Genomic DNA, 56,435 nt, shown 5'->3' with positions numbered 1-56,435 from the left:
ATGCTGGCGGCGTGTACCTGGCCGATGCGGCCGGTACCGATGAGTCCGAAGCGGACGGGGGTCTGCGTCATTGCGGGGGTCCCTTGCGATGGGGTGCTGGTTCAGGTTGACCATGAACTAGCACGAGCTAAATTGATGTGACAAAGCGAGTGTAACGCGTTGGCAACCGGCGCGAAACTCCGCCCTCAAACTCTCTTGCCGCACGCGAGGCATCAGCGATTCGCACTTGCGCGATTCCGCAATCCCATTCACCGCGAACGCGGAGCGCCCAGAGACTTATGCGGGCACTGGGTCATCACCGCGCGCCCACGCGATGGCAATGAGTTCGCGAAGCACCGCGACGTCAATATCGGCGAGCTTGTTCACGTAGATGCAGCCGGCCCCTTCGGTGTACTTGCCGAGTTTCGCCAGCAACGGTGCCGCCTCGGGCTGGTCCTTGAGACCGTACAAGGTGAGCTTGGCCTTCCGCGGGGAGAACCCGGTTTTCGGCCAGTCGCCCCTCGTTTGAGGGTTCGACGGCGAGACGTATCGATACGAGCCGAAGCCCACCATCGATGCGCCCCACATCACGGGTTCTGTGCCGGTGACCTCTCGGAAGATCTGCGCCAGTTCCTGGCCCTCAGCAACCCGCCGGGCCGGCGTCGCCGATGCTAAGAAGTCAGAAACGTCTGCCTGCGTCGGCCTCGTCTTCAGTTCAGACATGCGCAGCTCTCCTGACACTCGGTGAAGTACTCCGCGCCGTACTGGTGCGGAACTTCACCCTACTCGCGCAACATCGCAGCGGTCGAGGCTCGAATGACGAGTTGAGGTACAAAGATCCGCGATCCGGCATCGCCTGTGACCTCCGCGGTGCCCGCACCCTGTGCTGCACGACCAGCACCGAGTTCTGCGAGCAGCACCTCGCCCGCGGCCTCGCCGAGCTCACGCGGGTCCCCGCTGATCGTCGACAGAGCCACGATGCCGTAGGCAGCAAGCGGGGAGTCGTCGTAGCCCATAACCGAAAGATGTTCGGGCACCACGAGCCCTGTCTCATGGGCGGCTCCGATCACACCAACCGCCATCGGGTCGTTTACGGCGAACACCGCGGTCGGGGCATCGGTGCCTGAGCCAGGCTGCCCAGCTGCGCGGCCAAAGAGCGCACCCGACACCGCGCGCGCGGCACCCTCATCGGTCGCGGAAGCCGAAACCACTCGCGGTGTGGCGCCGGCGCCGGCCATCGCCTCGCGGTATCCCCGCTCGCGCGCTGCAGCACTCGCTCCCGGGCCAGAGACGCAGGCGATGCGCCGATGCCCGAGTTCGAGCAGGTGCTGGGTGGCCAGTCGCCCTCCCTCGACCTCATCGCTCGCGATCACCGGGAGGTCGGGCGCCACGAGCGCACGCGTGCCGAGCACCACCGCGGGCACGCCGACCCGCGCAACCGCCTCGGCGCTCGCTTCTCCGGCAAGCACGATGCCGTCGACGCGCAGCGCACGAAAGGCATCGATCGGATCGACGCCCAGATGGGCGTTCAGCCGGGCATCGGCCACGCTGAGCGCATACCCGCCCGATTCGAGGGCTTCGCGCAGACCCGCGAGAGCCTCGACGAACCACAGGTTCGCGAAGTCGTCGATAATCACGCCGATGCTGCGCGTGCGCGTGCCCGCGAGGCCGGCCGCCAAGCGACTCGGCGTGTAGTCGAGCTCAGCCACGGCCGCGAGCACGGCGGCCCGCTTCTCGTCGCTCACCTTCGGCGAATCACGCAGCACGAGCGAGACGAGCGACTTCGAGACGCCGGCGCGCTCGGCGACGTCGTAGATCGTCGGTCGTCGCATGGGGTGCCTTTCGGTCGAGGTGACTGGACGCGAGCTTCAGATTACGTGAGCCCCAGAGCGCGCCGCGCGCGCCGTATTGACAGGACATGGAACCAGAGTTACCGTAATCTCGATTGGAGCGCTCCAACCCTAACAGCGCCCACGTTCTCGCAGCAATGAAGCCCCTCGAAAGGAACCCCGTGAACGCATCCATCGGCGTCGCCGTCATCGGAGCCGGCATGGCCGGCAAGGCCCACGCCGCCGCCTACCGCGCAGCCTCCACCCTCTATGCCCCCGTGCTCCCCGAAATCCGCCTCGTCGCCATCGGCGACGTCTTCGCACCACTCGGGCAAGAGACCGCGAAGCGCTTCGGATTCGAGCGCCACGTCGCCGACTGGCGCGAGATCGCCGCGGCCGACGACACCGACGTCGTCAGCGTGGTCGTCGCCAATTCGCTGCACCGCGAAATCGTCGAGGGTCTGCTCGCCGCCGGTAAGCACGTGCTCTGCGAGAAGCCCCTCAGCGACACGATCGAAGACGCGCGCGCCATGGCCGACGCCGCGCGCGCCGCTGACGCGAACGGCACCGTCGCGCGCATCGGCTTCAGCTACCTCCGCTCCCCGGGCATCGCCTTCCTGCGCAAGCTCATCGACGACGGCCGTCTCGGCGACGTGCAGCACTTCTCGGGCCGCTACTGGACCGACTACGGCTGCCGCCCCGACGCCCCCATCAGCTGGCGGTACCAGGGCCCGGCCGGCTCGGGTGCCCTCGGCGACGTCGGCAGCCACCTCAGCTACATCGCCGAGTTCCTGTGCGGCCCCGTGCGCGAGGTCTCGGGCGGCCGCTTCCACACGGCGATCACCGAGCGCCCGAAGCCGCTCGGCCAGGTCGTCGGCCACAGCCGCGGCAACGTCAGCGACGAGACCGCCCCGGTCACGAACGACGACTACGCCACGTTCAACGCCGAGTTCGCGCACTGCGTCGGCACGATCGAGGTATCGCGCGTCGCCGCCGGGCACCCGAACGACCTCTACCTCGAGGTCTTCGGGTCGCGCGGCGCCGCCCGCTGGTCGCAGACCAACCCGGCGCAGGTCGAGGTCATGCTGCACGACGAGCAGGCCGATGTCGCCGGTTACCGCACCATTCCGCTCGGCCCGGCGCACCCGCACTACGCGGGCGGCTGGGCGATGGACGCCCCCGGCGTCGGCATCGGCCAGAACGATCTGTTCGTGCACCAGGCGCGCGCGTTCCTCGAAGAGGTCGCCGGAATCCCCGCCGCCGAGTCGCTGCCGCGCTGCAAGAGCTTCGACGAAGGCGTGCACAACATGGAGTTCCTCGCGGCCGTCGCAGAGTCGGCAGCCCACGGCGGCGCAGCGGTCGCCGTCCGCTGATCATTCACACCCCGAACCTGACACCCCAGAAACGAGCACTCCCATGAAACTCGGCGTCTACAACGCAATCCTCCACGACCGCAGCCTCCCCGAGGCCATCGAGGTCGTGCGCGACCTTGGGCTCACCGGCATCGAACTCAACTCGGGCGGCTTCCTGCCGTCGCTGCACATTCCGACCGCCGACCAGATCCTCGAGTCCGATGCTGCCCGCGACGACTTCTTGGGGCTCTTCGAAGGCACCGGCGTCTCCATCGCCGGCCTCAACTGCAACGGCAACCCGCTGCACCCGAAGACCGCCATCGGCGATGCGCACGCGGCTGACGTGCGGCGGTCGATCCAGCTCGCCGAGCGGTTGGGGCAGGATCGCGTGGTCACCATGTCGGGGCTGCCCGGGGGCGAGCCCGGCGCGACCGTGGTGAACTGGGTGGTCAACGCCTGGAATTCGGCCGCGCTCGACGTACTCGACTACCAGTGGGACGTGGCTGCGAAGTTCTGGCGCGAGACCGACCGCTTCGCCTCCGAGCACGGGGTCAAGGTCGCGCTCGAGCTGCACCCGCAGAACCTCGTCTTCAACTCGGCCGATGTGCACAAGCTCATCGAGCTGACCGGCGCGACCCACGTCGGTGTCGAGCTCGACGCGTCGCACCTGTTCTGGCAGCAGATGGACCCCGTTGCAGTCGTTCGTCACCTCGGAGAGCTCGTGTTTCACGCCGCGGCGAAGGACGTGCGCGTGAACCCCGAGTGGGCGGCGCTCAACGGCGTGCTCGACAACTCCTTCCGCCGTCTCGGAGCCGACGAACCGCGCACGAACCTGGGCGGCGAAGAGTGGGCGAACGAGTGGCCGAAGCAGTCGGCGTGGGACTTCGTCGCGCTCGGCAAGGGGCACGACACCGCATTCTGGACCGAGTTCCTGCGCGCGATTCACGAGGTCGACCCCGAGATGTTGGTCAACATCGAGCACGAAGACGTGTCGCTCGGCCGCATCGAAGGCCTCGAGGTCGCCTCGAAGGTGCTGCGCGACGCCGACGCGGCGCTGCAGGCCTCGCTGTAGCGGGGCCCAGCCGCCACGCGCGGCTCCGCCCCGCCCCCTCTGGCAGCGGGGTCACTTTCGGACAGTGCGGCGTGGCCGACACCCTCCGAAAGTGACCCCGCTTGCAGATTGCGGGCGGGGACGCGGGCGACGCCGTCGCGGACGGCGCGGCGACGCGGCGATGCGGCCGCTCGCGACCTACAGCAGCCCCTCCGACAGCGCATTCGGCGTGCCGAAGCGATGCGCGGTGATCGACACGGCCTGTTCGTGCAGGTGCGGCAGCATCTCGACGCGGCCGGCCGACACCACGGCCCCGCCGTAGACGGCGATGTCAGGCGCTCCCCCGGTTGCGGCGGTGACGGCGGCGGCCTCTGCCGGGCGGGAGTCGCCGGCGACGATGCGCACGCGCGCTCCGGCGGTGGGCCCCTGCTGGGCGGCGAGTCGGCGCAGGCGCGCAGCCCAGGCCTCGGCGTCTTCATACGCGACGTGCACCCCTGCTGCAGCGAGCGCTTCAGCGATCGGCGCGGGCAACGCGACCGGCGTGCTGACCTGCGGCGTGGCCCCTGCGGCGAGCGCGGCGGCGATGACGCGCACCGCTTCGTGGGGTGCGGCATCCGCAGCCCAGCGCACCACGGTCGACACGGGAAGGTAGCGCAGCGCGTTGACCTCGATGCCGAGCTGCGATGCGTCTCGGGCGACGCCGAACTCGTCGTCCCATGCTTGCGCATCTGAGCCGAGCGCCGCGCGCAACCACGCGAGTTCGGTGCCCGCAACGCCCGCGCGCTCGGCGGCGGTGAGCAGTCGCGCGGCCTGTGGGCGCGGGGCGCGCAGCGGAGCAGTGACGGGTGCGTCGATCCAGTCGCCGAGCCCGTGCAGGTAGTTGGGGCCGCCCGCCTTGGTGCCGGCGCCGATGGCCGACTTCTTCCAGCCGCCGAAGCTCTGCCGACGCACGATCGCGCCGGTGATGCCGCGGTTCACGTAGAGGTTGCCGGCCTGCACGCGGCGCAGCCACAGATCGATATCGTCGCGGTCGAGCGAGTGCAGCCCCGAGGTGAGTCCGTAGTCAATGTCGTTGACCAGGTCGATGGCTTCGTCGAGCGTCTCGGCGGTCATGATGCCGAGAATCGGCCCGAAGTATTCGGTGAGGTGGTATTCCGAACCCCGTCGCACACCATCACGCACGCCGGGGGTCCACAGTTTCGTCGCACCGTGTCGATCGCGCGCGAGCGAGTGGTCGCTCTCGACGGGCGCCGGTTCGATCAGCCAGTGCTCACCCGCCCCGAGCGTGGTGAGCCCCCGCAGCAACTTGCCGTCGGGTGCCGTGATGATGGGGCCCATTTGCGTGTCGAGGTCATCGGGGGTGCCGACGGTGAGCGATCGCACGGCGTCGAGCAGCTGCCCGCGGAAGCGCTTCGACGTCGCCACCGAGCCGACGAGGACCACGAGTGACGCCGCCGAGCACTTCTGCCCCGCATGGCCGAACGCCGAGAGGGCAACGTCTTTCGCTGCGAGGTCGAGGTCGGCGTTCGGGGTGACGATGATCGCGTTTTTACCGCTGGTCTCGGCGAGTATCGGCAGATCGGGGCGCAAGTCACGGAAACGGGCCGCGGTCTCGTATGCGCCGGTCAGGATCAGCCGATCGACTCGCGGGTCGGCGACCAGGGCTGAGCCGAGCTCGCGGTCGGGGAACTGCACGAGCTGCAGGACGTCGCGGGGTACGCCCGCCTCCCAGAGCGCCTCGACCATGATGGCGCCCGAGCGCGCGGCATTCGATGCGGGCTTGATGATCACGGACGCCCCTGAAGCGAGGCCCGAGAGCACGCCGCCCGCCGGAATCGCAACCGGAAAGTTCCACGGCGGAATCACCGCGATGAGGCGCTGCGGCTGGTACACGGCACCGTCGACCTGCGGCAGCATCTGCCCGAGCATCGCGTAATAGTTCGCGAAGTCGATGGCTTCGCTCACCTCCGGGTCGCCCTGATCGAGCGTCTTGCCGCACTCAGCACCCATGATCTCGAGCAGTTCGGCGCGCTTTGCCTCGAGGCGCTCACCGGCGCGCGTCAAGATGCGGGCGCGCTCATCGGCACCGAGCGCCTGCCACCCCTCGGCGGCCTGCACCCCACGCGCGACGATCGCGTCGAGCGCATCGCGGTCGGCGACCTCCGCCGCAGCGACGAGGTCGACGCCGAGGCGCGATGCGACCATGCGGTCGGCGATCGCGCGGCCCCAGGCGCGGTTGCCCGGCAGATCGGGGTCGGTATCGGGCACGTTCTCAAACGCTCCCGAACGGCCTGCGGCGACTCGGGCGTCGACCCGCCCCTCGACGCCGTCAGTGTCGTAGGTGCGGCGATCCTGCTGCCGGTTCGCGGCGGGCACCGCGAAGTGCTCGGGCGCACCGTCTGCCGTGATCGCTTCGAGGTCGGCGAGCGAAGCGAGGAAGCGCTGCTGTTCGCGCGCGAACAGTTCCGGAGCATCGTTCAGCTCGAACACCGCCGACATGAAGTTCTCGGAGCTCGCGCCCTCCTCGAGGCGGCGAATGAGGTAGGCGATCGCGACATCGAACTCCTGCGGGTGCACGACGGGCGTGTAGAGCAGCAGCGATCCGACCTCGCGCTTCACCGCTTCGGCTTGACCGGTCGCCATGCCGAGCAGCATTTCGAACTCGATCCCCGAGGTCGCGCCGCGCGCCTGTGCCAGCAGCCACGCGAGCGCAATATCGAAAAGGTTGTGCCCGGCGACCCCGATGCGCACGTTGCGCACGCGCTCAGCGGTGAGTGCGTAGTCGATGACCGCCTTATAGCTCGTGTCGCTCTGCTGCTTCGAGCCCCACGTCGCAACCGGCCAGCCGTGCATCGCGGCGTCGACCTGCTCCATCGGCAGGTTCGCCCCCTTCACGATGCGCACCTTGATCGGAGCGCCCCCGGCGTCCACGCGGGTCGCGGCCCACTGCTGCAGCCGCATCATCACCCCGAGCGCATCGGGCAGGTAGGCCTGCAGCACGATGCCGGCCTCGAGATCGCGGAACTCGGGGCGATCCAGCATCCGCATGAACACGGCGAGGGTCAGGTCGAGATCCTTGTACTCCTCCATGTCGAGGTTGATGAACTTCTTCGGGCTCGCCGCGTTCGCGCGCTCGAAGAGCGGTAGCAGCTGGTGCTCGATGTGCTGCACGGCTTCGTCGAACGCCCAGTGATTGTGCGGGGCGACGGTCGCCGACACCTTGATGGAGACGTAGTCGACATCATCGCGGGCCAGCAGTCGGTGGGTGCCGGCGAGACGGCGCTCGGCTTCGTGCTCGCCCAGGATCGCCTCACCCAGCAGATTGAGGTTCAATCGCACGTCGTCGCGCTTGATCTTCGCGATCGCCGGCCCGAGCTTGCTGTCGGTCGCATCGATGATGAGGTGGCTGACCATCTCGCGCAGCACGCGACGGGCGATGGGAACGACGGCGCCCTTGAACGGGGCGGCCAGCGCGCCGCCGAGGCCGATCGCGCCCCGCATGGGCGCAGGGAGGAACGACGGGGTGAGCGGCACGAGTTCGCGCAGCCGCTTCGCCGCGGCACCCAGATCTTCGGGCCGCACGACCCCGTCAACGAACCCGACGGTGAATGCGAGACCGTTCGGGTCTTTGAGTACCCCGGCGAGGCGCGCCGCCGAAGCATCCGCCGGAATCTCCGCGGCCTCGCGCAGCCACCGCTGCACCAGGGCGATCGCGGCATCGGCGAGATCCTGAGGTCGGGTCTGGCCGGCCGCCTCGGAGGACGACGGTTGGGCAACATTGCCGGCTGCAGTGGGGGTCACGAGCGGCCTTTCCGAATCAGCGCGCACGCGTGCGGGCTCGAGTATTGACTGCTGCCATCGTCTCGCGCCCCGCGATTCAAGAAAAGCGAGGAATTCGGTGCGTTACCGTTCAGTTTTGCTTCACTACGAGACGGTGACGCGCTCCCCCGTCACGGCACTCTCGCGGGCCGCGTCGAGCACCGACACCGTGTGCAGCGCTTCGTCGAGGGTAACGGCGGGTGCGGTGCCCGAGGCGATCGCGCGATGCAGGTCGCGGTAGAAGTCGCTGTAGTCGCCGCGCAGTGAGGGAACGCGGATCGGCTCCGCACCGACCGTCAGCACGCCCCAGCGCTCCTCGGCTTCGACGCCCCAGGCGTCGGCGTCGGTTGCCGGTCGCAGCCCGGCGAGCAACTGCTCGTACTGCACGTCGCTCATGTGCGACTCGTAATTGCCCTCGAGGCCGGTCACGATCATGCGGCGATCCTGACGGCGCGCGCCCTTGGTCGACGACACCGAGCTGAAGACCCCCGAGGCGTGGTGCAGCCCGAGAAAGAATCCGACATCGACCCGCTCGTCGCCCGCACCGACCCAGTCGAGGTGCGCGTCGACGCGCGCGACCGGGCCGAAGAGCTGGGTGAGCTGATCAACGACGTGCGCGCCGAGGTCGCGCAGCAGGCCCTCGTCGGGGCCCTGATCGAGCACGGTGCGGTCGTCCTGCTCGAGCGCGAAGTCCGCACGCCACACCGGGCCCAGCGCACCCGAGTCGAGCACGGAGCGCAGCGTCACGAGGTCGGTGTCCCAGCGCCGGTTATGGAAGACCGTGAGTACCCGCCCGGCGGCGTCGGCCGCAGCGATGAGCTCGCGGGCCGTCTCCGCGTCGGGCGCGAACGGCTTGTCGGCGACCACGTGCACGCCGCGCTCGAGCGCACGGAGCACCAGCTCACGGCGGGTTGCCGGGGGCGTCGTGATGACGACGGCGTCGACACCCGCGTCGATGAGCTCATCGAGCGAAGCGAACGCCTCGACCCCGGGGGCGGCCTCCGCAAGCGACGCACGCGTCGCCTCCGCACGGGCGACGACGCCCACGAGCTCCCACTCGCTCGCAGCCTGAATGTAAGGCAGATGAAAGAGTCGTCCGCCGACCCCGAATCCGACGAGTCCGATGCGCATGGGTGGTCCTTTCGATCGCACGCGGGTGTGCACCCGCACCAACGAAAACAGCGGGTGGCGCTGATGCTCCACCCGCTGTGATCCTTACTTCTTTCGCGGCACGTAGATCATGCCAGTTGTCACTTCTTCCTCGAGCGCTTCAAGCGTGCGGCCGCGGGTCTCGGGCACCCACTTCCAGACGAAGAAGAGGGCGAGCGCTCCCACGACGGCGAAGACGAAGAATGTGCTCGAGATGCCCACGCCGTCGACGAGCGGCAGGAAGAACAGCGCGACGATGCCGTTCATAACCCACAGCGCGAAGACGGAGATGCCCATGCCGATGCCGCGCATGTGCAGCGGGAAGATCTCCGAGAGATACACCCACAGCGCGACGTTCAAGAAGGTCTGCATCGAGCCGACGAAGATGACGACGAGGGCCAGAATGATCCACGGGCGCACGGGGCTGCCTTCGGGCAGTGTGAGCGACGCGATGCCGATCAACAGGTGGCTGATGGTGGTGAGCGTGAACCCCATGATGAACGTCTTGCGGCGGTCGATGCGGTCCATCATCTGCAGCGCAATGATGGCACCGATCACGGCGATGACGCCGGGCGCGACGTTGGCGATGAGGGCGGCGTTCTGCGAGAAGCCCGACTGCTCGAGCACCTGGCTGCCGAAGTACATGATCGAGTTGATACCGGTCAACTGCTGCGCGATGCCCAAGCCGATGCCGATGAAGACGATCTTGAGCAGGTTGCGGTTCGACAGGATCGCGCGCCAGCCGAGGTGCTCCTCACCGCGCTCCTCTTCGACGAGCGCGCGCAGGTCGGCGGTCTCTGCAGCGGCGCGCTCAGGGGTGCGCACGGTCGCGAGTACGCGCTCGGCGCCGGCGAAGTCACCGCGGTTGACAAGCCAGCGGGGCGACTCGGGCATGCGCAGCATTCCGAAGAACAGCGCGATCGCGGGGAGCGCGCAGACGGCGAACATGACGCGCCAGATGTTGTCGATGTGGCCCCAGACGTTGCCGATGATGGCGTTCACGACGAACGCGGCGAGCTGGCCGACGACGATCATGAGTTCGTTGCGGCCGGCGATCGAGCCGCGAATCTCGTAGGGGGCGAGTTCTGCGAGGAACACGGGCACGACGGTGGACGCGCCGCCGACCGCGAGACCGAGCAGCACGCGACCGACGATGAGCGTGCCGAAGCCGAAGCCGGTGTGCGTTCCGTAGGTGTCGCCGCCGGGGGCGAAGACGACGAACGCGGTGCCCACGAAGAACAGTACGGCGAGCAGAATGATGGTCTTGCGACGGCCCCAGCCGTCAGAGAGCCGGCCGCAGACCATGGCGCCGATCGCGGCGGCGAAAACGAGCGAGCTGGTGAACCAGCCTTCGAGGAACGGGGTGAGGCCGAGCTCTTGCGACATCGGGCTGAGCGCGCCATTGACGACGCCCGTGTCGTACCCGAAGAGCAGTCCGCCGAAGGTCGCGACCAGCGCGACGAGGCCGAGACGGCTTCGGTGCGCTCCGGTGCCCAACGGCGGCAACGGTGTTCGACTCTTGCCTGCGGTTCCGACTGACATTCTGTGACTCCTTCGTCCTGCGCGCGGCGCGCCGGGTAACGGGCCGCACATGTGAGCTTAACAATGTCGTTACATTTGGACAAACTCTCCCTGGGAGTACAGTGGGAACGTGACGTCACTGCTGCCCGAGATCGCTCCGTGGGCTTGGGCACTTCTCGGGGTCGCCGCCGTCATCGTCGGCTTCTCGAAGACCGCGCTGCCCGGCATCAACACGATTTCGATCGCCATCTTCGCGGCGCTGCTGCCGGCGAAACACTCCACCGGGGCCCTGCTCGTGCTGCTCATCGTCGGCGACATATTCGCCGTGTGGTCCTATCGCAAGCACGCGAACTGGGCGACGATTCTGCGCCTCGCCCCCGCGGTCGTCGCGGGGCTCGCGCTCGGCGCCGTCTTTCTCGCCGTCGCCGACGACGGATGGGTGCGGCGGGTCATCGGCGCAATCCTCATCATCGTGGTCGCCTTCACGCTCTGGCGCCGGTGGCTGTCTCAGCGCTCGGGCGCGGTGGCGACGGCCGGCAACCCGCTCGCCGCGAGCATCGGCTACGGCTCGCTCGCGGGCTTCACCACGATGGTCGCGAACGCCGGTGGCCCCGTGATGTCGATGTACTTCCTCGCCGCCCGCTTCCCGGTGCAGGCCTTCCTCGGCACGGCGGCCTGGTTCTTCGCGATCATCAACCTCACCAAGCTGCCGTTCTCGATCGGGCTCGGGCTCATCGACGGCAGCAGCCTGCTGCTCGACCTCTGCCTGGTGCCGGGAGTCGTCATCGGCGCATTCTTCGGGCGTTGGATCGCCGTGCGCGTCAAGCAGCAGGTGTTCGAGGGCGCGGTGCTCGTCGTGACCGTGCTCGGCGCCCTCTACCTGCTGCTCTTCTAAGGCGGGGGCGGCGCAGCGGCGCTACCGCTCTGCCCTCCCCTGCCGCGCCCTACACCTGCGAGCGGGGTCACTTTGGGACGGTGCGCGGTGCGAAACACGCTCCCAAAGTGACCCCGCTCGCATGGGGGGCGACGGGGCCGTCAGGCCAGGCCGACGAGCTCGCGGATCTTAGCGAGCTGGAACTTCGAGATCTCGTCGGCCCGCTCGTCTTCCGCGAAGACGTTCGAGACGATCAGGGCGTCGTCGCGGTCGAGGTAGCCCGACTGCTTGAGGGTGCCGAAGAGCTCGGCCCAGTCGACGTCGCCGTCGCCGATTGCGAGGTGCTGGTGCACGCGCACGGCGTTGCCCGGGGGGTTCGTGATGTAGCGGAGCCCGTTGGAGCGATGGTGGTCGAAGGTATCGGCTGCGTAGACGGCGCCGAGGCGCTCGCCGAGCTGCGGAATCAGACTGGTCGCGCGATCCCCGTAGTGGAACGTGTGTGAGGCGACGTAGACGAACCCCACACGGTCGGTGTTCAGCCCGCGGATGATGCGCCACGCCTCGAGCCCGTCCTCGACGAAGTCGTCGGGGTGCGGGTCGAAGTTCAGCGTCACGCCCTCGCGCTCGAGCACCGGGATCAGTCGCTCCATCGAGCGGTAGAACGCGTACTCCGACTCTTCTTCACGCTCGGGGCGACCCGAGAACTCGGTGTTCACGATGGGCGCCTCGAGTTCGGCAGCGATCTCGATGTAACGGGTCGTGTTGAAGACGGCGGCATCGACCTGGTGCGGTTCAGGGCCACCGAAGCGCTGCACGGGCAGCACGGACGTGATGGTGACGCCCGCGTCATTCGCACGCTTCTTCAGCTGCGCGATCAGATCGCTGTCGACCTTCGGGTAGTGGAAGTGCCGCCCGAAGTCGGGGCTCGGCGTGAGCTGCAGGTATTCGTACCCGAGGCTTGCGACGAGATCGGGGAAGTCGAGCAGATGCACCGAATCGTTGTACGGCGTCGGGTCGAGGGCAATGCGGACCATGGTGCTCCTATGCGGTGTGGATGCGATGTCGTACTGCGGGTGAGTGTGGCGATGGGTCTGATGCGGGAGCCGAGACCGGCTCCCGCATCAGACCCAGCACGCCGTCTTAGGCGTAGAACGCGGGGCGTTCGGGGGCCTCGACGGCGACCGTGCCGCCCTCGTGCATGGCCTTGACGCCGGCCTCGCACGAGAGGGCGACGAGGTAGCCGTCCCACGCGTTCGGGCCGTCGATGAGCGATCCGTTGTGCACGGCGTTGACCCAGCGCTGAATCTGCGCGTCATACGCATCGGCGAAGCGGGTCGTGAACGACTCGTGATCCTTCACGCTGAAACGCCCGGCGCTCCAGCGCTGCAAGCCCGAGGGCTGCCCGATGCGGGCAACGCCCTGCTCGAACACGGCCTCGGTGGCGACCTGGTAACCGAACTGCACGCTGACGCTCATCTCGACGTCGACGAGCACACCGTTCTCGAGCTCCATGATCACCAGGATCGGCTCGTGCAGTCGCTCGGGAGCGAGCGAGTTGCGGCGCGGGTGCTTCACCTCGACGCTGACGACACGCGACCCGGCGAGCCACGGCACCACGTCGAATTCGTGCACCACCGAGTCGGTGATGAGCATGTCGTTGGTGTAGGTCTCGGGCACCGTCGGGTTGCGGTGCACGGCGCGCACCATGAGCAGTTCACCGCTCTCGCCTGACTCGACGAGCTGACGCAGCTCCTGGTACTCGGCGTCGAAGCGGCGCATGAAGCCGACCTGAATGTGGGGCTTGTCGAGCTGCTGCTCGAGCTCGAGCACCTCCCACGAGCTTGCCGAATCCTGCGTCAGCGGCTTCTCGCAGAGAATGGGCAGCTTCGCCTCGAGGGCGGGCTTCAGCACGGGCGCGTGGAACTGCCCGGGCACCGCGATGAGCACGGCGTCGAGGGCGTCGGCCGCGATAGCCTCTTCGACGCTCGCGAACACCTGGGCACCCGGGGCGTGCTCGGCGGCTGCTGCGGCGCGGCCGGCGTCGGGCTCGACGACGGCAGAGACGCGTGCACCGCTGATGCGGTGGGTAATGCGGGCGATGTGGTCGGCGCCCATCATGCCGGCGCCGACGACGGCGACGCGGAGATCTTCAGTCATGGGTGAATCCTTTCGAGAAGTGTGTGTGGCGACTCAGGAGACCCTGGCCAAGTGCGTGCACCCGAAGATGTGCTCGCGCGTGCGCTGCGCGATCGGGAACGGGCGATCGACGTCGCAGCCGTACATGTCTTGCTCGACGATGGCGAAGATCTCGGAGTCGATCTTGGCTACCGCCTCGATGACCGGCGCGAGGTCGGGGATGCCGTGCGGCGGCTCGATCATGATGCCCTGCGTGACGGCCTCGGCGAACGGCACATCGTTCTTCAGCACGTCGAAAAGCAGCGTGGGGTCGACCTGCTTCAGGTGCAGGTAGCCGATGCGCTCGGGGCGCTCCTCGATGAGCTTCACGTTGTCGCCGCCGTAGTAGGCGAAGTGGCCGGTGTCGAGGCAGAGGTTCGTGTAGCGCGCGTCGGTCTCGTCGAGGAAGCGCAGCACCTCGCGGGTCGTGCCGATGTGGCTGTCGGCGTGCGAGTGGAACTGCTGCTTCACTCCGAACTCCTCGAGCAGCGCCTTGCCAAGGCGGTCATGGCCCGCGCCGAGCTTCGCCCACTGCTCATCGGTCAGGGTGCGCGACTCGAGCACCTCGCTGGTCGCATCGCTGCGCCACAGGTCCGGGATCACGACGAGGTGCTCGGCACCGAGCTTCGAGGCGAGCCCCGCGACGTTGAGTGCCTGGTCCCAGGCCCGCTGCCATTCGTCGTCGCCCTTGTGGAAGCCGGTGAACACGGTGCCGGCAGACAGCTTCAGGCCGCGCTTGCCGAGTTCGTCTTCGAGCTGGTGGGGGTCGGTCGGCAGGTAGCCGTACGGGCCGAGTTCGATCCACTCGTATCCCGAGGCGACGACCTCGTCGAGGAAGCGCTCCCACGGCACCTGCTTCGGGTCGTCGGGGAACCAGACTCCCCACGAGTCGGGGGCGGTTCCGATGCGCAGACCGGGGTTTTCGGCGTTCGTTTCACCCATGGGCGAGAACCTCTCTTTCGGCGACGGTGCCGGATCGTACCCGTCCATCATCGCAGGGGGTCTTTGTATTGACAATAAGCCATAGTAGACCATTTCGCCGAGGTTTCCAGTCGGCACACTCAGCATCGCGATCGCGCGAGAGTTGCTCACACGCTGGCCCTGGCGAGCCCAGGCACGCCAACGGACCCGGCCTCGCGCACTGCGAGAACCGGGCCCGTCGTTCAGGGAGCCGAGGCGCCGAATCAGCCCAGCAGCGGCTTCTGAGCCGCGACCTGCTCTTCGTACTCGGCCCGCGCGCGCTGCGTGGAGTCGAGCGTCGAGACCTGCGGCACCGGCACGTCCCACCAGCCCGCACCGTCGGGCGCGTAGATCAGCGGGTCGCTGTTGATGTGAATGAAAGTCGCACGATCCGAGGCCTTGGCCTGCGCGATCGCAGCCTCGAGGTCGGTGATCGCGCTCGCGCCCGGGTCGACCTCGATGACGTCCATGCCGTAGCTGCGGGCGTTCATAGCGAGGTCGATCGGCAGCACCTGCTCGCCCTGGAAATTCTTCGCGACGCCGTCGTACTCGCGGTACCAGGTGCCGAAGCGCTCCGATCCGACCGTCTCCGAGAGGTGACCGATCGACGCGTAGCCGTGATTCTGAATCAGGATCACAATGACCTTGATGCCCTCGGCGACCGCGGTGACGAGCTCGGTGTTGAGCATCAGGTACGAGCCGTCGCCCACCATGATGATGACGTCGCGGTCGTCTCCGGCCTCGACCAGCCCGCGCTTCGCGCCGATGCCGCCCGCGATCTCATACCCCATGCACGAGAAGGCGTACTCGACGTGGTACCCCAGCGGGTCGCGCACGCGCCACAGCTTGTGGAGGTCGCCGGGCAGCGATCCCGCAGCCTGCACGATGACGTCGGCCGGCGCCGACGAGCGCTGCACGGCACCGATGATCTCGGGCTGCCCCGGCAAGTCGAGACCCGACGGCTCGAAGGCCTCGTCGACCAGGCCGTCCCACTCCGCCTTCTCGGCGGCGATGCGCTCGGCGTAGGAGGAATCGACACGCAGATCCCCTGCCGCCCCGTTTCCGTGGGCGTCGAGCAGCTCAAGGAGCGTCTCGCGGGCGTCGGCGACCACAGGGATCTGCGTGCCGTGCTTGTACGCGTCAAACGACGCGACGTTGATGTTGACGAACTGCACGCCCGGGTTCTGGAACGCGGTGCGCGACGACGTCGTGAAGTCGCTGTAACGGGTGCCGATGCCGATGATGACGTCGGCCTCCGCCGCCAGGCGGTTGGCGGCGAGCGTACCCGTCGCACCGATGCCGCCGAGGTACTGCGGGTGATCCCACGCGAGCACTCCACCACCGGCCTGCGAGGTGCCGACCGGAATACCGGTCGCCTCGACGAACTCGCGCAGCTGCTGCTCGGCATCCGAGTAGAGCACGCCGCCACCGGCGACGATCAGCGGGCGCTTCGCGGTGCGGATCGCCTCAAGTGCGAGCGCGAACGCGTCGCGCTCGGGGCGCGGGCGGCGAATGCGCCACTCGCGGGGCTGCAAGAACTCCTCGGGCACGTCGAGCGCCTCGGCCTGCACGTCTTCGGGGAGCGCGATCGTGACGGCACCGGTCTCGGCCGGGTCGGTGAGCACACGGAGGGCGGCAAGCGCGATCGAGAAGAGCTGCTCGGGGCGCTGCACGCGGTCGAAGAACTTCGAGACGGGGCGGAACGCGTCATTGACGGTCAGACCGATGTCGTGGGGCTGCTCGAGCTGCTGCAGCACCGGGTCGGCGACGCGGGTCGCGAAGGTGTCGCTCGGCAGCAGCAGCGCGGGCAGGCGGTTGGTGGTCGCGAGCGCGGCTCCGGTGAGCAGGTTGGCGGCGCCCGGGCCGACCGACGCGGCCGACGCGTAGGTGCCGCGGCGGCGATGCATGCGGGCGTAGCCCACCGACTGGTGCACCATGGCCTGCTCGTTGCGCGCCTGGTAGTAGGGCATGAGGTCGGGCTGCTCGACGTTGGCCTGCTTGAGCGCCTGGCCGATGCCGGCCACGTTGCCGTGCCCGAAGATGCCGAAGACACCCGGAATGGTGCGTTCGCGAATCTCGGTGCCGTCGGCCGCTCGATCCACGGTCCACTGGTTCGCGAGGAATTCGATCAGCGCCTGGCTGACCGTCATGCGCCGGGTGGTCATCGTGCGGACTCCGTTTCGGTGGCGGTTTCGGTGCTCACGGCGCCGGTGTCGGCGGGAGCGAAGGGGAGGCGGGAGTCGAGCTGCTGCCCCTCCCAGGTGTCGCGCACCCAGCCGTGGGCCGGGTCGTCGCTGATGAGCCAGGTGCGCTCGGGGTCGGGCCCGGCCATCACGTTGAGGTAGTACATGTCGTAGCCCGGGGCGGCCACGGCGGGGCCGTGGTAGCCGTGGGGCACGAGGGCGATGTCGCCGGTGTGCACCTGCGAATCGATCTCGATGGGCCCGGCGGGCGATGAGTACGTGCTGAACATACCGAACGCGCGCTCGGGATCGACTCCGGCCGGGGCGTCTTTCGTCGGGGCGACCTCGAAGTAGTAGATCTCCTCGAGTTCGGATTCGTGGCCCGGGATGTGCTCGTCGTGCTTATGGGGCGGGTACGACGACCAGTTCTCGGCCGGGGTGATGACCTCGACGACGATGAAGCGGGCCGCATCGAGCGACTCCTTGCGCCCGAAGTTGTGCACCTGGCGGCTCGAGGCGCCGGCGCCGCGCAACTCCACGGGCACGTCGGCGACCGGCATGTAGCGCGAGGGGCGCACGAGCTGCGGCTGGTCGGCGGGCACCGGAGAGGTGGCGACGAGGAAGCGCGCCTCGCCGTTCGGCGCGGAGGTCGCGGTGACCTCCCCGGTGGCGGCCGACGACAGGTAGAGCACGTCGGTCGGGCCGTCGAAGACCGAGCGACGGCCGGCGAGCTCCGCGGTGGTATCGGCACCGGAGACACCGGCGTCCGCAGCTTCAGCGGCGCCGTCGCGGTAGGTCACCGAGAACGAACCGGAGAGGGGAACGATGAGACGCTCGATGCCCGTGCCCTCGAGCGCGATGGTCGCGCCCTCGGCCAGGCGAGCCACCCGTACACCGGTGTGCTCCCAGCCCGGAATGCGCTCGTCGACGACGGATTCCCATCCGCCCTCGGCGAGTTCACCGCGCCGGTGGAACCAGCGTTCGGCCTGCTGCGATTGCTGCGTCATAATCGTTCCCTGCTCCGATTCGTGCTGCGGATTAGTCGTTCTGCGGGAAGCCGAGGTTGATGCCGCCGTGCTTGGCGGGATCGAGCCAGCGGCTCGTGATGGCCTTCTCGCGGGTGAAGAACTCGAAGCCCTGCACGCCGTACGCCTTCGCGTCGCCGAACAGCGACGCCTTCCAGCCGCCAAAGGAGTGGTAGGCCACGGGCACCGGGATCGGCACGTTGATGCCGATCATGCCGACCTGGATCTCGTGCTGGAATCGGCGGGCCGCTCCCCCGTCGTTCGTGAAGATCGCCGTGCCGTTGCCGAAGGCCCCGGAGTTGATGAGCTCGACGCCCTCTTCGAAAGTCTTGACACGTACGATTTCGAGCACCGGCCCGAAGATCTCCTCGGTGTAGGCGCGCGAGGTGGTGGGGATGTTGTCGATGAGCGTGGGCCCGACGAAGAAGCCGTTCTCGTGCCCCTCGACCCGGAAGTTACGGCCGTCGACGACGATCGTCGCGCCATCCTGCTCGGCGATGTCGATGTACCCGGTGACCTTGTCGCGGTGCACGTCGGTGATCAGCGGCCCCATGTCGGGCTCGGGCGTCGCGGCACCGTTGCCGATGTTGAGCTTCGCGATGCGCTCGGTGATCTTCTCGATGAGCTCGTCGGCGACGGGCTCGACGGCCAGCACGACCGAGATCGCCATGCAGCGCTCGCCCGCGGCGCCGTAGCCCGCGTTGATGGCCTGATCGGCGACGAGGTCGAGGTCGGCGTCGGGCAGCACCAGCATGTGGTTCTTCGCGCCGCCGAGTGCCTGCACGCGCTTGCCGTGCTTCGAGGCGGTCTCGTAGATGTACTGCGCGATCGGCGTCGAGCCGACGAACGAGATCGAGTTCACTCCCGGGTCGGTGAGCAGACCGTCGACGGCGAGCTTGTCACCGTTGAGCACGGTGAAGACGCCGTCGGGAAGACCGGCCTCCTGCCACAGCTCGGCGAGCCACAGCGCGGCCGAGGGATCCTTCTCGGAGGGCTTCACGATGACGGCGTTGCCCGCGGCGACAGCGATCGGGAAGAACCACATCGGCACCATGGCCGGGAAGTTGAAGGGCGCGATGATGCCCGCGACGCCGATCGGCTGCTTGATCGAGTAGACGTCGATGCCGGTCGAGGCGTTCTCTGAGAACGCGCCCTTGATGAGGTGCGGGAACCCGGTCGCGAGCTCCACGACTTCCTGGCCGCGGAGAATCTCGCCCATCGCGTCCGAGACGACCTTGCCGTGCTCGCGGGTGATGATCGCGGCGAGTTCGCCCTTGCGCGCGTTCAGCAGTTCACGGAACTTGAAGATCACGGTCTGGCGCTTGGCCATGGAGAACTCGCTCCACACGGCGAAGCCGCGGTTCGCCGATGCGATGGCCTCGGCGATCTCGGCCTCATCGGCGAGTGCGACGTGGGCCTGCACCTCGCCGGTGGCGGGGTTGAAAACGGGGGCCGTGCGACCGCTGTTCGAGGCGCGGCGTGCGCCATCGATCCAGTGCGGAATGACGGGGAGGGAATCGGTGCTCATTGCAGTCCTTCGGTCGGGTCAGAAATCAGGTGCGGGATCGCGTGGAGTCTAGGCGAGGTCGCGGTGCACGAGCCGTGCAGCCGTGTCGACCGCTCCGGCCACGTCGCCGTCGTGGGGGTAGAGCAGGGTGCGTCCGACGGTGAGGCCGCGCACGCCCGGAAGCGCGAGCGCGTTCTCCCAGGAGGCGAAGGTCTCGTCGGGGTCGCCGCCGTTGTCGCCGCCGAGCAGCAGCGTCGGCATCGTGGTGGCCTCCATGACGCGCTCCATCTCGGGCACCACGGGCAGCTTCATCCAGGTGTACGCGCTGGAGTTGCCGAGACCCGAGGCGATCGCGGTCGAGAGGATGACGGCATCGGCCGACAGGTCGTTCACGACCTTGCCGTTCACACGGTTGCTCATGAAGGGTTCGAGCATGATCGGCAGGCCGGCCGCCGCCGCGTCGTCGACGGCGCGAGCCGTCGCCTGCAGCGTCGACGCGGTACCGGCATCGTTCAGATCGACACGGATGAGCGTCTTCGCGAAGTCGAGCCCCTGCCGCACCATCGCGTCGATGTCGTACGCGGTGTAGCGGTCGTCGAGCTCGAACGAGGCCCCGCGCAACCCGCCGCGGTTCATCGAACCGACGACGATCTTGTCGTCGAGCAGGCCGAGCGCCGCGAGGTCGTCGATGATGTCGGGGGTGCCGAGCACGCCGTCGACGCCGGGGCGCGACAGCGCGATCGCCATGCGCTCGAGCAGGTCGTAGCGGTTGGCCATGGCGGTGGCATCACTGCCGACGGCGATGGCGCCGCGGGCCGGGTGATCCGCCGCCACGATGAACAGACGACCGTCACCCGCGATGACGTCGCGCCGGCGTCGCTCGGCGAGCGCGCGGCCGATCGCCGCCGGATTGCCCGCACGGAGGTCGCGCAGGGCTGCGAAATCGAGTGCCATGATCAGGCCCCCTTCGTGAGCAGGGCCTCGACCTCAGCGGCGTCGGGCATGGCCGTGGAGCACTCGCGACGAGTAGCCACGATCGCACCGGCGACGTTGGCGAAGCGGAAGATGCGCTCGAGATTCCAGCCCTCGAGCAACCCGTGGATGAGGGCGCCGCCGAACGCGTCGCCCGAGCCGAGCCCGTTGATGACGTCCACGAAGTGCGGGGGCACCTCGACGCGCTCGTCGCGGGTCTTCGCGAGCACGCCCTTCGGCCCCTGCTTCACGATCGCGAGCTCGATGCCGCGCTCGAGCAGCGCGTCGGCGGCGCGATCGGGTTCGGTTTCGCCGACCGCGACTTCGCACTCCTCTTTATTGCCCACTGCGATTGTGGCGTGCACGAGCGCGGCGCCCGCCTGCGCGGTGGCCTCGGCGGGGTCGGCCCAGAACATTGGGCGGTAGTCGAGATCGAAGATGGTGTGGGGCTTGCCGGCACGGGCTTCGAGCGCGGCGAAGTGCGTAGAGCGGCTCGGCTCCTCGCTCAGGCCGGTCAGCGTGAACCAGAGGATGCGCGCTTCGCGCACCGCGTCGAGATCGAGATCTGCCGTCGCGATCTGCAGGTCGGGTGCCTTCGGCTTCCGGTAGAAGTACAGCGGGAAGTCATCGGGCGGAAAGATCTCGCAGAAAGTGACGGGGGTCGGAAACTCGGGATCGACCTTCACCTCGCGCGGGTCGACGCCGAGGCGATCGAGCTCGCGCAACAGGTACCGCCCGAACGGATCATCGCCGACGCGCGATACCAGCGCGCTCGCCCGGCCGTACTTCGCGGCGGCGACGGCGACGTTCGCCGCACTGCCCCCGAGGTACTTGCCGAAGCTCGTGACATCTTCCAGGCCAACCCCGTCTTGCAACGGGTAGATGTCGACTCCGAGTCGACCCATGGCCAGGACGTCATCTGGACGCCGCACTTCCGACATTCGATACCCGCCTTCTCGTGGTGACGTGCGCGGGCCCCGTGCACCGCTGCATTTGTCCTAACAATAGCACGAAGATGAACGGAAACCATCCGGAAATACAGGAAAGGGGTAATGTTGTCAGCACATTAGGGCTGGGGACTGTCCCTCGTCGCGAGCCCGCGTGCCACCCCAGCGCCGAGGAGCACCTATGAGTACAGACCCCGTGTGGCCGAGCGAACTCTTCGCCGACCTGGATCGCAACGGGCCCATCCCGCTCTACTTCCAGATCTCGAGCCGCCTCGAGCGTGCGATTCGCGACGGCGTCATCCCCGCCGGGGCCCGCCTGGAGAACGAGATCGCGATTGGCCATCACCTCGGCCTCTCGCGCCCCACCGTGCGGCGCGCCATTCAGGAGCTGGTCGACAAGGGCCTGCTCGTGCGCCGCCGCGGCATCGGCACCCAGGTCGTGCAGGCGCGCGTCAGCCGCCCGGTCGAACTCACCAGCCTGCAAGAAGACCTCACGCGCGCCGGCCACCACCCCACCACCCGCGTGCTCTCGCTCGAGAAGATCCCCGCCGACGAAGAGGCCGCGGTGCGGTTGCGCGTCGCGGTCGGCACGGAAATCACCCGAATTCGCCGTTTGCGCAGCGCCGACGGCACGCCGATGGCGATCCTCGAGAACCTGCTGCCGCCCGAGTACGCCGACATCACGCTCGACGACCTCGAGACTCACGGGCTCTACGAGATGCTGCGCGCGCGCGGGATCGCCATCAAGATCGCGAACCAAACCATCGGGGCACGTCGCACCCACAGCGACGAGCACGAGCTGCTCGACGTCGCGAAGGGCAGCCCGGTGCTGACCATGGATCGCGTGGCCTTCGACCAGGGCGGCAGCGTCATCGAGGCCGGCCACCACTGCTACCGCCCCGACCTCTACTCGTTCGAGACGACACTCGTCTCGCGCTAAGCGCGCCGGGCGACAGCCGGTCAGCCCCTGAGCACGTCAGTCGCCGATGATGTCGCGGTAGACCTCGACCAGGCGCTCTGACGACGCCTGCCAGCTGCGGCGCAGGGCGTGCGTGCGCGCCGCGTCGCCCATCTCCTTGAGACGCGCCGCGTCGCCGAGCATCTCGAGCACCGCGTCAGCCCACACCGCGGCGTCGTCGCCCGCGACGAGCGCTCCGGTCTCCCCCGCGATGACCGCCTCGCGCAGCCCGCCTGCGTCGCGGGCGATCACCGGCACACCCGAGGCGGCCGCCTCAAGCGCGACCAGGCCGAACGTCTCTGAGTGCGACGGCACGAGCATCAGGGTTGCCGAGCGAATGCGTTCGGCGAGCTCCCGACGGCGCAGCGCACCATCGAACGCGGTCGTGCGCAGCATGCCGTGCTGCGCCACAGCATCGTGGAGCGCGCGCACGTACTCGTCGCCGTCGGGCGGCGGTGCCCCGACGATGCGCAGGCTCGGGCGCTGATCCTCGGGAATGCGCGCGATCGCGTCGATGGCCAGGTCGAAGCCCTTGAGCGGATGCAGGCGACCGACGAGGATCACCTCGGCTCGACCACCCCCGCGCAGCCAGTCGCGCTGCTCTTCACAGGCGGCCGTGTCGCACGGGTGGAAGAGTTCGGTATCAACGCCGAGCGGCACGACGCGCACCCGACCCGGATCGCCCGCGAGGCGCGCGAGCACCGTCGCCCGCTCCGCCTCACTCACCGCGATGATGAGGTCGGCTTCGTTCGCGAGTCGCGCCTCACCCGCAAGGCGACCCGGCGACTCCGGGCGCTCCCCTTCGCCGAGGGGCGACTCGGGCGGCGCCGCGATGGAGTGGTAGCTCTGCACGAGCGGCACACCGAGTTCGCGGGCCACCGGCAGTGCCGCGATGCCCGAGAACCAGTGCTCCGCGTGCAGCACCTGCACCGGGTCGGCGCGCAGCTCGTCAGCCAGCAGGTCACCGAATTGCACCATCACCGACTCGTGCTCACCCTTCGCGAGCAGGCGCGGTGCACCGGCGTCGAGCAGCACGACAGTCAGATTGGGGCGCAGCTCAACGCGCGACGGGGTTTCGGCATCGCTGCGCCGAGTAAAGATGCGCACGCGGTGACCGGCTGCGGCGAGCGCCTCGGCCTGAGCTCGCACGACGACGTTCATGCCCCCGGCGTCTTTCGTGCCCGGCACGTCGAGCGGCGACGTGTGGAGCATGACGAAGCCGATCGACAGCGAAGCGGTATCCATACGTCGAGCGTAGTGGCAGGATCGGGGTACCCGGTGCGTCAGGTGGTATTCACTACGCACCCTCGACTCCAGATACCCCTCGGGGGTACCATGACAACATCTGATCAATCGAGGAGGGTCATGGGTCAGCACGATCACCCGCACGACAACCGGCACGACGGCGACGGCGACGGCGGCGAAGCCTGCGAGCCCGAGTTCAGCGCCGGCCACCCGGCGCGACCCGCACACACGGCGACCGAGGGCCACGGCGGTCACAGTCACGACCACGGCCTCCAGGGAGCCTCTTCGGGCACCGCGAAGCATCGCCGCAAGCTAATTCTGGTGCTCGTCATCACGCTCACCGTCTTTGTCGTGCAGGTCATCGGCGCGCTCATTTCGAACTCGCTCTCGCTGCTCGCCGACGCCGGGCACATGCTCACCGACGCGACCGGTGTCGCCATCGCACTCATCGCGAGCTTGATCGCAGGGCTCGCTCCCACCTCGAAGCGCACGTTCGGCTATCTGCGGGTCGAGGTGCTCGCTGCGCTGGTCAACGGCATCGTGCTCGGCGTCATCGCCGTGGTGATCCTGATCCAGGCCCTCTCGCGTTTCGGTGCCGAAGTCGAGGTGCACTCGGGGCCGATGCTCATCGCGGCGATCATCGGCGCAGCAGCGAACCTCGTCTCACTGCTCATTCTGCAGTCGGGCCAAAAGGAAAGCCTCAACGTGCGCGGGGCGTACCTTGAGGTGCTCGGCGATCTGCTCGGGTCGGTCGCCGTCATCATCGCCGGCGTCATCATCATGCTCACGGGGTGGAACGCCGTCGACCAGATCGCGTCCATCCTCATCGCGATCCTCATCTTCCCTCGCGCCATCAGCCTGCTGCGCGATGTGGTCGACGTGCTCCTCGAAGCGTCTCCCAAGAACATCGACGTCGATGCCGCACGAACACACATGGAAGCGGTGCCCGGAGTCGAAGAGGTACACGATGTCCACGCCTGGACCATCACGTCAGGAGTCCCGGCCTTCTCCGCCCACGTCACGGTCTCGGACTCGGCATGGAGTGAGCGCGGGTACCACGCGATTCTCGACGAGGTGCGCGGGTGCCTGCACGAGCACTTTGACACCTCGCACGTCACTCTGCAGCTCGAGCCCCGCAGTCATGAGACCGCCGGCGAGCACGTGCACGCCTGACCCCGCGCGATCCGCATGATCTTGCGGATCAATTGTGGTGTCGCAGGCTGTCGTAAACCGTGACTGACCGCCACCCCTTTGACATAATGAGTATTAGCTGTGTATCAAAGCTTTTTCTCAGAAAGTGAGCTCCTCCATGACCGGTACCGTTCGTAACGCGGTAGCTGAAGCCCTGGCGACCCTGCTGTTCGTCTTCTCGATCGTCGCGGCGATCAACAACGCAGGCGACTTCGCGCCTCTCGCCATCGGCTTCACACTGATGGTGCTCATCTACGCGACCGGCCACCTCTCGGGTGCGCACCTCAACCCGGCCGTTTCGCTCGGCGCCCTGCTGCGCGGCGCGCTCAGCGCCGGCGACTTCGTCGCCTACGTGATCGCCCAGCTCGTCGGCGGCGTGCTCGGTGCCCTCATCGCAGGGCTCATCTTCCCGGCAGCCGAAGCCGCCAAGGAGATCGAGGTCGGCCCCGCGTTCCTCGTCGAGGCGATCTTCACCTTCATCCTGGTCTACGTCGTACTCAATGTCGCGACCTCGAAGGACACCGAGGGCAACTCGTTCTACGGCCTCGCCATCGGCTCCGTCGTCGTCATCGGCGCGTTCGTCGTCGGCCCGATCTCGGGTGGCGGCTTCAACCCCGCCGTCGCGCTCGGCCTCGCCGTGCACGGCGACTTCGCCTGGTCGAACATCTGGCTCTACTTCGTCGCCCCGCTCGTCGGCGGCGCGCTGGCCGCCCTCGCATTCCGTGCGCTCAACAGCCACGATCTCGCGAAGGCCGACGCCTAAGCACCCTCTGCGGCCGAACGCCGCAACCCGAAGGGCCCGATCGGATCACCTCCGGTCGGGCCCTTCGGCGTTCACCGAGTGATGAGCGTGTGCAGCAGCTGCATCAGGAACACGAATCCGAATCCGAACCCGGGAATCAGCAGCACCGACCCCACGATGCCGCCCCACATCATGCCGCGTTCGCGCAGCATTCCGGCCCACACGCTGCCGAGCACGCCGGCGGGCAGCACGGCGACGCAGATCATCCACATCACCGACAGCCACGTGAGCCCGGCCCAACTATCGGCGGTCGCCAAGAACCCGATCCAGAACACCGCCAGCCAGATCCACGGCAGCGCTACGCACGCCGGAGCCGCTCGGCGCATCCACCGCGGTCGGTCGGGCGCCTGCACGCCCACGCCGCGCCACCCGCGCATCGGGTCGAGCGGCGTCGGCGGCTGATACATCGGTGATCCGTTCGCGTGCAGCGGCGATCAGTCGAGCAGCAGCGCCGGTTCTTCGAGCACGGAGGCGACGTCGGCGACGAAGCGCGAAATCACGTCGCCGTCCACGATGCGATGGTCGAACGAGCCACCGACCGTTGTGACCATGCGGGGGCGCACCTCGCCGTCGACGACCCACGGCTTCTCGCGAATCGTGCCCATCGCCATGATGCCGCACTCGCCCGGGTTCAGAATCGGCGTACCGAAGTCCATGCCGAACACCCCGATGTTCGTGATCGTGATCGTGCCGTTCGCCATTTCTGCGGGCTGCGTGCGCCCGTCTCGCGCGGTGATCGTGAGCTGCTCGATCGCGGTCGCGAGATCGCGCAGGTTCAGCTCCTGGGCATCTTTGATATTCGGCACCACGAGGCCGCGCGGTGTCGCGGCCGCGATGCCGAGGTTGACGAAGTTGTGGCGAATGATCTCGGTGTCGGTGAAGGTCGAGTTGACCTCGGGGTTGCGCCGGATCGCCCAGAGCATCGCCTTCGCGAAGATCAGCAGCGGCGAGACCTTGACGCCCGCGAAGTCGGTCGAGGCCTTGAGGCGCTTCACGAACTCCATAGTGCGCGTCGCATCGACATCGGTGAACACGCTGACGTGCGGCGCCTCGAAGGCGCTCTCGACCATCGCCTTGGCGATCTGCTTGCGCATGCCCTTGAGCGGAATGCGCTCTTCTCGCGCCGCCTGCGGCTCGGGGGTCGACAAGTTGCGGAAGAGGCTGGCCTGCGATGCCTGGCGCACGACATCATCGCGCAGCACCTCGCCGGCGATACCGGTGCCGGTGACCTCTGCCAGGTCGACGCCGAGGTCTTTCGCGAGCTTGCGAATCGGCGGCTTCGCGAGCACCGGGGCCGCTTCGGCGACCGGAATCGACGCGGCAGCGGCACCAGCGCCCCCTGCGGCCAGCGGTGGCTCACCGCCTCGACGTCGCCGCGACGTGACGGCACCACCGGTGCCGTACCCCACGAGCACTGCACCGCCCTCGGAATCCTCGTGCTGCACACTCGCCGACGCATCGGCGACCGCGTCACGCGTCTCGTCGCTGTCCACGGGCGCGGCATGCGTGTCGGCCGACGCGTCCGCGGGCGCGTGCGATGCAGTCGCTGCGGCCTCGCCACCGTCAACCGTGACCCGCATGATCGGGTCACCGACCGGCACCGTATCGCCGACCTCGACCAGCAACTCGGCGACGACGCCGGTGAAGGGTGAAGGCAGTTCGACGAGCGACTTCGCCGTCTCGATCTCGCAGATCACCTGGTTCAGCGCGACGGTATCGCCGGGGGCCACGTGCCACGTGACGATCTCGGCCTCGGTGAGCCCCTCGCCGACGTCGGGGAGGGGGAAGGTCATCTCGCTCATGGGTGCTCCTGGGTTCGGGATGGTCTGAGTCAATACTGCATCGTGCGGTCGACGGCCTCGAGCACCCGATCGGCATCGGGCAGGAAGAGCGGTTCGATCGCCGCAGCGGGGAAGGGTACGTCGTAACTGGAGACGCGCAGCACCGGGGCCTGCAACGAGTAGAAGGCACGCTCGGCGACCGTCGCGGCGATCTCGCTGCCAACGCTTGCATTGCCCGAGGCCTCCTGCGCGACGACCAGGCGACCGGTCTTGCGCACCGACTCCAGAATGGGTTCGTAATCGATGGGCGAGATTGTGCGGAGGTCGATGACCTCGATGCTTGTGCCCTCGGACTGCGCGATTTCGGCGGCCTGCAGCAGCGTGTTGACCATCGCACCGAACCCGACGACGGTGCAGTCGGTGCCCGGTCGGGCGACGCGACTCCGGTGCAAATCGGCCGCGGGGGCCACAGGATCGACCTCGCCCTTCTGCCAGTACTTCGCCTTGGGTTCGAAGAAAAGCACCGGATCGTTCGACGCGATCGCTTGCTGGATCATCCAGTAGGCGTCGTTCGCCGTCGACGGCGCGACAACACGCAGCCCGGGGGTGTGTGCGAAGTAGGCCTCGGGGCTCTCTTCGTGGTGCTCGATCGAGTTGATGTGCCCGCCATACGGCACGCGAATGACGATTGGCATGTCGACCTTGCCGTCGTGCCGGGCGCGAATCTTCGCGAGCTGCGTCGTGATCTGATTGAAGGCGGGGAAGATGAACCCGTCGAACTGAATCTCGACGACCGGGCGGTATCCGCGGAGCGCGAGACCGATCGCGCTGCCGACGATGCCGGCCTCCGCGAGCGGGGTGTCGAGCACGCGCGCCGAGCCGAACTCCGCCTGCAACTTGTCGGTCACGCGGAAGACGCCGCCGAGCGGGCCGATGTCTTCGCCCATCAGCAGCACCCGGTCGTCGGCGGCCATGGCCGTGCGCAGCCCCTCGTTGATCGCCTTCGCAACCGGCAGGGTGGTGCGTTCGGCGAGCGTCACGATCTCGGTCATGCGGCGCCTCCTTCGAACGACGACTCGTAGTGCGCGAACCAGGCGCGCTGCTCATCGATGCGCGGATGCGGTTCGGCGTAGACGTGCGCGAACATCGACTCGGGCTCGGGCTTCGGCAGGGTCAAGATCTGATCGCGTACCGCCTTCGCACGCTGATCCGCGGTCTCGGCGACCTCGGCGAAGAACGCGTCGTCGACACCCAGGCTGCGCAGGTAGGCCTCGAGCCGCGCGATCGGGTCGCGCTGTTGCCAGACCTCGAGCTCGCCGTCAGGCCGGTAGCGCGTGGGGTCGTCGGCGGTCGTGTGCGCACCGATGCGGTACGTGAGCGCCTCGATGTAGCCGGGCCCCGCACCCTCGCGGGCGAGCCGCAGAAATCGGCGGCCGACGGCGAACGCCGCGAGCGGGTCGTTCCCGTCGATCTGCACCGCACGCAGGCCGAAGCCGAGGGCGCGACGGTACAGCGGTGTACGCGACTGGCGCGCGACGGGCACCGAGATCGCCCAACCGTTGTTCTGCACCACGAAGACCTCGGGCGTCTGGTAGCTCGCGGCGAAGATCATGGCTTCGTTCGGGTCGCCCTGGCTCGAGGTGCCATCGCCGTAGAAGACCATGGTGGCTTCGCCGGTGGCCGTGCCCGCTTCACCCGGGTCGAGCGCGGTATCGCCGTTGCGGCGCTTCGCATCGAGCACCTGAGCGAGCGCGTAGCCCGTAGCGTGCTGGGTCTGCGAGCCGAGCACCAAGGTGTAGAGGTGCACGTTGCCGTTGGCCGGGTCGGTGATGTCCCATCCGCCATGCGTCACGCCGCGGAACTGCGCAGCGATGTCGAGCAGGTCGACGCCGCGCACGCTCGCGACGAGGTGCTCGCGGTAGGCCGGAAAGACGTGGTCTTGGGGTTCGGTTGCTCGCACGAGGCCGACCTGGCAGCCTTCCTGGCCGACGCTCGGCACCCAAAGGGCGAGCTGGCCCTGGCGCTGCAGGTGCGTGCACTCGGTATCGAAGGCTCGAGTGCCGACCATGTCGCGGTACCACTGCTGCAGGTCAGCAGTGGTGACACCCTCGAGTTCGGCGGCGTATTCGGCAGCAGTGTCTGACGGCGCGTACCCGCCATCCGCATCCAGGAAGCGGATCGGCTCGGGATCGTCGCCGTGCAGCAGGCGCTCTGTGATCTGTTCGCTCATCTCGATTCAGTGTAGTGAGCGGGTCTGCGCATCGCGGGATATACCAGTACTCTTCGCCCGAATGCGCAGGGCCGATCAGCCCGCCGCGAGAGCCTCCAGGTGCGCGCGCACGATCGAGACGACAACCTCTGCACTCTCCGCTTCTGCCACCGTAATGCGCACACCGGTGCCGGCGAATGGTCGCACGAGCGTGCCGGCCTCGGCGAACTCCGCGGCCAGCGCCAACGCGTCGGGCACTCCGCCGGCCGAGCGATCCTGCTCAGGAATCCACACGAAGTTGCCCTGCGCCTGCGGCACCGCGAGACCGAGTTCGCGCAGTGATGCGGCGAGCGCATCGCGACGGGTCGCGAGCTCCGCAACGCGTTCTGCGTGGACCGCGCGCGCCTCGGGAGTCAGTGACGCACGGGCCGCGGTTTCAGCGATACCGGTGACCGAGAGCGGAATCGAGACACTCGCCGCGGCCGCGAAGATTGCCGGATCGCCAACGCCGTACCCAATCCGCAGCCCCGCGAGGCCGTACGCCTTCGAGAACGTGCGCAGCACGACGAGGTTCGGGTGATCGCGCAGCACGTCTTCGCCGCGCACCGCCTCAGGGTCGGTCACGAACTCGCGGTACGCCTCGTCGAGCACCACGAGGGTGTCACGTGGAACTCGCGCCATGAAGCGGTCGAAGTCGGCGCGGCGAATCGTGGGGCCGGTCGGGTTGTTGGGGGAGCAGAGCAGCACGACGCGGGTGCGGTCGGTAATCGCGTTGACCATGGCGTCGAGATCGTGCTCGGCTGCCGCAGTGAGCGGCACCGCAATGTTCTCGGCGCCCGAGGCGAGCCCGAGCGACGGGTAGGCCTCGAAGCTCGGCCAGGCGTGCAGGTACGCGTCGCCCGCGCCGGCTGCTGCGTGCACGAGCTGGAAGAGAATCGCGACCGAGCCGGCGGCGAGGTGCACGTGCGTGCCCGGCACTCCGAAGTCGGCGCAGATGGCGTCGCGCAGCTCCGGCATCGCGACCGCGGCGTAGCGGTTGATGTCGGTGCGCCCCGCGATGGCCTCGAGCACGCCGGGGAGCGGGGCAAACGGGTTCTCATTGCTCGAGAGCTTGAACCCGGGCTTCGTCGGCGCAGCACCCTGACGATAGGCCGGCACGGCCAGCACATCGGCGCGAAGACGAACGGGGGAGACTGCGGGCTCACTCATGGTCACCGAGTCTAGTGACGCGTGCGGCCAACCCCGAGCGCGCTCCGAGTGGCGGTGCGAGAATGGGCACATGCGATCCGTCATCCGCGTGCTGGTCAACGCCTTCGCCCTCTGGCTCACCACACTCATCGTGGGCGGCCCCGGCAATCACGGGGTGTGGGTGGAGTCGCCCGGCGACACCGTGCTGCGGGAGTTCGGTACGCAGCCACTGTCAGACATGATGGTAGACGACCCCAATGCGCCGCTCATCCGCGTCATCACTCTGGTGCTCATCGCCCTCGTCTTCGGTCTCGTCAACGGCACGCTGGGCCGTGTGGTGCGGTTCGTCTCGATCCCGCTCTACATCATCACGATCGGCCTCTTCGGGCTCATTGTGAACGGGGTCATGCTCTGGGTCGTCGCGTGGCTCTCCGATCTCGCCGGCTTCGGGCTGCAACTCGGCGGCTTCTGGTGGGGTGTACTTGCGGCGCTCGTGCTGACGATCCTGTCGGGCATTCTGAACGGACTGCTCGGCACGTCGAAGAAGAAGGACCGCTAACGCGCGATATCCCGCACACTGGAGTGATGAGCGATCTACTGCGCATCTCATTCGTCTGTACGGGCAACATCTGCCGCTCGCCGATGGGCGACGTGATCTTCCGGCGCCTCGCCGAGAACGCCGGCGCGGCCGATCGCTTCGAGGTGTCGTCGCGCGGTACGGGCGACTGGCACGTGGGTGACGGGGCGGATCACCGGGCCGTCACCGCCCTCCACCGCGCGGGGTTCGATGGAACCTCCCACCGCGCAGCGCAGCTGTCAGACGCCGACCTCACCGAGATCGACCTGTTCGTCGCACTCGCGCGTGAGCATCGCGACGCGATGATCGCCCGCGGTGCCGATCCTGAGCGCATCGTATTGCTCACAGACTTCGACCCCGAACGACCGTCTGATCCCGATGTCTTCGATCCGTACTTCTCCGACCAAGACGCATTCGACGAGGTACGTGCGCAGGTCGAGCGCGCCTGCTCGGCGCTGCTCGCGGAGCTGCTCAACGATCCGCACATCCTCGTATCGCAGGTGTCGGCATAAGCGCGAGGCTGCACCCGCCCCGCATGGGAGAATGGGAGACGGACCGCGATCCCGAATCTCGAGAGGCTCACATGACCCCGCTTCCCACGCAGCCCATCAGCCCGCTCGACGGACGGTACCGCGCAGCGGTCGCCGACCTCGGCAACACGCTCTCAGAGGCGGGCCTCAACAAGGCTCGCGTGCACGTCGAGGTCGAGTGGCTCGCCTACCTCACCGAGCACTCGCTGCTCGGTGGCACCCCGATCGCGCCCGAGCAGCTCGCGGCACTGCGCGCCTGGGCCGCCGACTTCGGTCAGGCCGAGATCGATGAGCTCGCCGAGACCGAGCGCACGACGCAGCACGATGTGAAGGCAGTCGAGTACCTCGTACGTGCTCGCCTCGAAGCGCAGGGGCTCGGACACCTGGCCGAGCTCACCCACGTCTGCTGCACCAGTGAAGACATCAACAACCTCTCATATGCGCTGACGGTCAAGCAGGCCGTCGCCGACGTGTGGCGCCCCCGCTTCGAAAAGGTCATCGGTGCGATCGCCGCCCAGGCCGAGCAGTACCGCGAGCTCCCCATGATGAGCCGCACGCACGGCCAGCCCGCGACGCCGACGACGCTCGGCAAGGAGCTCGCCGTCTTCGTGCACCGCCTCGAGCGCCAGCTCAATCAGATCGACGACATCGAGTACCTCGGCAAGTTCTCGGGTGCGACCGGCACGTTCGCGGCGCACCTCGCCGCCGACCCCGATACCGACTGGGCAGAGGTCTCGCAGCAGTTCGTCGAGGGCCTCGGGCTCGACTGGAACCCGCTCACCACGCAGATCGAATCGCACGACTGGCAGGCCGAGCTCTACACGCGCATCGCGCACGCGAACCGCATTCTGCACAACCTCGCGACCGACATCTGGAGCTACATCTCCATCGGCTACTTCCGCCAGATCCCGGTCGAGGGCGCGACGGGTTCGTCGACCATGCCGCACAAGGTGAACCCGATCCGGTTCGAGAACGCCGAGGCCAACCTCGAGCTCTCGAACGCGATCCTCGACTCGCTCGCCGCAACGCTGGTGACGAGCCGCTGGCAGCGCGACCTCACCGACTCCTCGGCGCAGCGCAACATCGGTGTTGGCCTCGGTCACTCGGTGCTCGCCCTCGACAACATCCTGAAGGGTCTCGGCCAGATCGATGCGGCTCCCGACGTGCTCGCCGCCGATCTCGACAGCAACTGGGAGGTGCTCGGCGAGGCGATCCAGACCGTGATCCGCGCCGAGGTGACCACCGGTCGCTCGACGATCAGCGACCCCTATGCCGCGCTCAAGGAGCTGACCCGCGGCCGTCGTATCGGCCAGGCAGAACTCATCGAGTTCGTGCAGGGCCTCGAAATCGGTGACGCCGCGAAGCAGCGTTTGCTCGCACTCACCCCCGCGACCTACATCGGCGACGCCGTGCGCCTGGTCGACTTCCTGCAGCGCTAGCGCTGCTCGCATGCGCGGGATCGCGCGAGGCTCGGGCGCACGCCCCGTCTTCGCACGATCCCGTTCGTGTATCTGCGCCTGACCGCCTGACCGTGGAGCCGCGCGCTCGCCTCCACGCTGTTCGACTGAGCTGAGCGCGAGCTACGATGTGACCATGAGCCCGGAGCCGAGTCGCCGATTCTCGCTGACGACCGCGCTCGACCACGCATTCTTCGTGTACGCGGGCATCGCGGCGATCTGGCTCGCCTGGCTGATTTTCACCGAGAGCTTCCAAATCGGCTGGTTCGGCATCCTCTTCATGATCGCCTTCTGGGTGATCCTCGCGTATCTCGTACTGCCTCGCCTGCATCGCATTCTGACGACGATCTACGTGCCCGACTACTTCATCGGTCGCGCCCGAACGAGCGATGGCCTGTTGGGCGATCCGATCAATCTCGCGGTGCGCGGTGACGAGGCCGCCCTGCACCGCGCGATGAAACGTGCGGGGTGGATCAAGGCCGACCCCGTCACCCTGGGATCATCGTGGCGGATCATCAGCTCGACCATCACCCGGCGCAGTTATGATCGCGCACCGGTCAGCCCGCTCTTCCTGTTCTCGCGCATGCAAGACTTCGCATACCAGCAAGAGGTCGAGGGGAATCCGGCGAAGCGTCACCACGTGCGATTTTGGCGCACTCCCGATGGCTGGCTGCTGCCCGGTGGCGCCCGCGTCGACTGGTTGGCGGCTGGCACCTTCGATCGTGCCGTCGGGCTGTCGCTGTTCACCCTGCAGGTGACCCACAAGATCGACGCCGATACCGATGTCGAGCGCGACCATGTCATCTCGACCGTGCGTTCGGCGGATGCCGGCGTAGGCCTCGAGGTGCTGCGCGACTTCGCCACGGGGTATCACTCGCGCAATGGTGGCGGCGATTCGATCCACACCGATGGCGACCTTCCGATTCTCGATGTGGGGAAAGCATGAGCGAGCTGCACGCCAAGCGGTCGGCCTCAGAGGCGGCAGCGGTACTCGCTGGCCCGCAGGCCCCGGCACCACCCACAGCGAAGCGCCCGGTGTCGCTGGCAGGGGGCGCCCTGCTCGTGCTGCTGCGCTGCCTCGGCGGCATCCTGTGGGTCGTGAGCGTCGTCATCGCCTGGCCACGCCTCATGCGCGACGTCGACCTCGACGGCGTCAGTTCGGGCTTGGTGCTCGGAGTGTTCGTCACGTTCGAGGCGCTCTGGATCTGCTCGTTGGCGCTCTTCGCCTGGGCGCTGTGGCGGGGCAGCAATCGTGCGCGCATGCTCGCGATGTGCTGGGCAGCCGCCAGCATCACGGCGTCGGCCATCAACTACTTCGTGTCGGGCGCGGAGATCACGGTACGCACGACCTTGTTGACGCTCTCACTCGACATACTGCTCCTGCTCGCCCTCTCGAGCCGGGACGCTCGGGCGTGGACCATCGGCCGGCGGGATGCGCGCCGGGAGCACAAGCGTCAGCTGCGCCGGGCGTAACGACGGAAAGTCGCAGGCGTCGCGGCCAGTGCCGATGCCCGTTGCGCGAGCGGGGTCAGTGCCAGTTGGGCTTGTCGTCGGGGCCGCGCAGATCTTTGCGCGCGTCGATGTCTTCTTGACTCGGCTTGCCGCCGAGCCCCACGAGGGCGACCATCATAATGGAGACGATGAAGCCGACACCGAGAAAGACCAGACCGAGCACCAGGTCGCGCGTGGTGAGCAGCACGACCAAGCCGGCGAAGACGCCGAGCACGAGCGAGAAGCCGATAAGTTCGAGCGGCTTCAGGCGGTCACGACGCGACGGGGTCACGCGATCCTGATTGACGGGCTCGGGAGGCTGGGTCATCGTGTACTTTCGAAGAGGTGCAGGGAAACTACTGCTCGGTGGCCGCGACCGACGTCGCGCTGCGACGCGTGTCGAAGGCCGAAATGCCGAGGAAGACGCCGGCGACCATGGCGTAGGCGCCGAGGAAGCCGAGAATCGCCACCTGGTCGGTGCGGACCAGGATGGTGAGCAGCGCGAGGAGGATGCCGATCGCGCCGAGGAACACCGCGTCTTGGCGACTGCCCGGACGCACGGTCGAGCCGACGAATTCGAGCAGCGCACTCACGAGCGCCCAGGCCGCGACAACGACCGCAAAGCCGATGACGGAGCCGGCAATCGGCAACGCGACCGCAGCGGCGATCGACACGACCGCCAGCAGGAGCGGCACGGCGTTGCCGCCCGAGGCGCGTACGGAGAACCACTCAAGCAGGTGCGCGATGGCGATGAGGCCGAGAATGGCCGCGGTCACGCCGAGGTCGAAGCCCAGCTGCTCGTGCAGGGTTGCGGTGAATGCGATAGCGATGCCGGCGATGATCAGCACGGCAACGCGCACGAGCCGAACGGGGCGTGCGACCGGAGTCTCAGGAGTCGGTGATTCCGCAGCTGTGGGTACTGCAGCAGCCATGACACCCCTTTCTTCGTCTCGCCCCAGTCTACCCCGGTGCCACCCGAGAGAATCCCGGTCGCACTGGCGTGCGGCTGGCGCTCGGTGTCAGACCTGAGGCATGTCCTGGAAGCGCGAGTAGTGGCCTTGGAATGCGACGGTAACCGTGCCCGTGGGCCCGTTGCGCTGCTTGGCGAGGATGAAGTCGGCCTCACCCGCGCGCGAGCTGTCACGGTCGCCGACGGCTTCGCGGTGCAGCAGGATCACCATGTCGGCGTCTTGCTCGAGCGAGCCCGATTCGCGCAGGTCGCTGATGGCGGGCATTTTGTCGGCGCGCTGTTCAGATGCACGGTTCAGCTGCGACAGTGCGATCACCGGTACGTCGAGCTCTTTCGAGAGCAGCTTGAGCGCTCGCGAGAATTCGGAGACCTCTTGCTGTCGGCTCTCCGACTTCTTGCCGCTCGAGAGCAGCTGCAAGTAGTCGATGACCACCATGCGCAGCCCGTGCTGCTGCTTGAGACGACGGCACTTCGCCCGGATCTCGACCAGCGTGAGGTTCGGGCTGTCGTCGATGTAGAGCGGCGCCTCGGCGACACGCGCCTGTGTGGCTGCGAGCTTCTGGAAGTCGCGCTGATCGAGCGCGCCCTTGCGCAGCGTCTGCATCGGAATGCTGGCCTCTGCAGCGAGCAGACGCATCGCGATCTCGGCTCGCCCCATTTCGAGTGAGAAGAAGACGGTCGGCGCATTCGCGTGCACCGATGCGTTGCGCGCCACATCCATGGCCAACGTCGACTTACCCATGGCCGGTCGGGCCGCGATGATGATCATCTGCCCGCCGGCGAACCCGTTCGTCATCGCGTCGAGCTCGCTGAAGCCCGTGGGCACGCCGAGCATGCCATCCGTCTGGCTGTTGGCCTTGTTGATCTCTTCGAGGGCGGCGTCGACGGCGAGGTGCAGGGGCACATAATCTTCGCCCTGGCTCTCGCCCGTCACTCCGTAGATCTCCGACTGCGCGACGTTGACGAGATCGATCGCCTCGCCTTCGCCCGCATACCCCATCTGCACGATTCGGGTTCCTGCTTCGACCAGACGACGCAGCAGGGCTTTCTCGGCGACGATCTCGGCGTAGAAGCTCGCGTTTGCGGCAGTCGGCACGATGCTGGTCACGGTGTGCAGGTACTCGGCGCCGCCCGCGCGCTGCAGCTCACCGCTCTTGGTCAGCTCGTCGGTGACGGTGATGACGTCGGTCGGCTCACCGCGCGAGTAGAGCGAGAGCACCGCCTCGTAGATGACTTCGTGCTTTGGCACGTAGAAGTCGGGCCCCTTGAGTAGACCCGTGACATCGGCGACGGCGTCTTTCGAGAGCAGCATGCCGCCGAGCGCACTCTGCTCGGCGAGCAGGTCGTAGGGCGGTGTGCGCTCGTGCCCGCGCGACTCTTCTTCGACAAATGGGTCCGGTATGCCCAGGTGCGCGATCGACACTCGGTCACTTCCTCTCGCTGCGGTGGATTCGGTTACTGATCGATCAGACACCAGACCCCGGACATTCACGGTAGGGGTCAGGAGGCCCGGCATCAATCGCCCAACGACGAACCGTTTTCCACCCTGTGGATAACTTGGTGAATAACTCACCGATCTGAGCCACATGTTTTCCACAACGCTGGGGAAAACATGTGGAGGGCTTGTGGAGGAGAAGTAATTTAGCTTCTCTGATCTGGTTTTTTACTTTTCCACAGGGGAAAAGTTATTCGAGTCTCAAGTGCGCATTGAACCTTGACGAAACGCCCGACATGTGGAGAACTTGCGCCACGCCGAACGCAATTGGTAGCGCTTTCAGATTCACATCCAAACTTCCTGTTCACGCGGTGTTCAGCGCCAGGACCCCGAGAATACGACGGCGGGGTGCGACTCCGGATCACCGGAATCGCACCCCGCCGTGTCGCGAGAACGGAGCTTTAGCGCTCCGAGATCACCTGCAGCGTGATCTTGGCGTCGACACCCTCGTGAAGATGGATGATCGCCTGGTACTCGCCCGTGGTCTTGATTGCGGGGAGCGTGATCTTACGCTTGTCGATCTCGCCGATGCCGGCAGCCGAAACAGCGTCGGCAACCGCAGCGGGCTTGATCGAACCGAAGAGACGGCCACCGGTGCCGGTCTTCGCCTGGAGACGGATCTTGCCCGCCTGCAGCTTCGCCTTGAGCGCCTGCGCGTCTTCGACCGAAGCGAGCGCACGCGCGTCGCGAGCCGCACGGAGCTGCGCGACCTGAGCCTCGCCACCGCGGGTCCAGTGCACTGCGTAGCCCTGGGGCACGAGGTAGTTGCGTGCGTAACCGGTCTTGACGTCTACAACATCACCGGCGGAACCGAGGCCCTGGACCTCGTTCGTCAGAATAACCTTCGACATGTTGCTCTACTCCTTAGCGGCCGGAACCGGCGTAGGGGAGGAGAGCCATCTCGCGGGCATTCTTAACTGCCTTGGCGATGAGTCGCTGCTCCTGGACGGACACGCCGGTGATGCGGCGGGCGCGGATCTTGCCGCGCTCAGAGATGAACTTGCGGAGCGTTGCGACATCTTTGTAATCGATGACGCCGACGGTCTGCTTCTTCGCGGGTGCGAGGGTCTTGGCGTTCTTACCGCGACCCGGCTTGCGGGCTGCGCCGCTGGACTTGCCTGCCATAATTGGTCTCTTTTCGTGATGCGTTCCGGCTGGGCCGGATCAAGAAGTTTAGAAAGGTTGCTCGTCGTCGAAACCGCCGCCGAAGCCGCCGCCGGAATCGCCCTGGCCCGAGTTCGTCCAGGGGTTGTCCTGCTGCTGCTGGGGCTGAGCGGCGGGCTGACCCCAGCTGCTCTGCCCGGCGGGCTGATTCGAGTTGCCGCCACCGAAGCCGCCGACCTGACCACGTGCCTGGCCGCGAGCGACCTGAGCAGTGGCGAAGCGGAGCGACGGCCCGACCTCTTCGACCTCAAGGTCGAGAGAAGTGCGCTGCTGCCCCTGGTTGTCGGTGTAGCTGCGCTGGGTGAGGCGGCCCTGCACGATGACGCGCATGCCCTTCGTGAGCGATGCGGCAATGTTGTCGGCGTACTCTCCGTACGCGCGGCAACCGAGCCACAACGGTTCGCCGTCCGACCAGTCACCCGACTGACGATCGCGCACGCGCGGCGTCGAGGCGATCCGGAAGGTCACCCAGGACTTACCCGCCTGGCTGACACGCGGCTCCGGGTCGGCAACCAAGTTGCCAACGACTGTGATCAGCGGCTCACCGGCCATGAGCTACGCGCCGACCTTTGCAGCGGCACGTGCCGCCTTGGCCTGGTCGCGCTTCGTCTGAGCAGCGCGCTGGGCGATGAGCTCGTCGGAGCGGAGCACCTTGGTGCGGAGCACGGCCTCGGACAGGCCCAGCTGGCGATCGAGCTCAGCGGTGGCTTCGTGCGACGCGGTGAAGTTCACCACGACGTAGATGCCCTCGGACTGCTTCTTGATCTCGTAGGCCAGACGGCGCTTGCCCCAGATGTCGATGTTCTCGATCTCGCCGCCCGCATTGCGGATGACGCCGAGGAACTTCTCAATGCTGGGGGCAACGGTGCGCTCGTCGATACCCGGATCGAGGATCACCATCAGTTCGTACGGATGCATTATTGACCCACCTCCTTCGGACTTCACGGCCACAGGATTTCTGTGACAGGAGGGTGTTTGTGCATCGTGCCTCCGTGACGCACTGGTGTGCGGCACGCAGACAACCTCAACAGCTTAGCACTTTGCGGCCGTATTGGCACCTGTGCACTGACCCACCGCAGCCATCCCGCCTAGGCTGATCACCATGCGGATCGCGCTCATCTCGATGCACACCTCTCCGGCGGCGGTGCCGGGGAGGGGCGATGCCGGGGGAATGAACGTGGTGGTCAGCGAGGCAGCCAGTGCGCTCGCCGCTCGCGGTCACGATGTTTCGGTGATCACGCGGGCGACCGCTGCCGAGCCCGCAGGCGTCAGGCCTCTGCAGACCGGTCACCCCACCGGAGCGCGATTGATCTCCATCGCCGCGGGTGATCCCGATGCGCCGAAAGAGGCATTGCCCGCACTCGTTCCCGATTTTTCGCGAGCCATGATCTCGCGGTTCGCGGATGATCACGCATTCGATGCGGTGCACGCGCACTACTGGCTGAGTGGAGTTGCGGCCCTCCCGCTGGCGGCGAGGTCGCGCGTCGTGCCCGCGATCACGCTTCACACCGTCGGGGCGCAGAAAAATGCGCTGCTCGCGCCCGGAGCACGCCCCGAACCTCCGCTGCGCCTCGCCGCCGAGCGCGCAGTCGTGATGCGCGGTGCCGCGGTCGCGGTGAGTCGTGCCGAAGCCGCGGCGATCCGCCACGCGTCCGCGGTGCCGGTCGCCGATGATCGACTCGTGCTCCCGGGAGTCGACACGTCGACGTTTCATCCTCGACCGCGCGATGTTTCCCGTGAAACACCGACCACGCTGCGCCTCACGGTGCTCGGTCGCGTGCAACCCCTTAAGGGCCAGGATCTCGCCGTGTGTGCCGCGGTCGCGCTCGCGCAGCGCGACCCCGAACTCTGGTCGCGCACTGAACTGATCATTGCGGGGGAGCCAACGTCCGGTGCTGAACCATTCGCGCGGCAATTGCGCGAGCTCGCCCGCATCGGCGGCATCGCGAAGCAGGTGCGGTTTCTCCCCGCGCAGGATCGCGAGAGCGCCGCCCAGCTCCTCGCCGAAAGCACGCTCGCGCTCGTACCGTCGCACTCGGAGACCTTCGGCCTGGTCGCCCTCGAAGCCGCGGCGAGCGGCACCCCGGTCATCGCGGCGGCGCACACCGGGCTCGTTGAGGCCGCACCCGACGGCGTTGCGGGGGCCCTCGTCGAGGGGCGCGATCCGGAGCAGTGGGCCGCCGTCATCGCCGCACTGCTGCGCGACCCCGCACGCCTCACCTGTCTGCGGGAGAGCGCGCGGCGGCACGCACTCTCCCATGATTGGAGTGCACACGCCGCCGCGCTCGAACGCATCTACGGGAGCCTGCGCCTCACGTGAAACTCGCGCCGAGGACGCACCCGCCCTCGCGCACCCGTGTCACTCGCCGAGGAACGCCTCGAGCTCCTCGCGCGCCGCGTGATCTGGCTTTTGCACCGCCGGCGACTTCATGAAGTAGGCCGAGGCGGACTCGACGGGACCGGCGAGGCCGCGATCCAGCGCCACCTTCGCGCTGCGGATGGCATCGATCATCGTTCCGGCGGAGTTGGGGGAGTCCCAGACCTCGAGCTTGTACTCGATGCTCATCGGGACGTCGCCGAAGCCGCGGCCCTCGAGTCGCACGAACGCGAACTTGCGGTCCTCGAGCCACGGCACGTGGTCGCTCGGCCCGATGTGGACGTCGTCGGCGGGCAGGTCGACGTCGATGTTCGAGGTGACCGCCTGCGTCTTCGAGATCTTCTTCGACTTCAGGCGGCTGCGCTCGAGCATGTTCTTGAAGTCCATGTTGCCGCCGACATTGAGCTGGTACGTGTGGTCGAGCGCGACACCACGGCTCTCCATGAGGCGAGCGAGCACGCGGTGCGTGATCGTCGCGCCGACCTGGCTCTTGATGTCGTCGCCCACGATGGGCAGCCCCGCCGCGACGAACTTCGCGGCCCATTCCGGATCGCTCGCCACGAACACGGGCACCGCGTTCACGAAAGCCACCCCCGCTTCGAGCGCCGCCTGGGCGTAGAACTTCACGGCGTCATCGCTGCCGACCGGCAGGTAGCACGCGAGCACCTCGGCACCCGAGTCGCGCAGCACCTGGGCCACATCGACGGGGGTGAGCTCTGATTCCTCGACCGCGTCGCGGTAGTACTCGCCGAGCCCGTCGAGCGTCGGACCGCGCTGCACCTCGATGCCGAGCGTCGGCACGTCCGAGAACTTGATCGTGTTGTTGTGCCCCGCCCAGATCGCCTCGCTGAGATCGAGACCGACCTTCGTCGCGTCGACCTCGAACGCGGCCACGAACTCCAGATCGGAGACGTGGTACCCGCCGAGTCGCACGTGCATCAGGCCCGGAACCTGCTCATCGTCGGCAGCGCCGCGGTAGTACTCCACGCCCTGCACCAACGAGCTCACGCAATTGCCAACGCCCGCGAGGGCCACCTTCACACTCATCGCACCCCTGTTCTCCGTGTGATTCGGGCGCGAGAACGCCCAACGAGTCAGCTTAGCGAGACGGGGCGTGCGGCTCGGCGTCAGCTCCGCGCTTCGGCGTTCGTCGTGCGCGACTCCGGCGCGGGAGTCAGACGACGGAACACCTCGATCGTGCGGATGGCTTCGCGCTGGCCGCCCACGTGCACAATGTCGTCACCATCGACGGTGAGCTGCGTCGCGTATCCGCGCAGCGCGGCGACCTTGCGGGGGAGCCACTCGGTGACATCGTGGACCTCGAACGCGTCGGTGTCGGCCTCGTCGACAGCCGTTGCGTCGGCAGCCGCCGGGTCGCCGACGATCTCCCAGAACGGCAGATCGAGCGCCTGGGCCACGGCACGCGCGAGGCGATGCGCAAACACGTGGTCGGGGTGCCCGTACCCGCCTCCGTCGTCGTAGCTCACGATGACCTGCGCACCCGACTGGTAGGCAGCGGCCAGCAGGTCGTTGAGCGCTTCGACGGCGGGCGCCGAGGTGAGGGCATCGGGCCCGGCTTCGGGCGCCGCGGTCGCGCGGCCGTCGGGCCCCCAGATCATGCCGGAGTCCTCGTAGATCACCGGAGGGAAGCCTTCGGCCCGCGCGGGTTCGACCCCGAGAAACGCGTGGCGCTCGACGCCGAGCATGCCAAGTGCGGTCTTCAGCTCGTTCTGCCGCGCGACGGCGATGCCATGCGCGGCGACCAGTGCCTCGAGCGGGCCGGCGACGACCTCGCCCTGCTCGCCACGAGTCAGGGTGACCAGCAACGGTTCGCGCCCGGCTTCGGCGAGTGCGGCGAGTGTGCCGCCGGTCGCGATGGTCTCATCGTCGGGGTGCGCGTGGACGAACATCGCCCGAGGGCGCCCGTCGAACCAGGTCGCTGCGTCACTCATCGGGGGTCTCCTGTCGGGCGGTTCGAGACGAATGTGTCAGGGCGTCGGACGGCTGCGCTGCGTACCAGGCGCGCAGCCGATCGGCTGCGGCTTCCTCACCGATGGGCCCCTCGTCGAGGCGCACCTCGAGCAAATACTTGTAGGCCCGGCCGACGACCGGCCCGGGCGCGATACCGAGCAATGCCATGATCTGCTCGCCATCGAGTTCGGGGCGCACCGCGGCGAGCTCCTCGGCTTCGGCGAGCTCATCGATGCGCCGCTCGATGTCGTCGTAGGCGTGCTCGAGCCGCTCCGCCTTGCGGCGGTTGCGGGTCGTCACGTCGGCGCGCGTGAGAATGTGCAGTCGCTCGAGCTCCGCGCCGGCGTCGCGCACGTAGCGTCGCACCGCGGAGTCGGTCCACTGCTGGTCGCTGTACCCGAAGAACCGCAGGTGCAGTTCGACGAGTCGGGCGACGCGCTTCACGGTGTCGTTGTCGAAGCGCAGTTCGCGCAGTCGCTTCTTCGCCAGCTTCGAACCGACCACATCGTGGTGGTGGAAGGTGACGCCACCGCGTTCGAATCGCCGGGTCGCGGGTTTGCCGATGTCGTGGAGCAGGGCGGCGATGCGCAGCACGATGTCGGGTTCGGTCGTTTCGGAATCGCGCCGCTCGAGCTCGAGCGCGATGGCCTGCCGCAGCACCGTGAGGCTGTGCTCGTACACATCCTTGTGGCGGCCGTGGTCGTCTTGCGTCTCGACGAGGGCGGTCAGCTCGGGGAGGAAGCGGTCGACGAGGCCGGTCTCGACGAGCAGGCGGATCCCGGGTTCCGGGTCGGGTGCCGAGAGCAGCTTCACGAACTCATCGCGAATGCGCTCCGCCGAGATGATGTCGAGTCGTTCCGCGAGCTCGTACATCGAAGCCTGCGTTTCCGGGGTGACCGCGAATCCCAGCTGCGCGGCGAACCGTGCGGCTCGGAGCATGCGCAGCGGATCATCCGTGAACGAGATCTCGGGTGCACCCGGCGTGCGGATCGTGCCGGCCAGCAGATCCTCAACGCCACCGGAGACGTCGACGAGTCGCAGATCCGGCAGCATCAACGCGAGCGCGTTGATCGTGAAGTCGCGCCGCACGAGATCACCCTCGATGGAGTCGCCGAATTGCACGTCGGGCTTGCGGGAATCATCGCGGTAGATTTCAGCACGATAGGTCGTGATCTCAACGGTCTCGCCATGCACCTTTGCGGCGATGGTGCCGAAGTCGCGACCCACATCCCACACATTCCCCGAGACCGAATCGAGAATGACGCGCGTCTCATCGGGCCGAGCCGAAGTCGTGAAGTCGAGATCGGTGACCGGTCGGCCGAGCAGGGCGTCGCGCACCGGCCCGCCGACGAGAGCGAATTCGTGGCCGCGTGCGGCGAATGCCGCGGCCAGCGTGGCGACCGGCGCCGAATCGGCGATGGCGCGCACGGCGTCCATCGAGGCAGCGAGGGAGGGCATCTCACCAGGGTACCTGGGTCCGCTCCACGACCCCGTTCCCTACACTTGGCGCTATGCCTTCTCTGCCCCGAGTTTCCCGTCGCGTCGCCGGCGCCTGGGCACTCGCCGCCGCAGTCGCGCTCGGCGGAGTTCTCGGAGCCGTTCCGGTGACGGCGGCGTCCGCTGCTGCGGTTGGGGTTCGTGTCGGATCGCCCGAAGCGGCTGCGCAACCGGCCGAACGGCAGACCGAGCAGCAGGCCGGTTCCGAGGCTTCAGACGCTGCGACGCCGAGTGCCGATCTCGTCATCGCGCCGCAAGACACCGTGCTCGAGCCCGGCACGAACGACGTGCAGTTCAGTGTGCTCGTGCGCAATACCGGTGACGTCGACCTGCCCGCTGGGCAACTGTCGCTCGTCATCGGGTCCCGGCCCCTCGACGACCTCGATGCGCTCAGCGAACGTGACGACGAATCGCCCGGCGTCGCCATGGCCATCGGCACGGCGGAGATCGGCACGACGGGTGCGGGGGAAGAACAGACCACGACGATCGCGGTGCCGCGCTCCGAGCTGCCGCTCACCGCGTCGTCGGACGCCGGCGTCTATCGCGTACAGGGCACACTGGCGTTCGCCGAGGCTCCGGCATCGGGTCCTGCGGAGTTCGACGACGACGAACTCGCATCACTGAGCGATCTCATCGCGACCACCCCGCTCGTCTGGCGCGGGGCCGGCGAGGGCACCGTGCCCACGAGCCTCATCGTGCCATTCGTCCTGCCCTCCGACATCCGCACCCTGCCCACCCGGCAGCAGCTCGACGAGCTCTCGCGCAACTGGGACCGTCTGCTCACTGCGGCGCGTTCGCACCGCGCCACGATCGCGATTGATCCCCGCATCATCGCGGGGATTCGCGCGTACGGAGACGATGCACCGCGCAGTGCGCAGCTGCTGCTGGGTCGCCTCGAGTCGACCGCGCTGCCATCGCTCCTGCTGCAGTTCGCCGATGCCGACCCCGCCGCTCAGGCGGCCCTCGGGTTCACCTCGCTGCTTGAACCCACCAGTCTCGACTTCGTATCGCGATTCGGCACCTTCCCGGACGTGAGCACCGACATCTCCGGCGACTCCTCCGGTCAATCGTCAGATGCGTCGGGCAGCGACAGCGACACGAGTACGCCCTCGCCGAGCAGCACCCCGTCACCGTCACCGACTCCCACACCGGATGCAGGCGAGGAGGAGAACGCGAACGCGGACGACGAGAATTCGCCGGTCGATGCCGACGAGCCCGACGTCGCGCTCCCGGAACTCACCGAACTGCTGGAGTGGCCCGCAGAAACCGCAGCAACCGCGTGGCCCGCCGGGGGACGCGCCAATGCTGAAACGCTTGAGCTGCTCGAAAGCAGTGGAATTGACCAGCTCGTGTTGAGCTCGGACGCCGTCACCCGCACCGGTGGTCCCCGTGCCGCACTCGGCGACGCGGAAGCAACCGTCACCGACGCCGGCCTCGACTCGGCTGCGCGCCGAGCACTCGCGGGTACCTCAGAGACCGAGCGCTCTGCCGGGCTCACCGACCTCGCCGCACGGCTGGTCATCGAGGCGCAGTCCGGTTCCACCGGCGTGGTCATCGGTCTCGACCGCGGTGCCGTCGGCGATGCCGCGGACCCTGCGACCCTGCTCGATGCGCTCGACCGCTTCACTTGGGCGACACCGACCGCCGTGGCAGATCAGCCCGTCGGCAGCGCACGCCTCGCCGAATCAGGCCCGTCTGAAGACCGCCTCGAACTGCTGCGCGCCGCCGCCAACCGAGAGGCCTCCGTCGCAGAGGTCGGCGCCGTGCTCGTGCACCCCGAGTATCTGTCTGGATACCAGCGCACCCGACTCCTCGAACTCTTCGCCACCCGGTATGCCGACACCGACGTCGACTTCGCCGATGTGGCCGCCGCGTTCCGCGCACGCGATGCCGAACTGCTCGACGGCGTGCAGGCCATCAGCACGGAGCACATTCAGCTCGTGGGCAGCTCCACGCGGGTTCCTGTGCAGATCAAGAACGCACTCCCGTTCGATGCAGTTGTCACCGTGCAGGTCGATCCGGCATCGGCGGCCCTCTCCGTGGGCGAGCGACGCTTTGCCGACGTCCTCGTCTCGGCCGAGTCCAATGAACGGGTACTCGTGCCCGTGCGCAGTCGCGTCTCCTCGGGCGAATCAGGTTTGGTCGTCGGCATCTCGACGGTCGACGGCACCCACACCGTCTTCACCGGAACGCTCTCGATCACCATTCGCAGCAGTGTCGAGACCATCGCGTTCTGGGTGCTGGGCATCCTCGCCGCAGCCCTGCTCGGATTCGGCATCTGGCGCAGCATCCGCCGTCGACGCGCACGCCGCGACCGGCACGGCGATCCCGCAGCCGCGCCCACCGGTGACGCCTGAGCGCACCCCCGAAGCGGCAGGAATACCGCGCGCCTAGTATGGGTTGTACCCACCGAGCGGCCCAGGCCGCGAATTCCGTCACCGGTGTGCAAGGAGCCTCATGCACCAGATCATCATCATCGGATCCGGCCCCGCCGGGTTCACCGCCGCAATCTACGCTGCGCGCGCCGGCCTGCAGCCCGTGCTCTTCGCAAGCTCCGTCGGCATCGGCGGCGAGCTGATGAACACCACCGAGGTCGAGAACTTCCCCGGCTTCCCGGAGGGTGTGCAGGGCCCCGACCTCATGCAGAAGATGCAGGAGCAGGCGGAGAAATTTGGCACCGAGGTCGTCTATGACGACATCACCGAGGTCGACTTCAGCGGCGAGATCAAGCGCGTCACCGCCGGCGACGGCTCCGTTCACGAAGCCCACACCGTGATCTATGCGACCGGTTCGGCGTACCGCAAGCTCGGCATTTCCGATGAGGATCGCCTCTCCGGTCACGGCGTCTCGTGGTGCGCGACCTGCGACGGATTCTTCTTCCGCGAGAAGACGATCGCGGTCGTGGGCGGCGGCGACTCCGCGATGGAAGAAGCCACGTTCCTCACTCGCTTCGCCGACAAGGTCTACGTGATCCACCGCCGCGAAGAGCTCAAGGCGTCGAAGATCATGCAGCAGCGCGCATTCGACAACGAAAAGATCGAGTTCGTGTGGAACTCCGAGGTCGCCGCGATTCACGGAGACGAGCAGCTCAGCGGCGTCACCCTGCGCGACACCGTCGACGGCACCGAGAGCGAACTCGCGCTCGAAGGCTTGTTCATCGCGATCGGCAACGACCCCCGCACGCACCTCGTGCACGGCAAGCTCGATCTCACGGAAGACGGCACCATCGCGGTCGAGGGGCGCACCTCACGCACCTCGTCGCCCGGTGTCTTCGCCGCGGGCGACGTCATCGACCCGTCGTACCGCCAAGCCATCACCGCCGCGGCATCCGGAACGGTCGCCGCGCTCGATGCGGAGCACTACCTCGCCGCACGCGAGCAGGCCGAGCACACCGCTCTCGCCGCCGTCTAACCAGCAGAACTGTCAGAAGGAGTTATCGTGTCCAACGCAATCACCGTAGACGAGCAGAATTTCGAGCAGGCCGTGCTCCAGAGCGACGTGCCCGTGCTCGTCGACTTCTGGGCCGAGTGGTGCGGCCCGTGCCGCGCTGTCGCACCGGTGCTCGACCAGATCGCCGCCGAGCAAGAGGGCAAGATCATCATCGCGAAGCTCAATGTCGATGAGAACCCCAACCTCGCGGCTCAGTTCCGCATCACCTCGATTCCTGCCATGAAGGTCTTCAAGGGCGGCGAAGAGGTGCGCGAGATCATCGGCGCCATGCCGAAGCCCATGATCGAGGAGCACCTCAACGGCATCATTTGAGCGCACTCGCGCTGTGTAACGGCTGTGGCCGGGATTCCGATCGGGTTCCCGGCCACAGCCGTTACTGCAGGTGCTGCGCTCAGAGCAGCTCAGTGATGCACGTTCGTCTCTGCGAGCTTAGCCAGGCGATCTACCGAGGCACGGAGCGCATCTGCGGTGAAGGATCGCGCACGCTCGAATCGACTTTCGTCGGTGAGCCCGCTCCAGTCGTAGGTGTGTCGCACCAGCGTCGTGCCATCGCCGACCGGTTCGAGTTCCCATCGCCACAGATGCCCGGGTTGCACTTCGCCCACCGGGCTCGGCTTCCACGCGATCAGGCGGCCCTCGATGAACTCGACCACATGATTCGCGCGCACGTGACCGCCAGTGTTGTGCATCACGAATACGTCGCCGATGCCGTGCACCCGCTGCCCGTCTGCGGCCTCGCTGAGGTTGTCGTTGCCATCCCACTCGGGTTGCCGCGACGGGTCGGCGATCAGTTCAAACAGTGCAGCGGCATCGGCGGAGACGACTCGCTCAGCCGTGACGATTCGGGAATCTTCGCTCACGACGACAGTCAAACACACCCGGAGGCTGTGCGAAGCTGCAACCTCGTGAACGTTATGCGCCGAACCCCGGGTCGCCGAGATCGGAAAGGATGCGCTTCAGATCAGCGATGGTGGCGAAGTCGATGACGATCTGCCCCTTCTTCGCACCGAGCTTCACCGCGACTCGCGTATTGAAACGGTCACCGAGACGATCAGCGATCTCACCCAGCTGCGCCTGCACGCCGCCGGCCCGAGCCTTCGGCCCGCGGCGCTTCGGCTCATCAGCTGCGGCAGACTCCGCGGCGCGCACAGACAGGCCCTCGTTCACCACCTTGTCGGCGAGACGCTGCATGGCATCAATGTCGCCATCGAGTGACAGGATCGCTCGAGCATGGCCCGCTGACAGCACTCCGGCAGCAACCCGCGCTTGCACCGTCTCGGGGAGACGCAGCAGGCGAATGGTGTTGGAAATCTGCGGTCGTGACCGTCCGATGCGCTCGGCGAGCTGCTCCTGGGTGATCCCGAAGTCAGCGAGCAACTGCTGGTACGCCGATGCTTCTTCGAGCGGGTTCAGCTGTGCACGATGCAGGTTCTCGAGCAGCGCATCTCGGAGCATGTGCTCATCGGCTGTGCTCCGCACGATCGCGGGAATCGTCTCGAGTTCAGCGCGCTTCGACGCACGGAGTCGACGCTCACCCATGATGAGTTCATATCGCGGCCCCTGCTCGGGCACCGGCTCAATGGCACGCACGACGATCGGCTGAAACACCCCGAACTCGCGGATGCTGTGCGTAAGCTCATCGAGCGCCTGCTCGTCGAACTCGGTACGCGGCTGCACGTGATTGGGCACGATGTCGCTGACATCGAGTCGAGTCAGGCGGGCGCCGGGCACCTCTTGCAGCTGTTCGTCAGCGGCATTCGGTGCGACGTCCTGAGGTGTGCCAGCCGCAGCCGTGTTCTCGGCGTCGACCGGCGTCGAACTCGCCGGGAAGAAGACGTCAACCGGGCGCTCGCCCGTCGACGGCGACTGCGGAATGAGCGCACCGATACCGCGCCCGAGGCCGCCTCGTTTCTTCGTCGCCATTCCGTTACGCCTTTCCGTCTTCGTGAGTGCCGGCCGCCACCGGCGCGCCTGCTCCGCGATCCGCCATCTCGGCAGCCGCTTCGAGGTATGCAAGTGCTCCAATCGATGCCGCATCATACGCGTGCACCGTCTGACCGTAGCTCGGAGCCTCCGAGATCCTCACGGATCTCGGGATGATCGCTCCGAGCACCTGCTCGGGGAAGTGCGCACGTACTTCCCCGGCCACCTCCTGAGCGAGATTCGTGCGGGCGTCGTACATCGTGAGCAGAATCGTCGAGATGCGCAGCCCGGGATTCAGGTGCTTCTGAATCAGCTGGATGTTGCCGAGCAACTGACTCAGGCCCTCGAGCGCGTAGTACTCGGTCTGAATGGGAATCAGAACTTCGTCTGCGGCGACGAATGCGTTCACGGTCAGCAGCCCCAGTGACGGCGGGCAATCGATGAAGACGTAGTGGTACGTGCGCTCCGAGGTTTCAAGGAAGTTCTGCAGTGCCGTGCGCAGTCGCTGTTCACGTGCAACCAACGAGACGAGTTCGATCTCGGCACCCGCAAGGTTGATCGTGGACGGAACGCACCACAAATTCTCGTGGTCCGTTGTCGGTTGCAGCGCATCGGGAATATCGTCATCGCCGAGCAGCACGTCATAGATGCTCGTAACTTCTGGCCGATGCGGCACTCCGAGGGCTGTGGATGCATTGCCCTGCGGGTCCATATCGATCACGAGCACATTGGCGCCGCGTCGTGCGAGTGCCGAAGCGAGATTGACGGTCGTCGTCGTCTTGCCGACGCCACCCTTCTGGTTCGATACGGTGATGATCCGCGTCGCATCAGGAAGCGGCGACACGGTCTCCGCGAGTTTGCGCCGTCGCCGAATCTTGTCGACGAGGTGGTCGCCGACGAGCGATTTCTCCGCTTCAGCCATGTCTCACGATTTTAGCCCGAAAGACTCGTGTCGTTTCAGCCAGCAATCCCGCGCCGAGCTCTTCAACCGTGACGTCGCGCACCCGATACTTGCGGAGCGCTTTCTCCGCGGTCTCGATCTCGGCCTCGACAGATGCCCCCTTCAGGAACAGCATCTCCCCACCGTCGACGAGCAGGGGAGCGGTCAACGGCACCAGCTTGCGGAGCGCAGTCACCGCGCGCGCCGTGATCTGGTCGACCTCGAACGCATCGTGGTACTCCTCGGCACGCCCCCGGCGCACTTCGGCATTCGTCAGGCCGAGAGCGTCGATCTGTTCCTGCAGCCAGGCACAGCGACGCTCCATGGGTTCGATGAAGATGAAGTGTGCATCGGGCCGCACGATGGCCAGTACCAGTCCGGGCATGCCGCCCCCGGTGCCGATGTCGGCGACCTGCGCGCCAGCGCGGACGAGCGGTGCGAGCACGGCACTGTTGAGCAGATGACGCGTCCACAGGCGAGGGGCTTCAAGCGGGCCGATGAGGCCCAACTCTTCACCTCGCCCACCGAGACCTGCAGCAAAGGCTCGCAGCAACTCGATGCGGTCTCCGGCAATCTCTGCTGCAGCCGCGGGTTCCTGCTCGATGACGACGTCATCGGACATGGGGCTCCTCCCGGAGTTTCACGTGAAACGAGTGCGAATTCAGGCGGCGCTGATCACGAGTCGGCGATCGCGGCCTTCACCGCGCGACTCGGAGTGGTAGCCGCGTGATGCGACCTCGTCGTGCACGAGCTTCCGCTCGTACGATGACATGGGTTCAAGTTCAACAGTGCTGCGCCCGGCAACGATCTGAGCGACTGCGCCATCGACCATGCGCTTGAGCTCGATGGCTCGGGCGTCGCGCGATCCACCGACATCGACGATGAGCCGAGAGAATCGGCCGGTCTTGGCCTGCACGGCGAGTCGCGTCAGGTCCTGCAGCGCCTGAACCGCATCCGGGCCGGCGATCCGATCGAGATCCGCGCCGCCGCCCGTCACCGAAACGTAGGCACGACCATTGGCGACGTCGATGTCGATATCGCCGTCAAGGTCAGCGATATCGAGCAGTCCCTCGATGTAGTCGGCGGCAAGGTCGCCGTCTGACTCGAGATCGGCCAGGCTCAGCTCTTGGGTCTCCGTCTCAGGAGTCGTCGTTTCAGCGGTCACGCTACTTGCCCTTCTTCTTCGCACGCTTGGAGCTCAGGGGCTGCTGACGCTGGCCCTCTGGGGGAGCGATGATCTCTTCGCCGCGCGCCTGGGCGCGCTTCTCGTCGTCGGTGAGCTTTCCCTTGGCCTTCAGTCGCGCCTGACGCTCACGCCACGCATCGCTGCCGGGAGTCGGCATGTTGCGGATGACGATGAACTGCTGCGCCATCGTCCACAGGTTTGAGGTGAACCAGTACACGTTGAGTGCGAGGGGGAATGCGACGCCCGAGAACAGGAACGCGAACGGGATGATGTACAGCAGGATGCGCTGCTGGCGGTACATCGGCGAGTTCTTCGTCTCATCCGAGACGTTCTTCGACATGATCTGCAGCTGGGTGAAGAACTGCGAGCCGATCATCAAGATGACGTTGATGCCGAGCAGCACGACTACGGTCCAGTTGCCTGATTCCCAGCCCTGGGTAAAGGTCATCTTCAGCGGTGCACCGAACAGCGACGCCGCATTGAAGTTGTTCGTGAGTTCCTTGGTCATGAAGCCGATGCCCACCGAGTTGTCGGCCGCGTGGCGCAACACGTAGAAGAGGGAGAAGAACACGGGCATCTGAATCAGGATCGGCAAGCACGACGAGAACGGGTTCGTGCCGTGCTTCTTGTACAGTGCCATCGTCTCGCGGCTCATGGCCTCGCGAGAGAACTGATCTTTCTTGCCCTTGTACTTGTCCTGGATCTTCTTCATCTCAGGAGCAAGATCCATCATGCGACGCTGCGACTTGATCTGTCGCACGGTCACCGGGATCAGCGCCGAACGCACCACGACGACGAGTCCGATGATCGAGAGCACCCAGGTGAGCCCGGATTCGGGATCCATACCGATCCACGTGAACGCCTGATGCCAGACCGCGAGCACGAGCTCGACGAGCCAGCGAAGCGGCCAGAGAATTGTTTCGAAGAAGTCCACCGGGTTAAGCCTTTCGCTCGATGGGGCGGACGAAGCCGCGGGTGTTGGTCACGTAGTGTGCATGCGCGCGCGGAGCGACATCATCGACGCCGCCGGCGGTGAAAGGATTGCAGCGCAGCAACCGCCACGCAGTGAGCGCGGTTCCGACCGTGAAGCCGCGAAGTTGATACGCCTCCACAGCGTATCTGGAACACGATGGATAATACCTGCACACTTCGCCGTACAGTGGCGAGACAAGACGCCGATACGCGTGCATGCAGGCGATCGCTGCATTTCGGGGGAGCAGCCAGATCTCATGAACGATTCGGATCATGTGCTGGCTGCTTCTTTGGGGGAGTTGATCCGAGCGATCGCCCGCGTCATCTCGCGTTCGAGTTCGGCGAAGCTCGCGTCCGCCGCCGCGGGGAGTGCACGGAAGACGACATCGATTCCGGTGGCGCCGCCGGCGATCTGCCGTTCGACGACAGTTTTCATTCGGCGGCGTACACGATTGCGCGTGACCGCGTTCCCGACAGCCTTGGAGATAATGAAGCCATACCTCGCTGGCGCGTCTTCGCCTGAACGCAAAACCGCGTGGGTGATGCACAGTGCACCACCCACGCGGCGGCCGGCACGAAGAGTGCGCCGGTAGTCTTCACCCCGGGTGACACGATTGCGCCTTGCGGGCATGATCGAGTTCGGGGTGCAGAAATTACGCGGTGAGCTTCGAGCGGCCCTTGCCGCGACGAGCTGCAACGATGGCGCGACCGGCACGGGTACGCATACGGGCACGGAAACCGTGCACCTTTGCGCGGCGGCGGTTGTTGGGCTGGAAGGTACGCTTGCTCATAGTGAAGGCTCCGTGACTTATGGAATAGATCCCCGAGCGTCTGAGCGTCGAGGAAGTCGGATGTTGGTAGCTCGCGTTCGTACGTTCACCGATGAATGTCTTTCTTCGGTGGGCATGCGACTACGCGCTCGCGTGTTGCGAGCTACCCATACAAGGTCTTTACTCTACGCGCTTCAGGCCGTTCCGTCAAAGTTGTCAAGCGTATCGTGCGGCATGTTCTCCTGCGCTCCGGCACCGGCTGAGGTGAAATCGTGCAATTTTGACCGGTGGACTTGCCTGTGGACAAATCTGTGACTAACGTTGGCGCAAGCATTTCCACACGGCTGCAGTCTGCTGTATTTCCGCGAAACTCTGTCCGATTCGCTGTGGATAAGCCTGGGTATAACCAGGTTCCGTTCGGAAGAATTTTGAGGCAGGAGTCACGTGACTGAGGACGAGCTTCAGGAAGTCTGGGAACGAGTCACTCAGGCGGTGATGGGGGATCCGGCAGTGGGCCCCGCCGTGGGAGCGCAACTTGCGCTGGCGCTTCCCCGTGGCATTGCTGCGGGGACGCTGTACCTCGCGGTCCAGCTGGATTTCACGTTGAAGCTCTTGGAAAACCGCTTGCGCCCAGCGATCATGACGGCCATTGCGAATATTCCTGAGGCCCGCGAGATCGAGAACTTCGTGGTGATCGTCGATGAAGACGCTCACCCCGATATTGATCCGGAACCGTCGCCCGAGCCTCGGGTCGCATCGACGCCGGAACCCATGCCAGATTTCGATGGGGGCTTCGGCGGATTCGAACCGAGTCGGGCTGAATCATCACGTCCAGTTGCTGAGCCTCGCCGGCGCCACGGTGTGGATGAGGTGCTCGACAGCCGGCTCAATGAGAAGTATCGATTCGATAGCTTCGTGATCGGCCAGTCCAATCGCTTCGCGCACGCTGCTGCAGTCGCGGTCGCCGAAGCTCCGGCTCGCGCATACAATCCACTCTTTATCTACGGGGATTCCGGTTTGGGGAAGACCCACCTGCTGCACGCCATCGGACATTATGCGCGTGAGCTGTTCCCGGATGTGCGTGTTCGGTATGTGAGTTCTGAAGACTTCACGAACGATTTCATCAACTCCATCGCCAACAACCAGGGCGCGGCGTTTCATGCGCGGTATCGCAGCGTCGACATTCTGCTCGTCGACGACATCCAGTTCCTTGAAGACAAGGTTGAGACCCAAGAGGCGTTCTTCCACACGTTCAACACCCTTCACGACCACAACAAGCAGGTGGTCATCACGAGCGATGTGCAGCCGAAGCAGCTGCGTGGGTTCGAAGAGCGCATGCTCTCGCGCTTCGAGTGGGGCCTGCTCACCGATATTCAGGTTCCCGACCTTGAGACGCGTATCGCCATTCTTCGAAAGAAGGCGGAACGTGAGAATCTCGAGATCGATTACAGCATCCTTGAGTTCATCGCCAGCAAGTTCTCATCGAACATTCGCGAGCTCGAGGGCACGTTGATCCGCGTCACCGCCTATGCGAGCCTCAACCAGCAACGCATTGACATGCAGTTGGTGCATACCGTGTTGAAAGATCTGATCACCCTCGATGCCGACAACGAGGTGCAGCCTTCCGACATCATCAATAAGACCGCCGAGTACTTCGATCTCTCAGTCGATGACCTCTACGGACCGACGCGTGCGCAGCAGATCGCAACCTCGCGTCAGATCGCAATGTACCTGTGCCGCGAGTTGACCCCGCTGTCGTTGCCCAAGATTGGCCAACTCTTCGGTGGACGTGATCACACGACGGTGATGTACGCGCACAAGAAGATCTCACAGCTCATCGCTGAACGTCGTTCGATCTACAACCAGGTGACCGAATTAACCACCCGCATCAAGCAAGGCACGCGGTAGAGAAGTTATCCACAAGAATTCATTCACATGTGGATAGCTGGGGAGAACTCGACAATTTTTGTGCATGAATTCGCCCGGCCTGTGAGTCGAGTCGCTCACGCCGGTTGCCAGAAAATGTCAAGGATCGCGATCTATGCACCGCTCTTCCACAAGCTACAAACGTGTAGTTCATTGCTGGGAGTAGCGATGTGTCGAGTTATCCACACAATCCACAGACGTTAACACTGTTAACATCCCTCTCATTTTTAACGGGCACTCGATCACGCGAACGACATCCGCGGTGTACTGCTTCACAAGAATGCTCGCCCCTACGGAGTATGCAAAGATTGTGAACCGGAGCAGATACGCGACCCAGTTCGCGTGCGGAGGGAAGTCAGATGCGTTTCACCGTCAATCGTGACGTGTTCAGCGAAGCCGTATCGTTCGCGGTCAAACTGCTTCCCCAGCGCCCGACACAGCCCTTGTTGAGCGGTGTACTCATTGAAGCCGATGGCGACCAGTTGACGGTCTCATCGTTTGACTATGAGGTCTCCGCACGCACGTCGATCACCGCTGTGGTCGGAGATGCGGGTCGCGCGCTCGTTTCCGGTCGATTGCTCGGTGAAATCGCTCAGCGTCTTCCACACTCTGACGTCGATGTCACGCTGATCGATAGCCGCGTTGAAGTTCGTTGTGGGTCAGCGTCATTCAGCCTGCCGGCGATGCCTGTCGAAGAGTACCCGCAGGTACCCCGCATTGATGAGGTGTCGGGGTCCGTTCCGGCAGACGTGTTCTCAGACGCGATCGCTCAGGTATCACTGGCAGCCTCGAAGGACGATGTCACTCCGGTCATCACGGGCGTGCAGTTCGAGATCAACGAGAACTCTCTGACGCTGACGGCTACGGACCGGTATCGCGTTGCGACGCGCAGCATCGATTGGGAGCACCGTGACGCTCAGGAGTCGCTGACGGCCCTCGTTCCCTCGAAGATCGTGACCGAGGTCGGCAAGACGTTCTCGGGGGACGGCGTGGTGCAGGTCACCATCATCAAGGATGCCGAT

General features: G+C 66.6%; 56 protein-coding genes (2 of these 56 cut by a window edge). 17 read left to right on the top strand and 39 right to left on the bottom strand.

Annotated elements, in window-relative coordinates; genetic code table 11:
* The 3 genes from iolG to CH42_RS01640 form a co-directional block, all read right to left on the bottom strand.
* Positions 1-71, bottom strand: partial view of an inositol 2-dehydrogenase gene (gene iolG / locus CH42_RS01650; RefSeq protein ID WP_053351478.1) — the 5' portion only. 943 nt of this gene lie to the left of the window's left edge; the window shows 71 of its 1,014 coding nt (coding positions 1-71); the start codon lies at positions 69-71; its stop codon lies beyond the left edge, outside the window.
* Between the two features lie 205 nt (positions 72-276).
* Positions 277-702: a DUF1801 domain-containing protein gene (locus CH42_RS01645; RefSeq protein ID WP_053351477.1), complete on the bottom strand. Its 426-nt coding sequence runs from the start codon at positions 700-702 to the stop codon at positions 277-279.
* Positions 703-761: 59 nt separating this feature from the next.
* Positions 762-1,811 (bottom strand): LacI family DNA-binding transcriptional regulator, encoded by a 1,050-nt coding sequence (locus tag CH42_RS01640; protein WP_053351476.1) that lies wholly within the window; start codon positions 1,809-1,811, stop codon positions 762-764.
* A gap of 179 nt (positions 1,812-1,990) precedes the next feature.
* Between CH42_RS01640 and CH42_RS01635 the strand changes: the two genes are divergently transcribed.
* Both CH42_RS01635 and CH42_RS01630 read left to right on the top strand, forming a co-directional pair.
* Entirely contained in the window at positions 1,991-3,181 is a 1,191-nt protein-coding gene (locus tag CH42_RS01635; RefSeq protein WP_053351475.1) for a Gfo/Idh/MocA family protein, read from the top strand.
* Between the two features lie 43 nt (positions 3,182-3,224).
* Positions 3,225-4,232 (top strand): sugar phosphate isomerase/epimerase family protein, encoded by a 1,008-nt coding sequence (locus tag CH42_RS01630; protein WP_053351474.1) that lies wholly within the window; start codon positions 3,225-3,227, stop codon positions 4,230-4,232.
* A gap of 177 nt (positions 4,233-4,409) precedes the next feature.
* Here the strand turns inward: CH42_RS01630 and CH42_RS01625 are convergent, their stop codons facing one another.
* The 3 genes from CH42_RS01625 to CH42_RS01615 all read right to left on the bottom strand — a co-directional run bounded on the left by CH42_RS01625 (position 4,410) and on the right by CH42_RS01615 (position 10,721).
* Positions 4,410-8,012: a proline dehydrogenase family protein gene (locus tag CH42_RS01625; protein ID WP_053351473.1), complete on the bottom strand. Its 3,603-nt coding sequence runs from the start codon at positions 8,010-8,012 to the stop codon at positions 4,410-4,412.
* A 123-nt stretch (positions 8,013-8,135) separates the two neighbouring features.
* Positions 8,136-9,161, bottom strand: a complete 1,026-nt coding sequence (locus tag CH42_RS01620; protein WP_053351472.1) for a Gfo/Idh/MocA family protein — start codon at positions 9,159-9,161, stop codon at positions 8,136-8,138.
* A gap of 84 nt (positions 9,162-9,245) precedes the next feature.
* Positions 9,246-10,721: a sugar porter family MFS transporter gene (locus CH42_RS01615; protein ID WP_053351471.1), complete on the bottom strand. Its 1,476-nt coding sequence runs from the start codon at positions 10,719-10,721 to the stop codon at positions 9,246-9,248.
* Between the two features lie 109 nt (positions 10,722-10,830).
* Here CH42_RS01615 and CH42_RS01610 point away from each other — a divergent pair, with 109 nt between their 5' ends.
* Positions 10,831-11,595 (top strand): sulfite exporter TauE/SafE family protein, encoded by a 765-nt coding sequence (locus CH42_RS01610; RefSeq protein ID WP_053351470.1) that lies wholly within the window; start codon positions 10,831-10,833, stop codon positions 11,593-11,595.
* Between the two features lie 140 nt (positions 11,596-11,735).
* Here CH42_RS01610 and CH42_RS01605 read toward each other — a convergent pair whose 3' ends face one another.
* From CH42_RS01605 to iolC, 8 genes are all read right to left on the bottom strand, one after another.
* Positions 11,736-12,608, bottom strand: coding sequence for a sugar phosphate isomerase/epimerase family protein (locus tag CH42_RS01605; protein WP_053351469.1), 873 nt, complete (start codon positions 12,606-12,608; stop codon positions 11,736-11,738).
* A gap of 106 nt (positions 12,609-12,714) precedes the next feature.
* Positions 12,715-13,731 carry a Gfo/Idh/MocA family protein gene (locus CH42_RS01600; RefSeq protein ID WP_053351468.1) on the bottom strand — a complete coding sequence of 339 codons (1,017 nt, stop codon included), beginning with the start codon at positions 13,729-13,731 and terminating at the stop codon, positions 12,715-12,717.
* 33 nt (positions 13,732-13,764) lie between these two features.
* The gene (locus tag CH42_RS01595) at positions 13,765-14,691 is read right to left on the bottom strand and encodes a sugar phosphate isomerase/epimerase family protein (RefSeq protein WP_053351467.1); all 927 of its coding nucleotides are present in this window, start codon (positions 14,689-14,691) and stop codon (positions 13,765-13,767) included.
* A gap of 242 nt (positions 14,692-14,933) precedes the next feature.
* The gene (iolD, locus tag CH42_RS01590) at positions 14,934-16,874 is read right to left on the bottom strand and encodes a 3D-(3,5/4)-trihydroxycyclohexane-1,2-dione acylhydrolase (decyclizing) (RefSeq protein ID WP_053351466.1); all 1,941 of its coding nucleotides are present in this window, start codon (positions 16,872-16,874) and stop codon (positions 14,934-14,936) included.
* A complete protein-coding gene (gene iolB, locus CH42_RS01585) occupies positions 16,871-17,899 on the bottom strand; it encodes a 5-deoxy-glucuronate isomerase (protein WP_053351465.1) in 1,029 nt (342 codons plus the stop codon). The genes iolD and iolB overlap by 4 nt, the downstream gene beginning before the upstream one ends.
* A gap of 31 nt (positions 17,900-17,930) precedes the next feature.
* Positions 17,931-19,445, bottom strand: a complete 1,515-nt coding sequence (locus CH42_RS01580) for a CoA-acylating methylmalonate-semialdehyde dehydrogenase (protein ID WP_053351464.1) — start codon at positions 19,443-19,445, stop codon at positions 17,931-17,933.
* A gap of 48 nt (positions 19,446-19,493) precedes the next feature.
* Entirely contained in the window at positions 19,494-20,378 is an 885-nt protein-coding gene (locus CH42_RS01575; protein ID WP_053351463.1) for a class I fructose-bisphosphate aldolase, read from the bottom strand.
* Between the two features lie 2 nt (positions 20,379-20,380).
* Entirely contained in the window at positions 20,381-21,337 is a 957-nt protein-coding gene (gene iolC / locus CH42_RS01570; RefSeq protein ID WP_053351462.1) for a 5-dehydro-2-deoxygluconokinase, read from the bottom strand.
* 187 nt (positions 21,338-21,524) lie between these two features.
* Here iolC and CH42_RS01565 point away from each other — a divergent pair, with 187 nt between their 5' ends.
* Positions 21,525-22,283, top strand: coding sequence for a GntR family transcriptional regulator (locus CH42_RS01565; protein WP_053351461.1), 759 nt, complete (start codon positions 21,525-21,527; stop codon positions 22,281-22,283).
* 36 nt (positions 22,284-22,319) lie between these two features.
* On the opposite strand, the gene CH42_RS01560 is transcribed toward CH42_RS01565, so the two are convergent.
* The gene (locus CH42_RS01560) at positions 22,320-23,546 is read right to left on the bottom strand and encodes a glycosyltransferase (RefSeq protein ID WP_053351460.1); all 1,227 of its coding nucleotides are present in this window, start codon (positions 23,544-23,546) and stop codon (positions 22,320-22,322) included.
* 120 nt (positions 23,547-23,666) lie between these two features.
* Here CH42_RS01560 and CH42_RS01555 point away from each other — a divergent pair, with 120 nt between their 5' ends.
* Both CH42_RS01555 and CH42_RS01550 read left to right on the top strand, forming a co-directional pair.
* Positions 23,667-24,719 carry a cation diffusion facilitator family transporter gene (locus CH42_RS01555; protein WP_053351459.1) on the top strand — a complete coding sequence of 351 codons (1,053 nt, stop codon included), beginning with the start codon at positions 23,667-23,669 and terminating at the stop codon, positions 24,717-24,719.
* Between the two features lie 136 nt (positions 24,720-24,855).
* Positions 24,856-25,500 (top strand): MIP/aquaporin family protein, encoded by a 645-nt coding sequence (locus CH42_RS01550; RefSeq protein ID WP_053351458.1) that lies wholly within the window; start codon positions 24,856-24,858, stop codon positions 25,498-25,500.
* Between the two features lie 71 nt (positions 25,501-25,571).
* Here CH42_RS01550 and CH42_RS01545 read toward each other — a convergent pair whose 3' ends face one another.
* From CH42_RS01545 to CH42_RS01525, 5 genes are all read right to left on the bottom strand, one after another.
* Positions 25,572-25,946, bottom strand: a complete 375-nt coding sequence (locus CH42_RS01545; RefSeq protein WP_053351457.1) for a hypothetical protein — start codon at positions 25,944-25,946, stop codon at positions 25,572-25,574.
* Positions 25,947-25,973: 27 nt separating this feature from the next.
* Complete coding sequence (locus CH42_RS01540) at positions 25,974-27,341, bottom strand: dihydrolipoamide acetyltransferase family protein (protein WP_053351456.1); 1,368 nt, start codon at positions 27,339-27,341, stop codon at positions 25,974-25,976.
* A gap of 29 nt (positions 27,342-27,370) precedes the next feature.
* The gene (locus CH42_RS01535; protein WP_053351455.1) at positions 27,371-28,372 is read right to left on the bottom strand and encodes an alpha-ketoacid dehydrogenase subunit beta; all 1,002 of its coding nucleotides are present in this window, start codon (positions 28,370-28,372) and stop codon (positions 27,371-27,373) included.
* On the bottom strand, positions 28,369-29,550 hold the full coding sequence (locus tag CH42_RS01530) for a thiamine pyrophosphate-dependent enzyme (RefSeq protein WP_053351454.1): 1,182 nt from the start codon (positions 29,548-29,550) through the stop codon (positions 28,369-28,371). The genes CH42_RS01535 and CH42_RS01530 overlap by 4 nt, the downstream gene beginning before the upstream one ends.
* A gap of 75 nt (positions 29,551-29,625) precedes the next feature.
* Positions 29,626-30,738, bottom strand: coding sequence for a histidinol-phosphate transaminase (locus CH42_RS01525; protein ID WP_053351453.1), 1,113 nt, complete (start codon positions 30,736-30,738; stop codon positions 29,626-29,628).
* Between the two features lie 70 nt (positions 30,739-30,808).
* Between CH42_RS01525 and CH42_RS01520 the strand changes: the two genes are divergently transcribed.
* From CH42_RS01520 to CH42_RS01500, 5 genes are all read left to right on the top strand, one after another.
* Positions 30,809-31,276: a phage holin family protein gene (locus tag CH42_RS01520; RefSeq protein ID WP_053351452.1), complete on the top strand. Its 468-nt coding sequence runs from the start codon at positions 30,809-30,811 to the stop codon at positions 31,274-31,276.
* A gap of 26 nt (positions 31,277-31,302) precedes the next feature.
* Complete coding sequence (locus CH42_RS01515) at positions 31,303-31,806, top strand: low molecular weight protein-tyrosine-phosphatase (protein WP_053351451.1); 504 nt, start codon at positions 31,303-31,305, stop codon at positions 31,804-31,806.
* Between the two features lie 71 nt (positions 31,807-31,877).
* Complete coding sequence (purB, locus tag CH42_RS01510) at positions 31,878-33,263, top strand: adenylosuccinate lyase (RefSeq protein WP_053351450.1); 1,386 nt, start codon at positions 31,878-31,880, stop codon at positions 33,261-33,263.
* A 154-nt stretch (positions 33,264-33,417) separates the two neighbouring features.
* A complete protein-coding gene (locus CH42_RS01505; RefSeq protein ID WP_053351449.1) occupies positions 33,418-34,227 on the top strand; it encodes an LssY C-terminal domain-containing protein in 810 nt (269 codons plus the stop codon).
* Positions 34,224-34,754 (top strand): hypothetical protein, encoded by a 531-nt coding sequence (locus CH42_RS01500; protein WP_053351448.1) that lies wholly within the window; start codon positions 34,224-34,226, stop codon positions 34,752-34,754. Before CH42_RS01505 ends, CH42_RS01500 begins: the two co-directional genes overlap by 4 nt.
* Positions 34,755-34,809: 55 nt before the next feature.
* Here the strand turns inward: CH42_RS01500 and CH42_RS01495 are convergent, their stop codons facing one another.
* From CH42_RS01495 to rpsF, 7 genes are all read right to left on the bottom strand, one after another.
* Complete coding sequence (locus CH42_RS01495) at positions 34,810-35,100, bottom strand: hypothetical protein (RefSeq protein ID WP_053351447.1); 291 nt, start codon at positions 35,098-35,100, stop codon at positions 34,810-34,812.
* A gap of 28 nt (positions 35,101-35,128) precedes the next feature.
* The gene (locus CH42_RS01490) at positions 35,129-35,704 is read right to left on the bottom strand and encodes a hypothetical protein (RefSeq protein ID WP_053351446.1); all 576 of its coding nucleotides are present in this window, start codon (positions 35,702-35,704) and stop codon (positions 35,129-35,131) included.
* 87 nt (positions 35,705-35,791) lie between these two features.
* Positions 35,792-37,165, bottom strand: coding sequence for a replicative DNA helicase (dnaB, locus tag CH42_RS01485; protein WP_053351445.1), 1,374 nt, complete (start codon positions 37,163-37,165; stop codon positions 35,792-35,794).
* A gap of 473 nt (positions 37,166-37,638) precedes the next feature.
* Complete coding sequence (gene rplI / locus CH42_RS01480) at positions 37,639-38,088, bottom strand: 50S ribosomal protein L9 (RefSeq protein ID WP_053351444.1); 450 nt, start codon at positions 38,086-38,088, stop codon at positions 37,639-37,641.
* 13 nt (positions 38,089-38,101) lie between these two features.
* The gene (gene rpsR, locus CH42_RS01475; RefSeq protein WP_053351443.1) at positions 38,102-38,362 is read right to left on the bottom strand and encodes a 30S ribosomal protein S18; all 261 of its coding nucleotides are present in this window, start codon (positions 38,360-38,362) and stop codon (positions 38,102-38,104) included.
* Positions 38,363-38,410: 48 nt separating this feature from the next.
* On the bottom strand, positions 38,411-38,953 hold the full coding sequence (gene ssb, locus CH42_RS01470) for a single-stranded DNA-binding protein (RefSeq protein ID WP_053351442.1): 543 nt from the start codon (positions 38,951-38,953) through the stop codon (positions 38,411-38,413).
* A gap of 3 nt (positions 38,954-38,956) precedes the next feature.
* A complete protein-coding gene (rpsF, locus tag CH42_RS01465) occupies positions 38,957-39,319 on the bottom strand; it encodes a 30S ribosomal protein S6 (protein WP_053351441.1) in 363 nt (120 codons plus the stop codon).
* 184 nt (positions 39,320-39,503) lie between these two features.
* On the opposite strand from rpsF, the gene CH42_RS01460 reads away from it, so the two are divergent.
* Positions 39,504-40,721, top strand: a complete 1,218-nt coding sequence (locus tag CH42_RS01460; protein ID WP_075205189.1) for a glycosyltransferase — start codon at positions 39,504-39,506, stop codon at positions 40,719-40,721.
* Positions 40,722-40,760: 39 nt separating this feature from the next.
* Here the strand turns inward: CH42_RS01460 and CH42_RS01455 are convergent, their stop codons facing one another.
* The 3 genes from CH42_RS01455 to CH42_RS01445 form a co-directional block, all read right to left on the bottom strand.
* Positions 40,761-41,825 (bottom strand): inositol-3-phosphate synthase, encoded by a 1,065-nt coding sequence (locus tag CH42_RS01455; RefSeq protein WP_053351439.1) that lies wholly within the window; start codon positions 41,823-41,825, stop codon positions 40,761-40,763.
* Positions 41,826-41,905: 80 nt separating this feature from the next.
* Positions 41,906-42,730 (bottom strand): PIG-L family deacetylase, encoded by an 825-nt coding sequence (locus CH42_RS01450; RefSeq protein WP_053351438.1) that lies wholly within the window; start codon positions 42,728-42,730, stop codon positions 41,906-41,908.
* Entirely contained in the window at positions 42,723-44,207 is a 1,485-nt protein-coding gene (locus tag CH42_RS01445; RefSeq protein WP_053351437.1) for a CCA tRNA nucleotidyltransferase, read from the bottom strand. The genes CH42_RS01450 and CH42_RS01445 overlap by 8 nt, the downstream gene beginning before the upstream one ends.
* Before the next feature lie 53 nt (positions 44,208-44,260).
* On the opposite strand from CH42_RS01445, the gene CH42_RS01440 reads away from it, so the two are divergent.
* The 3 genes from CH42_RS01440 to trxA all read left to right on the top strand — a co-directional run bounded on the left by CH42_RS01440 (position 44,261) and on the right by trxA (position 48,008).
* Positions 44,261-46,603, top strand: a complete 2,343-nt coding sequence (locus tag CH42_RS01440; RefSeq protein WP_053351436.1) for a DUF6049 family protein — start codon at positions 44,261-44,263, stop codon at positions 46,601-46,603.
* A 100-nt stretch (positions 46,604-46,703) separates the two neighbouring features.
* On the top strand, positions 46,704-47,657 hold the full coding sequence (gene trxB, locus CH42_RS01435; protein ID WP_053351435.1) for a thioredoxin-disulfide reductase: 954 nt from the start codon (positions 46,704-46,706) through the stop codon (positions 47,655-47,657).
* 27 nt (positions 47,658-47,684) lie between these two features.
* Complete coding sequence (trxA, locus tag CH42_RS01430) at positions 47,685-48,008, top strand: thioredoxin (RefSeq protein ID WP_053351434.1); 324 nt, start codon at positions 47,685-47,687, stop codon at positions 48,006-48,008.
* Between the two features lie 89 nt (positions 48,009-48,097).
* Here the strand turns inward: trxA and CH42_RS01425 are convergent, their stop codons facing one another.
* The 9 genes from CH42_RS01425 to rpmH are packed head-to-tail and all read right to left on the bottom strand — an operon-like array spanning position 48,098 to position 53,508.
* Positions 48,098-48,556, bottom strand: coding sequence for an SRPBCC family protein (locus CH42_RS01425; RefSeq protein WP_053351551.1), 459 nt, complete (start codon positions 48,554-48,556; stop codon positions 48,098-48,100).
* Between the two features lie 52 nt (positions 48,557-48,608).
* Positions 48,609-49,619 carry a ParB/RepB/Spo0J family partition protein gene (locus CH42_RS01420; protein WP_053351433.1) on the bottom strand — a complete coding sequence of 337 codons (1,011 nt, stop codon included), beginning with the start codon at positions 49,617-49,619 and terminating at the stop codon, positions 48,609-48,611.
* 4 nt (positions 49,620-49,623) lie between these two features.
* Positions 49,624-50,541: a ParA family protein gene (locus CH42_RS01415; RefSeq protein WP_053351432.1), complete on the bottom strand. Its 918-nt coding sequence runs from the start codon at positions 50,539-50,541 to the stop codon at positions 49,624-49,626.
* Complete coding sequence (gene rsmG, locus CH42_RS01410; protein ID WP_053351431.1) at positions 50,534-51,181, bottom strand: 16S rRNA (guanine(527)-N(7))-methyltransferase RsmG; 648 nt, start codon at positions 51,179-51,181, stop codon at positions 50,534-50,536. Before rsmG ends, CH42_RS01415 begins: the two co-directional genes overlap by 8 nt.
* 39 nt (positions 51,182-51,220) lie before the next feature.
* Entirely contained in the window at positions 51,221-51,724 is a 504-nt protein-coding gene (locus CH42_RS01405) for a Jag family protein (protein ID WP_082309222.1), read from the bottom strand.
* Between the two features lies 1 nt (position 51,725).
* Positions 51,726-52,679: a membrane protein insertase YidC gene (gene yidC, locus CH42_RS01400; RefSeq protein ID WP_053351429.1), complete on the bottom strand. Its 954-nt coding sequence runs from the start codon at positions 52,677-52,679 to the stop codon at positions 51,726-51,728.
* 4 nt (positions 52,680-52,683) lie between these two features.
* Positions 52,684-52,992, bottom strand: a complete 309-nt coding sequence (gene yidD, locus CH42_RS01395) for a membrane protein insertion efficiency factor YidD (RefSeq protein ID WP_053351428.1) — start codon at positions 52,990-52,992, stop codon at positions 52,684-52,686.
* Complete coding sequence (gene rnpA / locus CH42_RS01390) at positions 52,989-53,348, bottom strand: ribonuclease P protein component (protein ID WP_075205188.1); 360 nt, start codon at positions 53,346-53,348, stop codon at positions 52,989-52,991. The genes yidD and rnpA overlap by 4 nt, the downstream gene beginning before the upstream one ends.
* A 22-nt stretch (positions 53,349-53,370) precedes the next feature.
* On the bottom strand, positions 53,371-53,508 hold the full coding sequence (gene rpmH, locus CH42_RS01385; RefSeq protein ID WP_010155609.1) for a 50S ribosomal protein L34: 138 nt from the start codon (positions 53,506-53,508) through the stop codon (positions 53,371-53,373).
* 474 nt (positions 53,509-53,982) lie between these two features.
* Between rpmH and dnaA the strand changes: the two genes are divergently transcribed.
* Together dnaA and dnaN are read left to right on the top strand one after the other, a co-directional pair.
* Positions 53,983-55,395: a chromosomal replication initiator protein DnaA gene (gene dnaA / locus CH42_RS01380; RefSeq protein WP_053351427.1), complete on the top strand. Its 1,413-nt coding sequence runs from the start codon at positions 53,983-53,985 to the stop codon at positions 55,393-55,395.
* Positions 55,396-55,772: 377 nt separating this feature from the next.
* On the top strand, positions 55,773-56,435 hold the 5' portion of the coding sequence (gene dnaN, locus CH42_RS01375) for a DNA polymerase III subunit beta (protein WP_053351426.1). 480 nt of this gene lie beyond the right edge of the window; the window shows 663 of its 1,143 coding nt (coding positions 1-663); it begins with the start codon at positions 55,773-55,775; its stop codon lies beyond the right edge, outside the window.

The sequence above is a fragment of the Leucobacter musarum subsp. musarum genome, assembly GCF_001273845.1.
In the GTDB taxonomy this organism is placed as follows: Bacteria; Actinomycetota; Actinomycetes; order Actinomycetales; family Microbacteriaceae; genus Leucobacter; species Leucobacter musarum.
The sequence above is the reverse complement of the archived record's forward strand: the minus strand, read 5'-3'. Positions and strand labels throughout refer to the sequence as shown.

Bases quoted from the DNA above. Each gene is read 5' to 3' on its own strand.
- CH42_RS01645 (WP_053351477.1), bottom strand. From the start codon at position 702: ATGTCTGAACTGAAGACGAGGCCGACGCAGGCAGACGTTTCTGACTTC.
- CH42_RS01640 (WP_053351476.1), bottom strand. From the start codon at position 1,811: ATGCGACGACCGACGATCTACGACGTCGCCGAGCGCGCCGGCGTCTCG.
- CH42_RS01630 (WP_053351474.1), top strand. From the start codon at position 3,225: ATGAAACTCGGCGTCTACAACGCAATCCTCCACGACCGCAGCCTCCCC.
- CH42_RS01620 (WP_053351472.1), bottom strand. From the start codon at position 9,161: ATGCGCATCGGACTCGTCGGATTCGGGGTCGGCGGACGACTCTTTCAT.
- CH42_RS01615 (WP_053351471.1), bottom strand. From the start codon at position 10,721: ATGTCAGTCGGAACCGCAGGCAAGAGTCGAACACCGTTGCCGCCGTTG.
- CH42_RS01605 (WP_053351469.1), bottom strand. From the start codon at position 12,608: ATGGTCCGCATTGCCCTCGACCCGACGCCGTACAACGATTCGGTGCAT.
- CH42_RS01600 (WP_053351468.1), bottom strand. From the start codon at position 13,731: ATGACTGAAGATCTCCGCGTCGCCGTCGTCGGCGCCGGCATGATGGGC.
- CH42_RS01595 (WP_053351467.1), bottom strand. From the start codon at position 14,691: ATGGGTGAAACGAACGCCGAAAACCCCGGTCTGCGCATCGGAACCGCC.
- iolD (WP_053351466.1), bottom strand. From the start codon at position 16,874: ATGACCACCCGGCGCATGACGGTCAGCCAGGCGCTGATCGAATTCCTC.
- iolB (WP_053351465.1), bottom strand. From the start codon at position 17,899: ATGACGCAGCAATCGCAGCAGGCCGAACGCTGGTTCCACCGGCGCGGT.
- CH42_RS01580 (WP_053351464.1), bottom strand. From the start codon at position 19,445: ATGAGCACCGATTCCCTCCCCGTCATTCCGCACTGGATCGATGGCGCA.
- CH42_RS01575 (WP_053351463.1), bottom strand. From the start codon at position 20,378: ATGGCACTCGATTTCGCAGCCCTGCGCGACCTCCGTGCGGGCAATCCG.
- iolC (WP_053351462.1), bottom strand. From the start codon at position 21,337: ATGTCGGAAGTGCGGCGTCCAGATGACGTCCTGGCCATGGGTCGACTC.
- CH42_RS01565 (WP_053351461.1), top strand. From the start codon at position 21,525: ATGAGTACAGACCCCGTGTGGCCGAGCGAACTCTTCGCCGACCTGGAT.
- CH42_RS01560 (WP_053351460.1), bottom strand. From the start codon at position 23,546: ATGGATACCGCTTCGCTGTCGATCGGCTTCGTCATGCTCCACACGTCG.
- CH42_RS01555 (WP_053351459.1), top strand. From the start codon at position 23,667: ATGGGTCAGCACGATCACCCGCACGACAACCGGCACGACGGCGACGGC.
- CH42_RS01550 (WP_053351458.1), top strand. From the start codon at position 24,856: ATGACCGGTACCGTTCGTAACGCGGTAGCTGAAGCCCTGGCGACCCTG.
- CH42_RS01545 (WP_053351457.1), bottom strand. From the start codon at position 25,946: ATGTATCAGCCGCCGACGCCGCTCGACCCGATGCGCGGGTGGCGCGGC.
- CH42_RS01540 (WP_053351456.1), bottom strand. From the start codon at position 27,341: ATGAGCGAGATGACCTTCCCCCTCCCCGACGTCGGCGAGGGGCTCACC.
- CH42_RS01535 (WP_053351455.1), bottom strand. From the start codon at position 28,372: ATGACCGAGATCGTGACGCTCGCCGAACGCACCACCCTGCCGGTTGCG.
- CH42_RS01530 (WP_053351454.1), bottom strand. From the start codon at position 29,550: ATGAGCGAACAGATCACAGAGCGCCTGCTGCACGGCGACGATCCCGAG.
- CH42_RS01525 (WP_053351453.1), bottom strand. From the start codon at position 30,738: ATGAGTGAGCCCGCAGTCTCCCCCGTTCGTCTTCGCGCCGATGTGCTG.
- CH42_RS01520 (WP_053351452.1), top strand. From the start codon at position 30,809: ATGCGATCCGTCATCCGCGTGCTGGTCAACGCCTTCGCCCTCTGGCTC.
- CH42_RS01515 (WP_053351451.1), top strand. From the start codon at position 31,303: ATGAGCGATCTACTGCGCATCTCATTCGTCTGTACGGGCAACATCTGC.
- purB (WP_053351450.1), top strand. From the start codon at position 31,878: ATGACCCCGCTTCCCACGCAGCCCATCAGCCCGCTCGACGGACGGTAC.
- CH42_RS01505 (WP_053351449.1), top strand. From the start codon at position 33,418: ATGAGCCCGGAGCCGAGTCGCCGATTCTCGCTGACGACCGCGCTCGAC.
- CH42_RS01500 (WP_053351448.1), top strand. From the start codon at position 34,224: ATGAGCGAGCTGCACGCCAAGCGGTCGGCCTCAGAGGCGGCAGCGGTA.
- CH42_RS01495 (WP_053351447.1), bottom strand. From the start codon at position 35,100: ATGACCCAGCCTCCCGAGCCCGTCAATCAGGATCGCGTGACCCCGTCG.
- CH42_RS01490 (WP_053351446.1), bottom strand. From the start codon at position 35,704: ATGGCTGCTGCAGTACCCACAGCTGCGGAATCACCGACTCCTGAGACT.
- rplI (WP_053351444.1), bottom strand. From the start codon at position 38,088: ATGTCGAAGGTTATTCTGACGAACGAGGTCCAGGGCCTCGGTTCCGCC.
- rpsR (WP_053351443.1), bottom strand. From the start codon at position 38,362: ATGGCAGGCAAGTCCAGCGGCGCAGCCCGCAAGCCGGGTCGCGGTAAG.
- ssb (WP_053351442.1), bottom strand. From the start codon at position 38,953: ATGGCCGGTGAGCCGCTGATCACAGTCGTTGGCAACTTGGTTGCCGAC.
- rpsF (WP_053351441.1), bottom strand. From the start codon at position 39,319: ATGCATCCGTACGAACTGATGGTGATCCTCGATCCGGGTATCGACGAG.
- CH42_RS01460 (WP_075205189.1), top strand. From the start codon at position 39,504: ATGCGGATCGCGCTCATCTCGATGCACACCTCTCCGGCGGCGGTGCCG.
- CH42_RS01455 (WP_053351439.1), bottom strand. From the start codon at position 41,825: ATGAGTGTGAAGGTGGCCCTCGCGGGCGTTGGCAATTGCGTGAGCTCG.
- CH42_RS01450 (WP_053351438.1), bottom strand. From the start codon at position 42,730: ATGAGTGACGCAGCGACCTGGTTCGACGGGCGCCCTCGGGCGATGTTC.
- CH42_RS01445 (WP_053351437.1), bottom strand. From the start codon at position 44,207: ATGCCCTCCCTCGCTGCCTCGATGGACGCCGTGCGCGCCATCGCCGAT.
- CH42_RS01440 (WP_053351436.1), top strand. From the start codon at position 44,261: ATGCCTTCTCTGCCCCGAGTTTCCCGTCGCGTCGCCGGCGCCTGGGCA.
- trxB (WP_053351435.1), top strand. From the start codon at position 46,704: ATGCACCAGATCATCATCATCGGATCCGGCCCCGCCGGGTTCACCGCC.
- CH42_RS01420 (WP_053351433.1), bottom strand. From the start codon at position 49,619: ATGGCGACGAAGAAACGAGGCGGCCTCGGGCGCGGTATCGGTGCGCTC.
- CH42_RS01415 (WP_053351432.1), bottom strand. From the start codon at position 50,541: ATGGCTGAAGCGGAGAAATCGCTCGTCGGCGACCACCTCGTCGACAAG.
- rsmG (WP_053351431.1), bottom strand. From the start codon at position 51,181: ATGTCCGATGACGTCGTCATCGAGCAGGAACCCGCGGCTGCAGCAGAG.
- yidD (WP_053351428.1), bottom strand. From the start codon at position 52,992: ATGATCCGAATCGTTCATGAGATCTGGCTGCTCCCCCGAAATGCAGCG.
- rnpA (WP_075205188.1), bottom strand. From the start codon at position 53,348: ATGCCCGCAAGGCGCAATCGTGTCACCCGGGGTGAAGACTACCGGCGC.
- rpmH (WP_010155609.1), bottom strand. From the start codon at position 53,508: ATGAGCAAGCGTACCTTCCAGCCCAACAACCGCCGCCGCGCAAAGGTG.
- dnaA (WP_053351427.1), top strand. From the start codon at position 53,983: ATGGGGGATCCGGCAGTGGGCCCCGCCGTGGGAGCGCAACTTGCGCTG.